The sequence below is a fragment of the Rahnella bruchi genome, from assembly GCF_003614975.1.
In the GTDB taxonomy this organism is placed as follows: domain Bacteria; phylum Pseudomonadota; class Gammaproteobacteria; order Enterobacterales; family Enterobacteriaceae; genus Rahnella; species Rahnella bruchi.
Genome location: NZ_QZWI01000013.1, coordinates 1 through 57,001 on the forward strand (window position 1 = coordinate 1; position 57,001 = coordinate 57,001).

The 57,001-nt window shown below is 50.4% G+C and carries 64 protein-coding genes, 4 tRNA genes and 1 other annotated feature (1 of these 69 cut by a window edge); of the genes, 29 read left to right on the plus strand and 39 right to left on the minus strand.

Annotated elements, in window-relative coordinates; translation table 11 throughout:
• Positions 1–275: 275 nt before the first annotated feature.
• The 3 genes from clpB to rluD all read right to left on the minus strand — a co-directional run bounded on the left by clpB (position 276) and on the right by rluD (position 4,693).
• Positions 276–2,849, minus strand: coding sequence for an ATP-dependent chaperone ClpB (clpB, locus tag D5398_RS18795; RefSeq protein WP_120508994.1), 2,574 nt, complete (start codon positions 2,847–2,849; stop codon positions 276–278).
• Positions 2,850–2,978: 129 nt separating this feature from the next.
• Positions 2,979–3,716 (minus strand): purine nucleoside phosphorylase YfiH, encoded by a 738-nt coding sequence (yfiH, locus tag D5398_RS18800; protein ID WP_120508995.1) that lies wholly within the window; start codon positions 3,714–3,716, stop codon positions 2,979–2,981.
• A complete protein-coding gene (gene rluD / locus D5398_RS18805) occupies positions 3,716–4,693 on the minus strand; it encodes a 23S rRNA pseudouridine(1911/1915/1917) synthase RluD (RefSeq protein WP_120508996.1) in 978 nt (325 codons plus the stop codon). Before rluD ends, yfiH begins: the two co-directional genes overlap by 1 nt.
• A gap of 130 nt (positions 4,694–4,823) precedes the next feature.
• Between rluD and bamD the strand changes: the two genes are divergently transcribed.
• From bamD to pheA, 3 genes are all read left to right on the plus strand, one after another.
• Positions 4,824–5,558, plus strand: a complete 735-nt coding sequence (gene bamD, locus D5398_RS18815) for an outer membrane protein assembly factor BamD (RefSeq protein WP_120508997.1) — start codon at positions 4,824–4,826, stop codon at positions 5,556–5,558.
• A 316-nt stretch (positions 5,559–5,874) separates the two neighbouring features.
• Positions 5,875–6,216 carry a ribosome-associated translation inhibitor RaiA gene (gene raiA, locus D5398_RS18820; RefSeq protein WP_120508998.1) on the plus strand — a complete coding sequence of 114 codons (342 nt, stop codon included), beginning with the start codon at positions 5,875–5,877 and terminating at the stop codon, positions 6,214–6,216.
• A 134-nt stretch (positions 6,217–6,350) separates the two neighbouring features.
• Positions 6,351–6,475 (plus strand) — a sequence feature (Phe leader region).
• A gap of 53 nt (positions 6,476–6,528) precedes the next feature.
• Positions 6,529–7,683: a bifunctional chorismate mutase/prephenate dehydratase gene (gene pheA / locus D5398_RS18825; RefSeq protein WP_120134288.1), complete on the plus strand. Its 1,155-nt coding sequence runs from the start codon at positions 6,529–6,531 to the stop codon at positions 7,681–7,683.
• Positions 7,684–7,744: 61 nt separating this feature from the next.
• Here the strand turns inward: pheA and tyrA are convergent, their stop codons facing one another.
• From tyrA to D5398_RS18840, 3 genes are all read right to left on the minus strand, one after another.
• Positions 7,745–8,866, minus strand: a complete 1,122-nt coding sequence (tyrA, locus tag D5398_RS18830) for a bifunctional chorismate mutase/prephenate dehydrogenase (RefSeq protein WP_120508999.1) — start codon at positions 8,864–8,866, stop codon at positions 7,745–7,747.
• 6 nt (positions 8,867–8,872) lie between these two features.
• Positions 8,873–9,949: a 3-deoxy-7-phosphoheptulonate synthase gene (locus D5398_RS18835; RefSeq protein WP_120134287.1), complete on the minus strand. Its 1,077-nt coding sequence runs from the start codon at positions 9,947–9,949 to the stop codon at positions 8,873–8,875.
• A gap of 289 nt (positions 9,950–10,238) precedes the next feature.
• Positions 10,239–10,829 (minus strand): phage repressor protein CI, encoded by a 591-nt coding sequence (locus D5398_RS18840; RefSeq protein WP_120509000.1) that lies wholly within the window; start codon positions 10,827–10,829, stop codon positions 10,239–10,241.
• A 132-nt stretch (positions 10,830–10,961) separates the two neighbouring features.
• Between D5398_RS18840 and D5398_RS18845 the strand changes: the two genes are divergently transcribed.
• The 24 genes from D5398_RS18845 (at position 10,962) to D5398_RS18955 (ending at position 26,139) form a co-directional block, all read left to right on the plus strand.
• On the plus strand, positions 10,962–11,237 hold the full coding sequence (locus tag D5398_RS18845; protein ID WP_120509001.1) for a hypothetical protein: 276 nt from the start codon (positions 10,962–10,964) through the stop codon (positions 11,235–11,237).
• Complete coding sequence (locus D5398_RS18850) at positions 11,237–11,458, plus strand: TraR/DksA C4-type zinc finger protein (RefSeq protein ID WP_120509002.1); 222 nt, start codon at positions 11,237–11,239, stop codon at positions 11,456–11,458. Before D5398_RS18845 ends, D5398_RS18850 begins: the two co-directional genes overlap by 1 nt.
• Positions 11,459–11,551: 93 nt before the next feature.
• The gene (locus D5398_RS18855; protein WP_120509003.1) at positions 11,552–13,456 is read left to right on the plus strand and encodes a replication endonuclease; all 1,905 of its coding nucleotides are present in this window, start codon (positions 11,552–11,554) and stop codon (positions 13,454–13,456) included.
• Positions 13,457–13,592: 136 nt separating this feature from the next.
• Positions 13,593–13,787 carry a hypothetical protein gene (locus tag D5398_RS18860; RefSeq protein ID WP_120134283.1) on the plus strand — a complete coding sequence of 65 codons (195 nt, stop codon included), beginning with the start codon at positions 13,593–13,595 and terminating at the stop codon, positions 13,785–13,787.
• Between the two features lie 211 nt (positions 13,788–13,998).
• Positions 13,999–14,202 (plus strand): tail protein X, encoded by a 204-nt coding sequence (locus D5398_RS18865; protein ID WP_120509004.1) that lies wholly within the window; start codon positions 13,999–14,001, stop codon positions 14,200–14,202.
• Complete coding sequence (locus tag D5398_RS18870) at positions 14,193–14,414, plus strand: HP1 family phage holin (protein WP_120509005.1); 222 nt, start codon at positions 14,193–14,195, stop codon at positions 14,412–14,414. Before D5398_RS18865 ends, D5398_RS18870 begins: the two co-directional genes overlap by 10 nt.
• Positions 14,395–14,904, plus strand: a complete 510-nt coding sequence (locus D5398_RS18875; protein WP_120509006.1) for a lysozyme — start codon at positions 14,395–14,397, stop codon at positions 14,902–14,904. Before D5398_RS18870 ends, D5398_RS18875 begins: the two co-directional genes overlap by 20 nt.
• On the plus strand, positions 14,905–15,333 hold the full coding sequence (lysB, locus tag D5398_RS18880; RefSeq protein ID WP_120509007.1) for an Rz-like lysis system protein LysB: 429 nt from the start codon (positions 14,905–14,907) through the stop codon (positions 15,331–15,333).
• Complete coding sequence (lysC, locus tag D5398_RS25670; protein WP_244216799.1) at positions 15,218–15,463, plus strand: Rz1-like lysis system protein LysC; 246 nt, start codon at positions 15,218–15,220, stop codon at positions 15,461–15,463. The genes lysB and lysC overlap by 116 nt, the downstream gene beginning before the upstream one ends.
• Positions 15,426–15,890: a phage tail protein gene (locus D5398_RS18885; RefSeq protein WP_120509008.1), complete on the plus strand. Its 465-nt coding sequence runs from the start codon at positions 15,426–15,428 to the stop codon at positions 15,888–15,890. The genes lysC and D5398_RS18885 overlap by 38 nt, the downstream gene beginning before the upstream one ends.
• 81 nt (positions 15,891–15,971) lie before the next feature.
• On the plus strand, positions 15,972–16,613 hold the full coding sequence (locus D5398_RS18890; RefSeq protein ID WP_120509009.1) for a phage baseplate assembly protein V: 642 nt from the start codon (positions 15,972–15,974) through the stop codon (positions 16,611–16,613).
• Entirely contained in the window at positions 16,610–16,960 is a 351-nt protein-coding gene (locus tag D5398_RS18895) for a GPW/gp25 family protein (RefSeq protein ID WP_120509010.1), read from the plus strand. The genes D5398_RS18890 and D5398_RS18895 overlap by 4 nt, the downstream gene beginning before the upstream one ends.
• Before the next feature lie 5 nt (positions 16,961–16,965).
• Entirely contained in the window at positions 16,966–17,874 is a 909-nt protein-coding gene (locus D5398_RS18900) for a baseplate assembly protein (protein WP_120509011.1), read from the plus strand.
• The gene (locus D5398_RS18905) at positions 17,867–18,394 is read left to right on the plus strand and encodes a phage tail protein I (RefSeq protein WP_120509012.1); all 528 of its coding nucleotides are present in this window, start codon (positions 17,867–17,869) and stop codon (positions 18,392–18,394) included. Before D5398_RS18900 ends, D5398_RS18905 begins: the two co-directional genes overlap by 8 nt.
• Positions 18,395–18,405: 11 nt before the next feature.
• Positions 18,406–19,935, plus strand: coding sequence for a phage tail-collar fiber domain-containing protein (locus D5398_RS18910; RefSeq protein ID WP_120509013.1), 1,530 nt, complete (start codon positions 18,406–18,408; stop codon positions 19,933–19,935).
• On the plus strand, positions 19,935–20,366 hold the full coding sequence (locus D5398_RS18915; RefSeq protein WP_120509014.1) for a tail fiber assembly protein: 432 nt from the start codon (positions 19,935–19,937) through the stop codon (positions 20,364–20,366). The genes D5398_RS18910 and D5398_RS18915 overlap by 1 nt, the downstream gene beginning before the upstream one ends.
• A gap of 139 nt (positions 20,367–20,505) precedes the next feature.
• On the plus strand, positions 20,506–21,675 hold the full coding sequence (locus D5398_RS18920) for a phage tail sheath protein (protein ID WP_120509015.1): 1,170 nt from the start codon (positions 20,506–20,508) through the stop codon (positions 21,673–21,675).
• 14 nt (positions 21,676–21,689) lie between these two features.
• The gene (locus D5398_RS18925) at positions 21,690–22,199 is read left to right on the plus strand and encodes a phage major tail tube protein (RefSeq protein WP_013574045.1); all 510 of its coding nucleotides are present in this window, start codon (positions 21,690–21,692) and stop codon (positions 22,197–22,199) included.
• 58 nt (positions 22,200–22,257) lie between these two features.
• On the plus strand, positions 22,258–22,545 hold the full coding sequence (locus D5398_RS18930) for a phage tail assembly protein (RefSeq protein ID WP_120509016.1): 288 nt from the start codon (positions 22,258–22,260) through the stop codon (positions 22,543–22,545).
• 20 nt (positions 22,546–22,565) lie between these two features.
• A complete protein-coding gene (locus tag D5398_RS18935; protein ID WP_013574043.1) occupies positions 22,566–22,700 on the plus strand; it encodes a GpE family phage tail protein in 135 nt (44 codons plus the stop codon).
• Positions 22,693–24,324: a phage tail tape measure protein gene (locus tag D5398_RS18940; protein ID WP_120509017.1), complete on the plus strand. Its 1,632-nt coding sequence runs from the start codon at positions 22,693–22,695 to the stop codon at positions 24,322–24,324. Before D5398_RS18935 ends, D5398_RS18940 begins: the two co-directional genes overlap by 8 nt.
• The gene (locus tag D5398_RS18945; RefSeq protein WP_120509018.1) at positions 24,321–24,791 is read left to right on the plus strand and encodes a phage tail protein; all 471 of its coding nucleotides are present in this window, start codon (positions 24,321–24,323) and stop codon (positions 24,789–24,791) included. Before D5398_RS18940 ends, D5398_RS18945 begins: the two co-directional genes overlap by 4 nt.
• Positions 24,792–24,793: 2 nt before the next feature.
• On the plus strand, positions 24,794–25,894 hold the full coding sequence (locus tag D5398_RS18950) for a contractile injection system protein, VgrG/Pvc8 family (RefSeq protein WP_120509019.1): 1,101 nt from the start codon (positions 24,794–24,796) through the stop codon (positions 25,892–25,894).
• 65 nt (positions 25,895–25,959) lie between these two features.
• The gene (locus tag D5398_RS18955) at positions 25,960–26,139 is read left to right on the plus strand and encodes an ogr/Delta-like zinc finger family protein (protein ID WP_120509020.1); all 180 of its coding nucleotides are present in this window, start codon (positions 25,960–25,962) and stop codon (positions 26,137–26,139) included.
• 91 nt (positions 26,140–26,230) lie between these two features.
• Here the strand turns inward: D5398_RS18955 and rplS are convergent, their stop codons facing one another.
• The 5 genes from rplS to ffh form a co-directional block, all read right to left on the minus strand.
• Positions 26,231–26,578: a 50S ribosomal protein L19 gene (rplS, locus tag D5398_RS18960; protein WP_095923499.1), complete on the minus strand. Its 348-nt coding sequence runs from the start codon at positions 26,576–26,578 to the stop codon at positions 26,231–26,233.
• 48 nt (positions 26,579–26,626) lie between these two features.
• Positions 26,627–27,400 carry a tRNA (guanosine(37)-N1)-methyltransferase TrmD gene (gene trmD, locus D5398_RS18965; protein WP_013574037.1) on the minus strand — a complete coding sequence of 258 codons (774 nt, stop codon included), beginning with the start codon at positions 27,398–27,400 and terminating at the stop codon, positions 26,627–26,629.
• A 67-nt stretch (positions 27,401–27,467) separates the two neighbouring features.
• Positions 27,468–28,016, minus strand: a complete 549-nt coding sequence (gene rimM, locus D5398_RS18970; protein WP_013574036.1) for a ribosome maturation factor RimM — start codon at positions 28,014–28,016, stop codon at positions 27,468–27,470.
• An 18-nt stretch (positions 28,017–28,034) separates the two neighbouring features.
• Complete coding sequence (gene rpsP / locus D5398_RS18975; RefSeq protein ID WP_120134264.1) at positions 28,035–28,283, minus strand: 30S ribosomal protein S16; 249 nt, start codon at positions 28,281–28,283, stop codon at positions 28,035–28,037.
• Positions 28,284–28,461: 178 nt separating this feature from the next.
• Positions 28,462–29,823 (minus strand): signal recognition particle protein, encoded by a 1,362-nt coding sequence (gene ffh, locus D5398_RS18980; RefSeq protein ID WP_112286849.1) that lies wholly within the window; start codon positions 29,821–29,823, stop codon positions 28,462–28,464.
• A gap of 164 nt (positions 29,824–29,987) precedes the next feature.
• Here ffh and D5398_RS18985 point away from each other — a divergent pair, with 164 nt between their 5' ends.
• Together D5398_RS18985 and D5398_RS18990 are read left to right on the plus strand one after the other, a co-directional pair.
• Positions 29,988–30,779 (plus strand): cytochrome C assembly family protein, encoded by a 792-nt coding sequence (locus D5398_RS18985; RefSeq protein ID WP_013574033.1) that lies wholly within the window; start codon positions 29,988–29,990, stop codon positions 30,777–30,779.
• 16 nt (positions 30,780–30,795) lie between these two features.
• Entirely contained in the window at positions 30,796–32,085 is a 1,290-nt protein-coding gene (locus tag D5398_RS18990; protein WP_120509021.1) for an HlyC/CorC family transporter, read from the plus strand.
• A gap of 68 nt (positions 32,086–32,153) precedes the next feature.
• On the opposite strand, the gene luxS is transcribed toward D5398_RS18990, so the two are convergent.
• The 28 genes from luxS to fliG form a co-directional block, all read right to left on the minus strand.
• Positions 32,154–32,669, minus strand: coding sequence for an S-ribosylhomocysteine lyase (luxS, locus tag D5398_RS18995; protein ID WP_120134262.1), 516 nt, complete (start codon positions 32,667–32,669; stop codon positions 32,154–32,156).
• A 175-nt stretch (positions 32,670–32,844) separates the two neighbouring features.
• On the minus strand, positions 32,845–34,416 hold the full coding sequence (gene gshA, locus D5398_RS19000; RefSeq protein WP_120509107.1) for a glutamate--cysteine ligase: 1,572 nt from the start codon (positions 34,414–34,416) through the stop codon (positions 32,845–32,847).
• A gap of 85 nt (positions 34,417–34,501) precedes the next feature.
• The gene (locus D5398_RS19005) at positions 34,502–34,930 is read right to left on the minus strand and encodes a YqaA family protein (RefSeq protein WP_120134260.1); all 429 of its coding nucleotides are present in this window, start codon (positions 34,928–34,930) and stop codon (positions 34,502–34,504) included.
• Positions 34,927–35,493: a fructose-1-phosphate/6-phosphogluconate phosphatase gene (yqaB, locus tag D5398_RS19010; protein WP_120509022.1), complete on the minus strand. Its 567-nt coding sequence runs from the start codon at positions 35,491–35,493 to the stop codon at positions 34,927–34,929. Before yqaB ends, D5398_RS19005 begins: the two co-directional genes overlap by 4 nt.
• Positions 35,494–35,813: 320 nt before the next feature.
• A tRNA-Arg gene (locus D5398_RS19015) sits at positions 35,814–35,890 on the minus strand.
• Between the two features lie 181 nt (positions 35,891–36,071).
• Positions 36,072–36,148, minus strand: a tRNA-Arg gene (locus D5398_RS19020).
• A 181-nt stretch (positions 36,149–36,329) separates the two neighbouring features.
• Positions 36,330–36,406, minus strand: a tRNA-Arg gene (locus D5398_RS19025).
• A gap of 8 nt (positions 36,407–36,414) precedes the next feature.
• Positions 36,415–36,507: transfer RNA gene (locus D5398_RS19030), tRNA-Ser, on the minus strand.
• A gap of 325 nt (positions 36,508–36,832) precedes the next feature.
• Positions 36,833–37,018, minus strand: a complete 186-nt coding sequence (gene csrA, locus D5398_RS19035; protein ID WP_013574027.1) for a carbon storage regulator CsrA — start codon at positions 37,016–37,018, stop codon at positions 36,833–36,835.
• 256 nt (positions 37,019–37,274) lie between these two features.
• Positions 37,275–39,902, minus strand: coding sequence for an alanine--tRNA ligase (gene alaS / locus D5398_RS19040; protein ID WP_120509108.1), 2,628 nt, complete (start codon positions 39,900–39,902; stop codon positions 37,275–37,277).
• A gap of 138 nt (positions 39,903–40,040) precedes the next feature.
• Positions 40,041–40,607 carry a recombination regulator RecX gene (gene recX / locus D5398_RS19045; protein ID WP_208646016.1) on the minus strand — a complete coding sequence of 189 codons (567 nt, stop codon included), beginning with the start codon at positions 40,605–40,607 and terminating at the stop codon, positions 40,041–40,043.
• Positions 40,608–40,849: 242 nt separating this feature from the next.
• On the minus strand, positions 40,850–41,914 hold the full coding sequence (gene recA / locus D5398_RS19050; RefSeq protein WP_120509024.1) for a recombinase RecA: 1,065 nt from the start codon (positions 41,912–41,914) through the stop codon (positions 40,850–40,852).
• A gap of 107 nt (positions 41,915–42,021) precedes the next feature.
• A complete protein-coding gene (pncC, locus tag D5398_RS19055; protein WP_120509025.1) occupies positions 42,022–42,516 on the minus strand; it encodes a nicotinamide-nucleotide amidase in 495 nt (164 codons plus the stop codon).
• A gap of 160 nt (positions 42,517–42,676) precedes the next feature.
• The gene (gene mltB, locus D5398_RS19060) at positions 42,677–43,780 is read right to left on the minus strand and encodes a lytic murein transglycosylase B (RefSeq protein WP_120509026.1); all 1,104 of its coding nucleotides are present in this window, start codon (positions 43,778–43,780) and stop codon (positions 42,677–42,679) included.
• A 102-nt stretch (positions 43,781–43,882) separates the two neighbouring features.
• Complete coding sequence (locus D5398_RS19065; RefSeq protein ID WP_120509027.1) at positions 43,883–45,025, minus strand: DegT/DnrJ/EryC1/StrS family aminotransferase; 1,143 nt, start codon at positions 45,023–45,025, stop codon at positions 43,883–43,885.
• Positions 45,026–45,088: 63 nt separating this feature from the next.
• Positions 45,089–48,454, minus strand: coding sequence for a bifunctional class I SAM-dependent methyltransferase/glycosyltransferase (locus D5398_RS19070; protein ID WP_162940791.1), 3,366 nt, complete (start codon positions 48,452–48,454; stop codon positions 45,089–45,091).
• Positions 48,455–48,618: 164 nt separating this feature from the next.
• Entirely contained in the window at positions 48,619–49,398 is a 780-nt protein-coding gene (gene fliR, locus D5398_RS19075; protein ID WP_120509029.1) for a flagellar biosynthetic protein FliR, read from the minus strand.
• Positions 49,399–49,400: 2 nt separating this feature from the next.
• Positions 49,401–49,670, minus strand: coding sequence for a flagellar biosynthesis protein FliQ (gene fliQ / locus D5398_RS19080; protein ID WP_120509030.1), 270 nt, complete (start codon positions 49,668–49,670; stop codon positions 49,401–49,403).
• Positions 49,671–49,680: 10 nt separating this feature from the next.
• Positions 49,681–50,340 (minus strand): flagellar type III secretion system pore protein FliP, encoded by a 660-nt coding sequence (gene fliP / locus D5398_RS19085; RefSeq protein WP_371414313.1) that lies wholly within the window; start codon positions 50,338–50,340, stop codon positions 49,681–49,683.
• A gap of 110 nt (positions 50,341–50,450) precedes the next feature.
• Positions 50,451–50,852, minus strand: a complete 402-nt coding sequence (gene fliO, locus D5398_RS19090; RefSeq protein WP_162940792.1) for a flagellar biosynthetic protein FliO — start codon at positions 50,850–50,852, stop codon at positions 50,451–50,453.
• Complete coding sequence (gene fliN / locus D5398_RS19095) at positions 50,852–51,241, minus strand: flagellar motor switch protein FliN (RefSeq protein ID WP_120509032.1); 390 nt, start codon at positions 51,239–51,241, stop codon at positions 50,852–50,854. The genes fliO and fliN overlap by 1 nt, the downstream gene beginning before the upstream one ends.
• A 7-nt stretch (positions 51,242–51,248) precedes the next feature.
• The gene (gene fliM, locus D5398_RS19100; RefSeq protein ID WP_120509033.1) at positions 51,249–52,247 is read right to left on the minus strand and encodes a flagellar motor switch protein FliM; all 999 of its coding nucleotides are present in this window, start codon (positions 52,245–52,247) and stop codon (positions 51,249–51,251) included.
• Positions 52,248–52,252: 5 nt separating this feature from the next.
• The gene (fliL, locus tag D5398_RS19105) at positions 52,253–52,753 is read right to left on the minus strand and encodes a flagellar basal body-associated protein FliL (protein WP_120509034.1); all 501 of its coding nucleotides are present in this window, start codon (positions 52,751–52,753) and stop codon (positions 52,253–52,255) included.
• Positions 52,754–52,901: 148 nt separating this feature from the next.
• Complete coding sequence (locus D5398_RS19110) at positions 52,902–54,107, minus strand: flagellar hook-length control protein FliK (protein ID WP_120509035.1); 1,206 nt, start codon at positions 54,105–54,107, stop codon at positions 52,902–52,904.
• Positions 54,104–54,553, minus strand: coding sequence for a flagellar export protein FliJ (fliJ, locus tag D5398_RS19115; RefSeq protein WP_120509036.1), 450 nt, complete (start codon positions 54,551–54,553; stop codon positions 54,104–54,106). The genes D5398_RS19110 and fliJ overlap by 4 nt, the downstream gene beginning before the upstream one ends.
• Positions 54,554–54,580: 27 nt before the next feature.
• Positions 54,581–55,939, minus strand: coding sequence for a flagellar protein export ATPase FliI (gene fliI / locus D5398_RS19120; RefSeq protein WP_120509037.1), 1,359 nt, complete (start codon positions 55,937–55,939; stop codon positions 54,581–54,583).
• Complete coding sequence (locus D5398_RS19125; protein ID WP_120509038.1) at positions 55,936–56,649, minus strand: flagellar assembly protein FliH; 714 nt, start codon at positions 56,647–56,649, stop codon at positions 55,936–55,938. Before D5398_RS19125 ends, fliI begins: the two co-directional genes overlap by 4 nt.
• On the minus strand, positions 56,636–57,001 hold the 3' portion of the coding sequence (gene fliG, locus D5398_RS19130) for a flagellar motor switch protein FliG (protein ID WP_120509039.1). The gene runs 621 nt beyond the window's last position; the window shows 366 of its 987 coding nt (coding positions 622–987); its start codon lies beyond the right edge, outside the window; it ends in the stop codon at positions 56,636–56,638. Before fliG ends, D5398_RS19125 begins: the two co-directional genes overlap by 14 nt.

Here is a 57,001-nt window from a genome sequence, read left to right on the forward strand (position 1 = left end):
TATATTACGCTTTCCTCATTCAGTGTCAACCGTTTATTTCATTCGGTTGCCGCTGTTTTTAATCTTTCCGACCCGGTTACTTCGTGATGTTGTTCACGTTGTTCCCTGTCGATGGAGCGGCATTATAGGGAGTTCTCAGCAGGCCGCAAGGGCTAATTTCACTTTTCTTTCCAACCGCCCATAAATTCATCAAGTGAATTAATAACGAACAAAGAATGCATAAAAAACGGGCTCCGGAGTGCTCCGAAGCCCGTTTTAGTTTCTCGAAAAGCTAATTACTGTCTTGCGACGATGTGATCATTTTCCACATCAACAGTAATTGGCTTGCCAGGGATCAGCTTGCCCGACAAGATTTGCTGAGCCAGCGGGTTCTCAATCTCTTGCTGGATGGCACGTTTCAACGGACGCGCACCATAAACCGGATCGAACCCGGTATTGCCCAGCAGCTCCAGAGCCGCATCGGTCAGCGTTGCCGAGTAGCCATGTTCTTCCAGACGTTTATATAAACGTTCCAGCTGAATCTTAGCGATATTTTTAATATGCGCATGACCCAGCGGATGGAACACGACAACTTCATCTATACGGTTGATGAATTCCGGACGGAAGCTGTGCGTGACCACTTCCATAACCGAATCTTTCATCTGTGAATACGTAGCCTCACCGAAGTGCTGCTGAATAATGTCAGAACCCAGGTTAGAGGTCATGATGACCACCGTATTGCGGAAGTCGACCGTTCTGCCCTGTCCGTCTGTTAAGCGACCGTCATCCAGCACCTGTAATAAGATGTTGAACACATCCGGGTGCGCCTTCTCTACTTCATCTAACAAGATGACAGAATAAGGACGACGACGAACCGCTTCGGTCAGATAGCCACCTTCTTCATAGCCCACATAACCCGGAGGCGCACCGACCAGACGTGAAACGGAGTGTTTCTCCATAAACTCTGACATATCGATACGGACCATCGCGTCATCGCTGTTAAACAGGAATGTCGCCAGCGCTTTACACAACTCTGTTTTACCCACACCGGTCGGACCGAGGAACAGGAATGACCCGATCGGACGGTTTGGATCCGACAGTCCTGCACGGCTACGACGAATAGCGTTCGATACCGCTTCTACCGCTTCGTTCTGACCAATCACGCGGTTGTGCAGTTCTTCTTCCATACGCAGCAGTTTTTCACGTTCACTTTCCAGCATGCGTGCTACCGGAATACCGGTCCAGCGCGCCAGCACGTCGGCAATTTCCACATCTGTCACACGGTTACGCAACAGCTTCATGGTTTTACCTTCTGCCTGAGTCGCGGCTGCCAGTTGTTTCTCCAGTTCAGGGATTTTCCCGTACTGCAATTCTGACATACGACCCAGATCGCCAACGCGGCGGGCCTGCTCAAGCGTAATCTTCGCCTGCTCAAGCTCTGCTTTAATATTCTGGGTGCCGGTCAGGGAAGCTTTCTCTGCTTTCCACTCCTCTTCCAGCTCAGAATATTCACGCTCTTTCTGGTTCAGCTCGGTTTCCAGCATCTCAAGACGTTTCACACTGGCGTCATCAGACTCTTTCTTCAGCGCCTGTTGTTCCAGTTTGAGCTGGATAATGCGACGCTCGAGGCGATCCAAAGACTCCGGTTTAGAGTCCATCTGCATACGAATACTTGATGCTGCTTCATCTATAAGGTCGATCGCTTTATCCGGCAACTGACGATCCGAGATATAACGGTGTGACAACGTTGCCGCCGCCACGATAGCCGGGTCAGTAATCTGGACATGGTGATGCAGCTCATAGCGCTCTTTCAGACCACGCAAAATCGCGATGGTGTCCTCAACAGAAGGCTCGGCAACAAACACTTTCTGGAAACGACGCTCTAACGCCGCATCCTTCTCTATAAACTGACGATATTCATTTAATGTCGTCGCACCCACGCAGTGAAGCTCGCCACGCGCCAGAGCCGGTTTTAGCATATTCCCGGCATCCATCGCGCCATCGGCTTTACCCGCACCAACCATGGTGTGCAATTCGTCGATAAACAGAATGACGTTGCCTTCCTGTTTAGCCAGATCGCTCAGGAGCCCTTTCAGACGTTCTTCAAATTCACCGCGATATTTAGCACCGGCTACCAGCGCGCCCATATCTAATGAAAGCACACGTTTATTTTTCAGGCCTTCCGGCACTTCGCCATTAATGATGCGCTGGGCCAGACCTTCGGCAATCGCGGTTTTGCCGACACCAGGCTCACCAATGAGCACAGGGTTATTTTTGGTACGACGTTGCAGAACCTGAATGGTCCGGCGAATTTCTTCATCACGACCAATGACCGGATCCAGTTTGCCCTGCTCGGCACGTTCGGTCAGATCGATAGTGAATTTTTTCAATGCCTGACGTTGGTCTTCGGCATTCTGGTCATCCACTTTCTCACCTCCACGCATTTGATCGATAGCCGCAGTAATTTTTTCGGCCGTTGCACCACAGGCTTTTAACACGTCGGTTAAAGAGCCGCGGTCTTTCATCACTGCCAGAACAAAGAGTTCTGAAGAGATAAAGGTATCGGCACGTTGCTGTGCCAATTTGTCACAAAGATTTAAAACACGTACCAGTTCATTAGATGGTTGAACATCACCACCGGTACCTTCAACTTGCGGCAAACGCCCCAAAGCCTGATCAACGTCCGTGCGCAGTTTCTGGGTATCTACCCCAGCCGCAGTTAATAAAGGACGAACGGTCCCGCCTTCCTGAGTCAGCAAAGCGCTCATCAGGTGAACAGGTTCGATAAATTGATTGTCGCGCCCGAGCGCGAGTGACTGAGCATCCGCGAGGGCAAGCTGGAATTTGCTGGTAAGACGATCCAGACGCATAACACCTCCAATACTGAACAAAATTGCTACTGGAGATTAGATGAGGTCAACCCTCACATTTTCAAGGTTATCTTGACAGTATATTAGAGGACTGCTGTTATGCGCGATGGATCGTCTTGATTCGATAGGTTATATCAGCCAAATTAAACTTGCCAGCCGTCCGGTCACCCCGTCACGCCGGTAAGAGTAAAATTTGTTGCTGTCAGTCACAGTGCAATACTCACCGCCATAAATGGCAGTAATACCGGCGGCCTGTAAACGCAATCTGGCTAACTGGTATATGTCGGCCATAAATTTGGTGCCCGCAGGGGCAAAAGCAACGGATGCATTACTGTTCACCGCCATAAAGGCTTCGCGTACTTCCACGCCGACTTCAAAATGTGCAGGGCCGATTGCCGGTCCCATCCACGCCATGATATCTGCGGGAGCGGCATCAAAACACGCAACCGTATTTTCCAACACGCCTGCGCGCAATCCCCGCCAGCCCGCATGCGCTGCTGCCACTTCATCGCCGTATTTACTGCAAAACAGTACCGGCAGGCAGTCCGCTGTCATTGCTGCACAGACAACATCCGGCTCGCGGGTATAGGCCGCATCGGCAATCAGTGGAGGAATAGCGGCAGTTTGCGATGATAAATGAACTACGTCGGTGCCATGAACCTGTTCCAGCCAGTGTGGCGCAGCGGGCAGACCGCCCAGCTCGATTAACCGCTGACGGTTCAAAGCAACATGTTCAGGAGAATCCCCGACGTGGCTGCCGAGGTTTAGCGCGCCGTAAGGAGGCAAACTGACGCCTCCTTCGCGGGTTGTTGCACATGACCGCACCGATGCCGGTTGCGGCCACTGAGGCTGAATTAACGCGCTCATTACCAGTTCATCTGGTCCTTGAACTCTTCGGTATCCGCTTTGAGCGCCGTGATCAGGTCAACCATATCCTGAGGAAGTGGCGCATGCCATTCCATCTGAATACCGGTTACCGGATGATAAAGACGCAGCATGGTCGCATGAAGAGCCTGACGATCAAAACCGCGCAGCATGTTGATAAATGCTTCGGAAGCGCCTTTCGGCAGACGCGGACGGCCACCATAAAGCTGATCGCCCAACAAAGGATGATTGATGTGTGCCATATGAACACGGATCTGGTGTGTACGGCCAGATTCCAGACGCAGACGCAGACGCGTATGAGCACGGAAATGCTCCATAATGCGATAGTGCGTGGTCGCTGGTTTACCCGTCGGGTGAACCGCCATATGCGTACGCTTGGTGGAATGGCGCGCAATCGGCTCATTCACTGTGCCGCCTGCCGTCATTGTACCAATAGCGACGGCTTCATATTCACGGGTAATTTCGCGAGCCTGAAGTGCAGTCACCAGATGCGTTTGCGCAGGGACTGACTTCGCGACGACCATCAGACCCGTGGTATCTTTATCGAGACGGTGGACTATGCCGCAGCGCGGAACATCAATGATTGCCGGATAATAATGCAGCAATGCATTCAGTACCGTGCCATCAGGATTACCGGCGCCCGGATGAACAACCAGATCGCGGGGTTTATTGATGACTAAAATATCGTTATCTTCATAAACGATATCTAAAGGGATATCTTGTGGCAGCCAACGCGCTTCTTCTTCAATTTGCGCATCGATTGCGATAGCCTCGCCACCCAACACTTTTTCTTTTGGTTTGGTCACTTTTTTGCCGTTGACCGTGACCCTGTCTTCAAGGATCCAATCTTTTATGCGGGATCTTGAATAATCAGGGAACAATTCGGCCAAAGCCTGATCTAACCGTTGACCGAGTTGAGATTCGGCCACCGTTGCGGTGAGTTGTACTTGTTGTGCCATATGCAGCTTCTTGGTTAACGTTGGGTTTTCACGGCGATGCCGTTTAAAATAATGTGCTATTGTAGCTGGTCTTTGTCGGGAGCTTAACGGACAGTCTCCCAGAATAACACCTGAGGATAATCAAAACGTCATGACGCGTGTGAAATATCTGGTGGCAGCAGCCACGTTGAGCCTGGCGCTGGTCGGTTGCTCCAGTTCCAAAGAAACGGTTCCCGATAACCCGCCTAACGTCCTTTATGCCACTGCCCAGCAAAAGCTGCAGGACGGTAACTTTAAAGGCGCGATTGCGCAATTAGAAGCGCTGGATAACCGCTATCCGTTTGGGCCTTACTCGCAGCAAGTTCAGTTAGATCTGATTTATGCCTATTACAAGTCTGCTGACTTGCCTATGGCTCAGGCTTCTATTGATCGCTTTATGCGTCTGAACCCAACCCATCCAAACATTGACTACGTCATGTATATGCGTGGTTTAACGGATATGGCGTTGGATGACAGTGCGCTGCAAGGATTCTTCGGTGTTGATCGTTCAGACCGTGATCCGCAGCATGCACGTGCAGCATTCCGCGATTTCAGCCAGCTGATCCACACGTATCCAAACAGCCAGTACGCCACTGACGCGACTAAACGTTTGGTATTCCTGAAAGATCGTTTGGCGAAATACGAGCTGTCAGTGGTGCAATACTACACTAAACGCGGTGCTTACGTCGCTGTTGTTAACCGTGTTGAGCAAATGCTGAAAGATTACCCGGATACGAAAGCGACAAATGACGCGCTGCCGTTGATGGAAAGTGCCTATCGTGAACTGCAGCTGAACAACCAGGCTGATAAAGTGGCGAAAATTATTGCGGCTAATAACGCAGCATAATTTTAAAATGTCCGTATACACAAACGGTAGCTCAGGCTGCCGTTTTTTTTGGCTTTGATTCAGGAAAAGTCAGAGAAAAGTTAACGTGATGAGGGAAAAGACAGGCTGAAAACCGCAGAAGATAATGCACTGATCCCATCAATCATGCCCGCTCCTGAGCGAAGTCTCAAGGCCTTTCCCGCCATTAATTACCCTGCGTCACATAAACTTCAAAGTTGACAAAAAGTGACAAAAAACCGTGGTTTTGGGCAGGCATTTCATAAAAAAGGCTGGTATGTTGGATTCATCGGAGACGGAAATAAGAGAGGTAAGTCATATGACAGTCAACATTACCAGCAAACAAATGGACATCACCGCCGCGATTCGTGAACACATCGAAGGCCGTCTGAAAAAACTGGATAAATGGCAAACTCAGCTCATTAACCCGCACATAATCCTGTCGAAAGAACCTCAGGGATTTGTCGCCGATGCGACCATCAGTACACCAAATGGAAAACTGGTTGCCAGCGCTACGCATGATGATATGTACGCTGCGATTAACGAAATGACCAGTAAACTTGAGCGTCAGCTCAACAAAGCGCAACACAAAGGTGAAGCCCGCCGTGCAGAATCCGGCGTCAAAGAACTCAATCTGGAACCGGTGCAGGAAGAGGAATAACCGGCTTATCGGAAAGGCAGTTCACAACGCGCTCACAGGAGCGCGTTTTTTGTATCCTGAGGAAATTTTATTGACACAGGGAAAACCCAGCGGTTACTTTAAGACTCTGCTCAAACTTATGGAAACAACGCATACATGAACGCCCGTCTGTTTTTCTTCGCATTCTTTTTTACCTTCCCCTGATTGGGAGGCGTTTCGTCGCGAAAGAATGAATGCGAAGACGAACAACAAAGCCTCCTGAAAAGGGGGCTTTTTTTATGCCTGCGCTTTATACATTTTGCTGAAAGAAAGAACATCTAAAAGGGTAATAACATGACCGAGAACTCATTACTGGCTCTGCGCGAACGCATCAGCGCATTAGACCTGAAACTGCTGGCCCTGCTGGCAGAGCGACGCACGATGGCCATTGAAGTCGCGCAATCCAAAATGCACTCTCATCGCCCTATCCGCGACAAAGAACGTGAAATTGAACTGATTAACGCACTGATTCAGGAAGGAAAAAAACAGGGGCTGGACGGTCATTACATCACCCGTGTTTATCAGCTGATCATTGAAGATTCCGTTCTGACCCAGCAGGCTCTCCTCCAGCAACATCTGAATAAAACCCCTTCCGATTCCGCCCGTATCGCCTTCCTCGGCCCGAAAGGTTCCTATTCACATCTTGCTGCGCGCCAGTTTGCCGCCCGACATTTCGAACAGTTCATCGAGTGTGGCTGCCAGAAATTCCAGGATATCTTCTCTCAGGTAGAAACCGGTCAGGCCGATTACGCAGTATTGCCAATTGAAAATACCAGCTCCGGCTCAATCAATGACGTCTACGATCTGCTGCAACACACCAGCCTGTCGATTGTTGGCGAGCTGACCAATCCTATCAATCATTGCGTGCTGGTCGCGACAGACACTGATTTGTCCCAGATTCAGACGGTTTACAGCCATCCGCAGCCTTTCCAGCAATGCAGCCAGTTCATCAACCGTTTCCCTCACTGGAAGATTGAATATTGCGAAAGCACTGCGGCGGCGATGGAGAAAGTGGCAGCCGCCAATTCTCCGCATGTGGCAGCGCTGGGCAGCGAAGCCGGTGGCGCGCTGTATAAACTGCAGGTGCTGGAACATAATCTGGCGAACCAGCAGGAAAACATCACCCGCTTTATTATTCTGGCACGCAAAGCGATTGAAGTGACGGATCAGGTTCCGGCCAAAACCACGCTGATTATGGCGACCGGCCAGCAGGCAGGCGCGCTGGTAAATGCGCTCCTGGTGCTGCGCGAGCAGGGCATTATTATGACCAAACTGGAGTCTCGCCCGATTAACGGCAATCCGTGGGAAGAGATGTTTTATATCGATGTGCAGGCCAACCTGCGCTCAGAGGAGATGAAAAAGGCACTGAAGGATCTGGCTCCTATCACTCGCTCTCTGAAAGTGCTCGGCTGTTATCCAAGCGAAAACGTCGTCTCTGTCGATCTGTAACTTCGCAAACAAAAAAGGCGCTGCACACAATGGCAGCGCCCTTTTCTCATTTCCGGATAACTTACTTACGGTTATCGTTAGCCTGTCTCAACAACGCACCACTCTCTTTCAGGAAGCGTGGCGCATAATCGCCAAACCAGTGTTCAACCTTTCTGAATTTATCGATAAAGGCCTGTTTATCACCGCTTTCCAGCAGAGCAAGCGCGTCACCAAAACGCTGATAGTAACGTTTGATCAGCGCCAGATTACTTTCTGAAGACATAATAATGTCAGCATAAAGCTGTGGATCCTGCGCAAACAGTCGTCCGACCATCGCCAGTTCGAGACGGTAAATCGGGGAAGACAACGCCAGTAACTGCTCAATTTGCACGTTCTCTTCAGACAAATGCAAACCGTAAGCAAATGTCGCGAAGTGGCGCAGCGCCTGAATGAACGCCATATTCTGGTCATGCTCAACGGCACTGATTTTATGCAGCCGTGCGCCCCAAACCTGCAACTGCTCAAGCAGCCACTGATACGCCTGTGGTTCTCGGCCATCACAGTACACCACAACCTGTTTTGCCAGGCTGCTGACATCAGGACCAAACATCGGATGCAGACCAAGAACCGGGCCTTCATGCACTGCCAGCATCGCCTGCAAAGGACGGTTTTTTACCGACGCCAGATCCACCAGAATACAGTCATCCTGCAACTTCGGCAGACGAGCGATCACTTCTTCGGTCAGGTGGATTGGCACGCTGACAATCACCATTCCGGCATCGCCAAGCAATGTTTCTGCCTGCGGCCAGTCTTCCTGTTCCAGCACTTTCACCTGGTAACCGGAAAGCTCCAGCAAACGGGTGAAGAGACGCCCCATCTGCCCGTTGCCGCCGATAATCACCACCGGACGCAACGCCGGATGCAACGTTTTGAAGCCTTTGTCGTTTTCGCTTGAGTAGGACTCACGCATCACGCGGCGCAATACGTCTTCAATCAGGTCCGGCGGAACACCGAGGTTTTGCGCTTCCTGACGTCGTGAAGCTAGCATCGCGGCTTCACGTTCAGGCACATAAATCGGTAAACCATAACGGCTTTTCACTTCCCCGACTTCAGCCACCAGCGCAAGACGCCGTGATAAGAGATCTAACAACGCTTTATCAACGTCGTCGATCTGATCGCGTAGCGCGTTAAGTTCTGCCACCATAAAAACTTACTCTCCTGCGATTCGTGCCGCCAGCGCATCGCCCAGTTCCTGATGCATCTTACGCAGCAGGTCTTCAGTTGTTTCCCAGTTAATACATGCATCCGTAACAGACACACCGTATTTCATTTCTGAACGTGGTTGTTCAGAAGACTGGCTGCCTTCGTTCAGATGACTTTCCAGCATCAGCCCCGTGATAGAGCGGTTACCGGCTTTAATCTGATCGATGACAGACTGAGCCACAACAGGCTGGCGACGATAGTCTTTGTTTGAGTTACCGTGACTGCAATCTATCATCAAGGAAGGACGGAGTCCCGCGCCGGTCATCTGTTTTTCACAAGCCTGAACGTCCTGCTCGCTGTAATTTGGAGTTTTACCGCCACGCAAAATCACATGCCCGTCCGGGTTACCCTGAGTCTGCAACAGACAAACCTGCCCGGCCTGATTGATGCCAACAAAACGGTGAGCCATTTCAGCGGCACGCATGGCGTTGATCGCCGTACCCAGGCTGCCGTCAGTGCCGTTTTTGAAGCCGACCGGCATTGAAAGGCCAGATGCCATTTCACGGTGAGTCTGAGATTCGGTAGTACGCGCGCCGATTGCTGACCAGCTGAACAGATCGCCTAAGTATTGCGGGCTGTTCGGATCCAGCGCTTCTGTTGCCAGCGGCAAACCCATGCCAACCAGCTGCAGCAGCAAATCACGGGCAATGTGCAGACCCGCTTCCACATCAAACGTACCGTCCATGTGCGGATCGTTAATCAGCCCTTTCCAGCCAACAGTGGTGCGCGGTTTTTCAAAGTAAACACGCATCACGATGTATAAACGGTCGCTCAATTCAGCAGCCAGTGTTTTCAGGTGACGCGCGTAATCGAGCGCTGCATCAACGTCATGAATAGAACAAGGACCACATACCACCAGAAGACGAGGGTCACGACCATGGACAATATCGGCGATGGTTTTGCGTGCTTCTGAAATGCTGTTTTCATCGCTGACGCTCAATGGAAAACGGTTTTTCAGCTCTTCAGGAGTGATAAGGATTTGTTCAGCAGTGATGTGAACATTATTCAGGGCGTCTTTTTGCATGATCGTGTTCCGCTATAAGGAAAATGGGCTGCCACTGAGGCATCTGCGGACAACATTAACACAGCACGTAAACTTATCAAGCCTTAGTTGTAAACTAAACATTACCAATATACCACCATCATGCATTTAATGGAAAGTTAAGTTTACAATTAGAGCGTGTCAGCCAAAGGACGTGTACCGTAAATGTTACATACGGGTGAGCAGGGAAAGACACGGGAATTCAGGACAAGGGGAAAAGGATGGGGCACAAAATGCCCTCAGCAGCAGGGTGCTGCCGAGGAAACGAAATTTACAGGTTACGATCCAGAGTAATAAATACCTGCCCTAAAGCAGCCACTTCATCCACGCCGCATTCGAAATGACTTTCCTGACGCGTGACGCTCAGGCGGTTACCGGGAATACGGGCCACATCATAAATATCCAGATCACCATCGATATCCAGCAACCAGCGTCCATTGCCCGGATGCGTGCTGCCCAGATCGATAATCCAGGAATGATGACCTTTAACGACATAAGCCGGCTGAGTCAGCGAGCCATCAAGCAGCGAAGGATCAACAGACCAGACACCTTCTTCTTCCAGCGCACCGCCGCGTAATCTCAACTTTTTAAGCTGGCGGATATCACCGGACGCTGCCGCACCTGAAAGAGCCGAATCCTGCATGTTACCTTTCCCTGTCGCCAGCCAGCGTAATGAGACACCGGTGTCCAGCGCACACGCCACGACCACATCGCCGGGGAAGTAATCTCTTCGTACCCAGGTACTTATCGTTCCAGATGACAAACCGTACAGATCCCCCAGTTCCTTCTGCATGCTAAAGCCGTAAGCCTGAAGCATCCGCGTCAGAACAGCTTTTCCACCTTCAAGTTCATCTAATTGCATCTGGCGAAAACCCCTGAATCTGTAAATGTCATCTTGACAACTCGCAAATGCAAGTTTAGATTGATTATGTAATGTACCGACAGGCGACCATGATACCAAATTTACGGCGCCGTGGAGAAATAAGGAGACGCGATGTTTTTAGGAACAGAGCAGCAGCGCCAGACCGGACTGCGCCATATTGCTCATCTGAAGAAAATCTATTTCGCTCAGACTAACAATCCGGCTGAGGTTATTTTTGATCAGGCCGGTGATAAATGGAAACTCACATTATGTTTTCATGCCGGTCTTAAACGCCATCATAGCTTAATGACCTATTCACAATTAAATGATGAGGAAAAAATGAAAATAACGCAGGCATTATTATCACTTCGCCATTTCACGGCAATATTTAAAGGAGAACTTTACTGATGGCAGACTGGATAGATGAATCACAGGAATATCAGTTAAAAATTCTCGAAGCGCAGATCTCGCAGGCAATCCGCACGCAGCCTGCGCCGTCAGCCTTCGTCTGTGTGGATTGTGATACTCCCATTGCACAGCTACGCAGAAAAATCATTCCCGGTGTACAGCGATGCATTGAATGCCAGGAAATAGTGGAAATTAAAAGAAAGAATTATCGCCCCGTATAAACCCTCGAATTAGCATCGTTCAAACTCACCTCCACGCTGGAAATAACATTATTTCCGGAAGGAATTCTATATTCTTATTTTCGGAAAACGTTTATGTCAGAGAATATATTCACCCAAAGTTCTCCACCGCCCTTACCGGTTTTTGACAGGACTTCCGGGCAATCTTTCACAGGCAAATGGTGGTGGAATGCCGCGCGCCCTGCGCTAAACAGTCCGCTGGAGAAGCCTCTTACCCATGATTTCTGTCTGCGCCAGCAAACCGCCCTTTCCCGTCTGACGACGCTGCCCCGTTGTCTGCGTGCGCCGTTACACCAGCGGTATACTTTTTTGCTCGAAACCAAAGGAGTTCGAGCGGCAGTTAATTTTCTGATGACGTTTTTTACACAACGTTTGTGGCCGCGTATTCAGCAAGTGAATGCACGGAATAGACTGAATCGTCAGATCTCGCAAAAACTACTCCCGGAAGAAGAAATCTTTAACCGTCTGCCTGACCTTAATGATGACAGTCTGAAAAGACTGGCCAGCAAGCTGGCTGTGCATATGCAAGATGCCTTTGAATATCACTGCGAACGCTGGCTGCAAAGCCGGCCTGAAGATCCCGACGTATTATTGCAGGACAGCACGCAGCGCGAGATTTACGGGCATATCGCGGCGATGGCGCTGTCGTGCCGCGTGCAGCCCCTTTACTGGCAGGCGTGGAAAAAAGACCGCATGACCGCGCATTCTGCCGTCGCCAGCATTTCACGGCTGGTCAGCGGCGACTGGTGGGAAAAACAGTTACGTTCAAAGCAGCGTTTGTGGCGCGAGGCCCTGATGATTGCCTGTGGTTATGTCAGCCGCGCAACATCGCCTTACGCCAGCAAAAATGCCATCCGTGATGTGGTATCACGCCGCTTATCCGCCATTAATTACCTGAAGCAATGCCAGCTCGAAAATGTCGAATCCGGCGAGACTCTGAGCCTGCTGGAGACCGTATTAGCCAGCATTTCTAACCCCAAACTTCGCCGTATGGAGCTGATGACGCTGATCGCGGGTGTCGAAGATGTCGCTGACCAGCAGCGCGATTGCGGCCTGTTTATCACCCTGACCACGCCTTCAAAATATCATCCGCTGAAAACCACCGGTGCCGGATCCTCTCCTCTTTTTAATAAGAAATGGGATCAGCACGCTTTTAATCCTAAAGATGCGCAGCGCTATCTGGTCGCCGTCTGGGCAAAAATCCGCACCACCTTTAAAGACCGGAACCTCAAAGTGTACGGTGTGCGCGTCGTCGAACCGCATCACGACGGTACGCCGCACTGGCACATGATGTTATTCACGCCACCGGAACAGCAGCAGAAAGTGACCGAGGTTATGCGCCGTTATGCTCTGGAAGAAGACCCCGACGAACCGGGAGCTGCGGATTCACGCTTCAATTGCAAACCGCTCAACCGTGGCGGTGCGGCCGGATATATCGCGAAATATGTCGCCAAGAACATTGATGGTTACGCTCTGGATGGCGAAACGGATTTTGACTCCGGCCGCTTACTGACAGATGTCGCCACGGCGGTGACTTCCTGGGCATCGACATGGCGGATCCCGCAGTTTCACGCGATTGGCATCCCGTCGGTAGGGGCCTGGCGGGAATGCAGACGGATCAGGGAGCAGAGCCTGAGCCACCGTTTTGATATACAGGTTGAGCAAGTTCGCAGCGCCGCCGACCAGGGGGATTTTGCCGGTTATATTCAGGCGCAGGGCGGCATACATATTCCGCGAAAAGAGCAAACGGTTCGCGTTGCACGCCAGATCAGTGGGGAAACGAATGCCTACGGTGAGCCCCGTAACAAAGTGGTCGGCATTTACGCCCCGCACCTTGGCGCCTCGCTTATTTTCCTGACACATACCGAACAGTGGCGAATAGTCCGTCACCGGCCTTCTTCAGCAGAAAGGCAGGCGACTCGCCTGCCTTGGAGTTCTGTCAATAACTGTGGATCGCCTTCCGACGGAGATAATCCGTAGTCACCACAAAAACCGTGCCAATAAAAATTCATACATAAATTCAAGCAATTATATTTTTTAAAATGGCCTGAGTGTTGACGTATTAGATCAATTAAAGAATACTGTATATAAACACAGTATCTGGCGAGGGGAGAAAATGGAAAACCTGACTAAACAACAGCTAACGTTGTCCAGGATACAATTGATCGCAGACATATCGCAGACGGCACAATGCAATCCAAAAGAATTTCTGGTCGTAATGTCGCTTATCTCAGAGCTGGCCAGCCAGGCGCTGACTGACGAAAATCAGGCCGCGGTCTGCTACAACGGGAGTACTGACGACGCTCACTGATTGCCAGATCCTGCGGCGGTAGTAATCAACACTGTTGGCGCTTGCCCGACCGGTTTTTATCCGGACAAAGCGCCCCGCCATCTCCCTGTCTGATTTGTATGATTCTCTGTTGTGCCAGTCGTTTCACATCCCTTCCAGATTGCCGCTCCGTTCCCTATTGCGCAGACTTAACTCATCGACTGACTTCCTCACTCACTCGCGGAGAAAACCCATGAAAGTCTATGCACAACAGGGCGATACCCTCGATTCCCTATGCTGGCGCTATTACCACCGCACCGCCGCAGTGGTCGAAAAAGTCTACGCCGCCAATAAAGGCATCGCCGATTTAGGCCCGTTATTACCACATGGCACAGCCATCGAATTGCCTGACATCGCAGAACAACCGGTTCAGGAAGCGATCAAATTATGGGACTGAATACTGAACGGATCAGTTCCGGCTGCGCCTATTTTATTGCCACCTCGCTGACCTGGCTCGCCAGCATGACCTCGCAGGATGTCGCCTTTATGGTCGGCTCAGCCGTCGGTGTCGGTACGTTTCTGATCAACTGGTATTACCGGCGCAAAAGCTATCAGTTGCTGGTACGCAGTGGTCTGAGCAAAGACACCTATGAAAATCTCAACTCTTAAACGCTGTAGCGCCGCCGTCGTTTTGGGGCTGATGGCGGCATTGCCGGGTTACCTGTCGTTGCAGGTGTCGGAAGACGGATTGCGGCTGATCACTGATTTTGAAGGCTGTCAGTTGCAACCCTACCAGTGCAGCGCCGGCGTATGGACCAGCGGTATCGGCCACACGGCAGGCGTTAAACCGGCACAGCCCATTACCGAACATCAGGCAGCGGAAAACCTGCTGGCAGATATTCAGCAGACAGAACGCACCGTAAAAAAGTGTATGCCGGTGACGATGCCGCAGCCGGTTTTTGATGCCGTCGTGTCATTCAGTTTTAACGTCGGTACCGGTGCTGCCTGTAAATCCACGCTGGCGTTTTTCATCAATCATCAAAAATGGCAACAAGCCTGCGACCAGTTGCCGCGCTGGGTTTTCGTTAATGGTGAACGTAACCGCGGACTGGAACGCAGGCGAAATGATGAACGAACCGTCTGCCTGAAAGGAGTCTGAATGCGCCTGTTACCGACACTTCTGGCTGGGATGGTTTTACTGGTCGCCATTCTGTTGCTTTCCAATCGCTCATTACAGCACGACCTCAACATTGTCGGGCTGCAACGCGACACCCTGACGGTTCAGCTGCAACAGCGGGAACAGCTGATTACTGCCCTGAATCAGCAAATGCGCCAGCGCGAGCAGGCTGAACTGGCGTTACGCGAAGACCTGAGTACCGCCAACCAGGTGATGCAAAACCGTGAAAAGCAAAGGCAGAGGAGCCTCCATGAAAATCTGCAAACCCGTCAGTGGGCTGGTACCGGGCTGCCTGATGATATTAGCCGGCTGCACCAGCGCCCCGCCTTCAGCTCCGCCAGCGATTATTTACGTTGGCTGTCCACCGGTCAGCTCATGCCCGATACCGACCAGCAAACCCGTAACAAATGAAGATCTGAGTGCCGACATTCTCCAGCTGGAATCAGCGCTGACGGACTGCGGCTTACAAATTGAAGCCATTAAAAAGTGTCAGGAGGCACAACATGCAAAAACCAATCCAGCTGCAGCAACGGCTCATTGAACAGGTGCCGCTGCTCGCAGCCTCGCCGGACAAACTGGTGATTGCCACCGGCGCAGGCCAGATAGTCGCGACGTCTGCCGCTTCACTTTCATTTGAATATCGTTATCCGCTGACGCTGACCGTCAGGGATGACGCAGTTCTCAGCGAAGCACTTGTCGACCAAATGGTAGTGGTTATTCTCGACTGGATGCAGGTTAATCAGCCCGAAATTCTCGGGAACGCGGTAAACCGGCCCAGTGATTTCACCTTTACTCAGCAGGAGAAAACCCTGGTACTGACGCTGCAACTGACTGAGCGCGTCCAGGTTTCCGGGGAAGAAGATGTGCGCACCATCATTCATCTGCCTGAACCGCCACTGCCGGAGAACGTGTCGTTGCCACGTCAGGTTTATCTCAACGGAGAACTGATCAGCAGCTGGACGGTATGACCCGGTAAACCTTGTTGTGTCAGCCGCGGCCGAACGGTCACCGGTTGTCGCTCAACCCTCTGAAACGGCATCCTTTATCCCATGAATACGACTCTTCAACTCAACGACATAATGCGGCTGATTGGCAATCTGGTGCGCATCGGTAAGGTCTCAGAACTGGATCTGACCAACGCCCGTTGCCGCGTCTTGACGGGCAGCAACGTGACGGCCTGGCTGCCGTGGATGACGCACCGCGCTGGCCGTACGCGCAGCTGGTGGGCGCCTTCCGTCGGTGAGCAGGTTTTGCTGCTCTCGATGGGCGGAGAACTGAACACTGCATTCGTTTTACCGGCGGTATTCTCCGATGCCTCACCCGCGCCATCAGCTTCGCCAGACGCCCTTCATCTGGCCTTCCCGGACGGCGCCGTTTTTGAATACGAACCGGCACAAAGCGCCCTGAAAGTGACAGGCATAAAAACCGCCGTGATTAACGCCTCCCAGAAGGTTGAGGTCACGGCACCCGAAATCCGCTGTACCGCCAGCACGCGCATTACGCTCGATACGCCGGAAGTGGTTTGCACCAGCAAACTGATCACCGGCTCCCTTGAAGTTAAACAAGGCGGCACACTGACCGGCAACTTAACCCACAGCGGCGGCAGCCTGACATCCAACGGCATCGTTGTGCACACTCACCGACACAGCGGTGTTCAGACCGGCGGTGGTCAGACAGGAGGCCCGCAATGAGTAACCCGAAATACCTGGGGATGGACAGAAACAGCGGTTTGGCCATCGAAGATCTCGACCACATCCGCCAGTCCGTCAGCGACATTTTAAATACGCCGGTGGGTTCCAGAGTAATGCGCCGCAATTACGGCTCTTTGCTTTCTGAGCTGATTGACCAGCCGCAAAACGGCGCGCTGCAGCTACAGATGATGGCCGTGTGCTACACCGCCCTGTTGCAGTGGGAACCCCGCGTTTCACTGACAGCTATCACTTTCGACACCGGTTATGACGGCAAGATGGTGATTGAACTGACCGGAAGCCGTAACGATACGGCGACGGATTTTTCCCTGAATATTCCTGTGAGCTGACACTTATGGCAACAATCGACTTGAGCCAGTTACCGGCCCCCGATGTGGTCGAACAACTGGATTATGAAACCCTGCTTCAAGAACGTAAAACGACGCTGATTTCGCTCTATCCTGCCGACCAGCAAGAGGCGGTCAGCAGGACTCTGACGCTGGAATCCGAACCGCTGGTCAAACTGTTGCAGGAGAACGCTTACCGCGAACTGATCCTGCGCCAGCGCGTTAACGAATCTGCCCGCGCTGTGATGGTGGCCTATGCGACGGGCAGTGATTTGGATCAGCTGGCGGCGAACAATGGCGTACAACGTCTGGTGCTGACGCCAGCGGATAACACCAAAGTACCGCCAGTCCCAGCAGTCATGGAAAGCGACGCTGACTTTCGCACGCGTATTCCGCAGGCCTTTGAAGGAATGAGCGTCGCTGGCCCTTCCGGTTCGTACGAATTCCACGGCCTTTCCGCCGATGGACGGGTAGCAGATATTTCGGTTATCAGCCCGTCTCCCGCGAATGTCACCATTTCTGTGCTGTCACGTGAGGCTAATGGCATCGCTCCTGAAGATTTATTAACCAAAGTCCGTATCGCGCTGAACGACGAAAATGTCCGGCCCGTTGCCGACCGGGTTCTGATTCAGTCGGCCAGTGTGGTGCCGTATGAAATTGATGCCACGCTATATCTGTATCCGGGGCCAGAGTCTGAACCCATCACCCTGGCTGCTGAAGAAAAGCTGAAATCTTACATCAGCGATCAGCACCGCCTCGGGCGTGATATCCGGCTTTCCGCAATCTATGCCGCATTGCACGTTGAAGGTGTCCAGCGAGTGGAACTTGCTAAACCGGCCGCCGATATTGTGCTCGACAGCACGCAAGCCTCTTACTGCACTAATTACGTAATTACCGTCGGAGGCTCCGATGAGTAACAGGTTGCTGCCCAGCGGTTCATCCTCACTGGAACTGGCAGCCGCAGAAGCCTGCGCTGAACTGGCGCGTGTGGATGTTCCGCTGAAAACGTTATGGAATCCGCAAACCTGCCCGGCCAAATTTTTGCCTTATCTGGCATGGGCACTTTCTGTTGATCGCTGGGACAGCGAATGGCCAACGGCAACAAAACGCAGCGTGATTCAGTCTGCCTGGTTCATCCATCAGCATAAAGGAACCATCAGCGCCATCAAACGCGTGGTCGAGCCTCTCGGGTATGTCATTAACGTCACCGAATGGTGGGAAACTAATGACCCGCCAGGCACATTCAAACTCGATATCGGCGTTCTCGATTCCGGAATTGATGAAGCCATGTACGAAGAAATGGAGCGCCTGATTGATGATGCGAAACCCGCCAGCCGTCATCTGATCGGACTAACGATTACTCAGGATATTCCCGGCACCGTCTATCTGGCGGCGGCAATGTATGACGCAGAAATACTCACTGTTTATCCGGACTGATAAGGGATCTTATGAGCAAATTTAAATCCGTCGTCACCACTCTCGGGCAGGCGCGTATTGCGTCAGCCATCGAAAGCGGAAAAGACGTCAATATCACCCAACTTGCCGTCGGAGACGGTAATGGCAGCGCAACTGAACCTGCTGTGGGTCAGACGACACTGGTCAATGAAACCTACCGTCTGAAGCTAAACTCTCTCAAAATCGACAACAAAAATGCCAACTGGATCATTGCCGAAGCCATTATCCCGGCAGAAGTCGGCGGTTTCTGGATGCGTGAAATGGGGCTATTTTCCGCAGAAGGCGAACTGATTGCCGTCAGTAACATGGCCGACAGCTACAAACCCACGCTTGAGGAAGGTTCCGGCAGGACACAAACACTGCGCATGGTATTAACCGTCACAGATACAGATGCGGTCAGCCTGACCATTGATGACACCCTGATTATTGCGACCGAAGAATACGTTAACAATCTGCTGGCAGAACACGAAGCCTCACGACGTCACCCCGACGGTACGCTGACCGCGAAAGGTTTCGTTCAGCTGAGCAGCGCGGTGGACAGCAACAGTGAAATTTTGGCGGCAACTCCGAAAGCGCTAAAAACGTCTTACGACCTGGCAAAATCTGCGAATGATAATGCTAACGGGCGCTTAGCCTCAGGCGGAACTGCTGTTGCAGCAACTAAGCTGGCGACAGCAAGGAAAATTGCGGGAGTAGCGTTTGATGGGACGGCGGATATCTCGCTGAATGCATCTAACATTGGACTCGGAAATGTAGGCAATTATCAGTCAGTCCAGGCTGGCGGTGGATTAAATTACATAAATAACCACAAGATTTATATTGACTGGGGTAAAGGCGATAAACTTTATGCGACCGTGGACAATGTCAATCAAGGTGTTATTTATACGGGGAGCAACCCTCCGACCTCAGAGGAAGTTGGTGCCTATCCGTCTACTGGAGGAAATGTATCCGGTTATGTAAGTGCACAATTCTTAGGTGTAAATGGAGCACCGAATCCAGGTTTAAGGCAAGGCACATATATTGGCTGGAATGAAAGTAACGGGCAGGGAGAATCAAATTTTGTAAATAATAAGGGCGATGGTTATGGAGGTTTTAACTTTCGCATAGTAAATACAAATAACTCGGTACAAACAGGTCAAGTTGTCATCTCTGGTAACGGTAATCTTAACACATCAGGAACACTGAGTGAGGCAGGGCAACGGGTTTATAGCCCTAACAACCCACCACCATCAGGTGTTACTCGAACCGGAAATTATTCCGCTTATTACTCGCATTCAAACGGTCAGGTGTTCTTGCAGTCTATAGGTGGCATTAACTCTAATTCTAGTACTAATCCAGATGTGACTATTACTCTGCCTGCGACTTTCCCAACGGGAATAATTGCAATCAGTGGATCCTATACTGGTACCGGTGGCAAGGACTCTAGCAGTTGGTGGACAGCTACACCTGTGGGGAATAATCAAATCAAGCTTCATACAACCAATTGCAGTGGAACTTGGGCATTCATAGTGGCGGGGTATTAATGATTAGCAATTATTATTTCAGTTCTAAAAATTGCGGATTTTATCCCTCATCTTTAAAGTCAGCCTATGAAGCATCCCCTGAAGGCTGGCCAGATGATGGTATTCCTGTAAGTGATGACGATTATTACGCTCTTTTTGCCGGACAAAAAAAAGGGCAAATAATAACAAAGGACAGTGAAGGACGTCCGTCGCTATCCGCACCTCAAGCTTTAACCCGGGAACAATTTATTCTTATAGCGCAGGATATACTTGCTACTAAATTAGCATTTGCTGCAAATGCAATTTTTCCGATGCAAGACTCCGTCGATCTTAATATTGCATCAGAATCGGAGCGGCTGCTTCTCAAAGCCTGGAAAACCTACCGTGTCGCTCTGAACCGGTTGGATATTTCAACAGCCCCAGACATCCCCTGGCCCGAAATTCCGGCCTGATTTCAGCCCCTTCGGGGGCTTTTTTATTATCTGATTTCCCCCGCTGTTGTGCCACCGCCCCCACGCCCCTGATGAAATGCGCTTTCTGTTGCGAACCGGCATCCTTGCTTCACCACCCACAACAGAGAGAGTCAACCTGATGGCTGATTATCATCACGGCGTACGTGTTGTCGAAATCAACGACGGCACCCGCGTTATTTCTACCGTTTCCACAGCAATTATCGGCATGGTTTGTACCGCAGAAAATGCGGATGCGACCGTTTTCCCTTTGAATACTCCGGTTCTGGTCACCGACGTTCTGGCCGCCAGCGGTAAAGCCGGCACCAGCGGCACGTTGCGCGCTGCGCTCCTGGCGATTGCTGACCAGTGTAAACCGGTCACGGTCGTGGTACGCGTTGCCACCGGCGAAGATGAGGCCGAAACCACCAGCAATATCATTGGTGGCTCTGATGCTAATGGCCGTTACACCGGCATGAAAGCGCTGCTTTCTGCGCAGGCTGAGCTTGGTGTAAAACCCCGCATTCTCGGTGTTCCTGGCCTGGATAATCAGGCGGTCGCAACCGCGCTGGCAGGCGTTTGCCAGCAACTGCGTGCCTTTGGTTATGTCAGCGTATATGGCGCCAAAACCATTTCCGATGCGATTAAATATCGCGACAACTTCAGCCAGCGCGAACTGATGCTGATCTGGCCGGACTTTGTAAACTGGAATACCACCACCAGCCAGTCTGATATCGCTTACGCGACAGCCCGCGCTCTGGGCTTACGCGCCAAAATCGACCAGGACACCGGCTGGCATAAAACGCTGTCAAACGTCGGCGTTAACGGTGTGACAGGTCTTTCTGCCAGCGTCTTCTGGGATTTGCAGGCGACCGGCACTGACGCCGATCTGCTGAACGAAGCCTGTGTCACCACCCTGGTACGTAAAGACGGATTCCGTTTCTGGGGTAACCGCACCTGCAGCGATGACACGCTGTTCCTGTTTGAGAACTACACCCGTACCGCGCAGGTTCTGGCAGACACCATGGCCGAAGCGCATATGTGGGCGGTCGATAAGCCGATGACCCCGACGCTGGTTCGCGACATGATCGATGGCATCAAAGCCAAAATGCGAGAAATGAAATCAGCGGGTTACATCATTGATGGCGACTGCTGGTACGACGAAACCGCGAATACGGCGGAAACCCTGAAAGCCGGCAAACTGTATATCGATTACGACTACACGCCAGTTCCTCCACTGGAAGATCTGACCCTGCGCCAGCGTATCACCGACTCTTATCTGGTGAACTTTGCCGCGTCCATTAACAGCTAAGGAGACAATGACTCATGGCACTTCCTAAGAAATTGAAATACCTGAACCTGTTTAATGACGGGAACAGCTACCTCGGACTGGTCTCTTCGCTGACTCTGCCGAAACTCACCCGCAAACTGCAAAACTACCGTGGCGGCGGCATGAGCGGTTCGGTGGCGGTGGACTTCGGTCTGGATGACGATGCACTGACGCTGGAATGGTCCATCGGCGGTCTGGATGAGTTGGTTCTGCAGCAATGGGGCAGCACGTCGGATATCCCGCTACGTTTTGCCGGTTCGCTTCAACGTGATGATACGGGCGATGTCTCTGCCGTCGAAGTGATGATGCGCGGCCGTCACAAAGAGTTTGATTTCGGCGAATACAAACAGGGTGAAGACACTGAAACCAAAGTCACCACCCAGTGCACGTACTTCAAACTGACTATTGATGGCAAAGAACTGATTGAGATCGACACCGTCAACATGGTCGAGGTCGTCAACGGTGTTGATCGTCTGGCAGAGCATCGTACCGCGCTAGGTCTGTAATTCCCCCCAAAGCCGGCAGCCCTTGCCGGCTTCACTCCCGACTTAAACAGGAAAGCACATGAATACGACTGACATCAACGATAACACCGTGTCTCTCGACGTTCCGCTCAAACGCGGCGATACGGAAATAACAGAAATTCAGGTGACAAAACCGACCGCCGGTAGCCTGCGCGGTATTGGTCTTGCGGCACTCGCGAACGCAGATGTGGACGCGCTGATCACCATTTTGCCGCGCATCACCTATCCGAACCTGACTAAAGAAGAGTGCTCACGCCTGGAGCTGCCGGATCTGATTGCGCTCGCAGGCAAGGTGATTGGTTTTTTATCGCCGAAACCGGTGGTGTAAGGATTGCACCCCGCCTCACCGTGGATGACCTGATGGCAGATATCGCGGTGATATTTCACTGGCCGCCGTCCGAGATGGACGGCATGTCACTCACCGATCTGCTGAACTGGCGACATAAGGCACTGCAACGCAGCGGAGTAAAAACAGATGAGTAATCTCGAACAATTACCCGATACTCTCGAAAAAATTAATCAGGATCTGGCCGCCTTCAGAGCCGAAACAGACAGGGTCAGGAAAAACCTGCTGGAGCTGCCCGGTAAGACTTTCTTCAGCGTCGTTTCAGAAGACATCACTGACGTTTCCCATCAGTTTGAAACGTCGCTTTTCGCTCCCGATAGCGAGACTGAAACACAGGCATTTTCCGGCCTGAAAAAAGCGGTGTCGAGCCAGTCGGCAGAAAAGCTGGGTCAGCAACGCCCGCAACAAATGGAACAAAGAGGGCTTGAGATCGGACAACAGGTTAAAAATCGCGAACTGAAAATCGGTCAGTTAAAAAATATCAGCTCGTCTGCCCTGTCCTTTGCACAACCGAAACTGGCGCTGGCGCAAAACTTTCTTAAACCGGGTGCCGAACTGGAAGCCGGACTGGCAGATGTGCAGTCGGTTCTCGGACTGAAAAATGACGATCCGCACGTTGCGGCTTTACGTAAGCAAAGTCTATCGATGGCCGCTTCCGGCCATTCACCTGCGGACGTTGTCGCCAAACAGCAGGCACTCGCGAAAACCGGAATGAATGCCGAGCAGGTTCTGGCGCAGACACCGGCGGCACTGAATGGCGCCACGCCCACAGCCCAAATGGCGGTGACTGTTAAAGGCGACAACCTTGACGGCGATATCACGAAACTTTTTGCCACCTGGAACACTATCCGTATCAATCTTTTCGACGGACAAAGCGCCGCCCTGCGAGAGCTCACGCAAACAGCCACCAGCTGGCTGGGCACCATCAACACCTGGATCACTGATAATCCGGTGCTGGTAAATTCCCTGCTCGGTCTGGCATTAGGTATCACGGGAATTATCGGTGGGATCGGCATGCTCGGCATGACCATTGCGCCGGTTCTGGGCGGCATCAATATGCTGATGGCGGGAGCAGGTCTGCTGGGAACGATTTTTACCGGCACCGGCGGCGTTATCGCCACCGCTTTTGCCGCCATCGGACTTCCGTTACTGCCCGTCATCGCACTGTTAGCCGGGATCGGTATTGCTGTTGTGCAACTTTGGGAGCCGATCAGCGCTTTTGTCGGCGGTGTCATTGAAGGATTTTCCTCAGTCGTCGGGCCGGTAGGTGACGCCTTCGCGCCTTTCAGAACCGCACTGGGCTGGATAACGGATTTATTTGAACCTATTCAATTCACACAAAGTACCCTGAGCGGTTTCACCGATATCGGCAAACAAGTCGGCGAAGTAATCGGCGAGATTCTTGCCTCCCTGAACAGAGCGGTTTCTCAAATCGGTGAAGTCTTCAGCTGGGCTAAGAAAGGATGGGATTCACTTTTTGGCGGCGACGATTCAGCTGAACGCCAGGATATTCCTGTTCCACCGGTTGAGAGTATTTCTCCTACAGGCGGCACGCTGAGCCTGTATCAGCCTGCGAAAACCTCTGTAGCGAACAACCTTACGGATAACCGCGCAACGTCCGTGAACTTAAGCTTTACCGCAACGCCGGAAACGGATCATAACCAGATCAGAACCTGGATTGAAGATTCGTTAAACCAGCAGAAATGGAACAATACCAACAATCTTCTCAGCCAGTACGACAACGGAGGGATTTACTCATGATGATGTCGCTGGGTTTATTCGTGTTCAAATTGAGCACGCTGCCCTATCAGAGCACGTCCCGTCAGGTGAATTATGGCTGGGGCACTAATACCCGGTTTGGACAGCGCCCGGTTTCGCAATTTCTCGGGTTGGGTGAAGAGACCATGACCCTTAAAGGGCAACTGTTGCCTGAAGTTACCGGTGGAATTCGCTATCTGCAGGCGCTGCAAAGCATGGCCGATTCCGGGCGTGCATGGCCGCTGATTGAAGGCAGCGGCACGATTTATGGCATGTTTATCATCAAAAATATTGCCAATGACAATGCTGAGTTTAATTCCAGCGGTCAGGCGCGAAGTATCAATTTTACGCTCAATCTTACTCGCGTCGATGAGTCGCAGGCTGCCATGTTCGGCGACCTGCTGACGCAAGCTGAAGGTTTGTATAACAAAGCAAGTTCAACCATCAGCAATTTCGCGAGCGGAGTCTGATCATGCTTACTGACCTTCAGTTACCCGGTGGCGCTCGCATCGCGCCCGTATTCACCCTGGCGATAAAAAATAAGGTGCTGGAAGAAAACATCTCGGATCGGATCATCAGTTTATCCGTCACGGATAACAGCGGTTTTACCGCAGACACATTAAATTTAACTTTCGACGACAGCGACGGGCAACTGCAAATGCCGGTTCGCGGCGCCATTTTGCATCTGCATTTGGGATGGTCGCAACAGGCGCTTTATGACTGCGGCTATTTCACTGTAGATACGGTGGTTTATGCAGGTTCGCCGGACACTATCGCGGTCACTGCTCGCAGCGCAGATTTTCGCAGTTCGTTTACGACGAAACTCAGCCAGTCTTATGACGATTACACGCTTGGTGCAATTGTCAGAATCATTTCCAGCCGCAATAAATTAGATTTGCCGGTTATCCCCCAGGAGCTGGATAGTATTGTTATCCCGCATATCGACCAGACCAGCGAAACGGACAGCTACTTTCTCACCCGACTGGCGCAAAGCTATGGCGCCCAGGTGACTGTCAAAAACGGTTCAATCTTGTTTTTTAAAGCGGGCACCGGCCGCACCGCATCCGGGCAGGCTATCCCATGGAAAACACTCGTGCGCAGTGATGGCGATAATCACAACTATCAGATGATAGACAAAAAGGCCTATGACGGCGTGAAAGCGCAATGGCATGACCTTAAAACCGCGACCACCAGCAATGTTGCGCTTAAACGCTCGCCCGCAGAAGGCAAACAAGCTCAGCCTCCCAGCTATATAGCGGGAGCCGGGACCAATCCCTTTGAGCTGAGCAAAATATTTCCTGATGAAGAGACTGCACGGCGTGCGGCGGATTCCGTTTTTACTCAGATTCAGAAAGATGCTGCCTCTTTCAGTATCCGCCTGGCACTGGGGCGCGCAGATCTCAGCGCACAGGCACCGGTGAATGTGCAAGGCTTCAAAGACGTGATCGACAGTCAGCGCTGGGTGATTGATTCTTTGCTGCATGAAATTAATCAGAAAGGTTTTATTACCACATTGAACCTGAAGCCCTACATCGCAGATATCACTTACCTGTCTTCAATATCACAATCATAACTTGCTTTTGCAAGTTATGAGTTTCATAATAACCTCATCGCTTACCTGTCATGCCGGAGGTTTTTATGATGCATTGCCCGCTTTGTGGAAAGGTCGCCCATACACGTTCAAGCCGTTATCTGAGTGAATCAACGAAAGAACGCTATCATCAGTGTCAGAATATTGAGTGCAGCTGCACGTTTGCCACGCACGAGTCTGTCGCCCGGGTTATCTCAAAACCGGGGTCGCAGCCTGCCGCGGCGTAATCATTTTATCGCCACTGAGACAAAAAAAGGGGTTAGCCGATGGCTAACCCCTTGTTCTATATTAACTAGTAGATGTCGCGTTAGCGATACCTTAGCCCAGACGTTCTTTGATACGTGCAGACTTACCAGTACGCTCACGCAGGTAGTACAGTTTAGCTTTACGAACGGCACCACGACGTTTAACAGTAATGCTGTCGATTACTGGGGAGTGAGTCTGGAATACACGCTCAACACCTTCGCCGTTAGAAATTTTGCGAACAGTGAATGCAGAGTGCAGACCGCGGTTACGAATAGCGATAACCACGCCCTCGAATGCCTGCAGACGCTTTTTAGAACCTTCAACGACCCATACCTTAATTTCCAGGGAATCACCTGGACGGAATGCAGGTACGTCTTGCTTCATCTGCTCTTGTTCGATTTGTTTAATGATATTGCTCATAATATGTCTCTTACCCTAGGTAAACTGATATATCGGGACGGCCTCGCGTTACGCTTTGGCGTTCCCTTCATAGTTTTGTTGACTGAGCCGATGTTCCTTTTGGAACTCTCTCAGCAACACCTCTTGCTCGTCAGTCAGAGCTAGGTTTTCCAGAAGTTCAGGTCTTCTAAGCCAGGTTCGACCCAGCGACTGTTTCAGGCGCCAGCGACGTATATCAGCGTGGTTTCCCGACAGTAAAACCGGCGGTACCTCCATGCCTTCCAACACTTCAGGGCGGGTATAGTGGGGGCAATCCAACAATCCGTCAGCGAAAGAATCTTCTTCTGCTGAAGCCTGACGACCCAGAACACCCGGTATAAAGCGGGATACTGAATCAATCAGAGTCATTGCGGGCAACTCTCCACCGCTGAGAACATAATCGCCAATTGACCATTCTTCATCAATTTCGGTTTTGATTATGCGCTCATCAATCCCTTCATAACGGCCACAAACCAGAATGATCTTCTGATGAGCCGCCAGTTCGCAAACACCGGTTTGATCCAGTTTGCGACCCTGAGGTGAAAGATAAATCACTTTCACACCTTCGCCTGCCGCTGCTTTTGCTGCATGAATCGCTTCCCGCAAGGGTTGCACCATCATCAGCATTCCGGGACCACCGCCATAAGGGCGCTCATCCACGGTACGATGTCGATCGTATGCGAAGTCACGAGGACTCCAGCAATTTACGCTCAACAGGCCATTCTTAACTGCCCGGCCAGTTACCCCGTAATCCGTAATTGCGCGGAACATTTCAGGAAACAGGCTAATTATACCAATCCACATAGCCTACCCCTTCCAAATGTTTGACCGCTCAACCAGACCTTGTTTACGTGAATAAACACTACGGAGGTCAAAAACCAGGATCCCAATCTACTTCAACAGTGCGAGTAGCGAGATCGACTTTCTTGATAACCTGCCCATCGAGGAACGGAATCAACCGCTCCTTGAGTCCGAAGGCATCTTTCAGGTTGGCTTTAACTACCATCACATCGTTAGAACCGGTTTCCATCATATCGATGATTTTGCCCAGTTCGTAACCGGAAGTTGTCACTACCTGGCAACCAAAAAGGTCTTTCCAGTAGTAGTCACCGTCTTCCAGTGGAGGCAGTTGCTTTGAATCGACGACAATTTCGCAATTAGTCAGAAGATTCGCAGCATCCCGGTCATCAACGCCTTTGACTTTGATGATCAGGTCCTGAGTGTGGCGTTTCCAGCCTTCCAGCTCGACAACTTGCCACTTACCTGCACGCTGGATAAACCAGGGCTGGTAGTCGAAGATGCTTTCAGCGTCTTCGGTGGATGAAAACACTCTGAGCCAACCACGAATGCCGTATGTTGAACCCATTTTGCCGAGTACTAACGGCTCAGCGGGTACCACTGGATTGGATTGCTTGCTCATTGCCACCACCGCGACAGATTAAGCTGCTTTCTTAGCGTCTTTGATCAGCGCAGAAACGCGATCAGAAACGGTTGCACCCAGATCTACCCAATGGGCAACACGATCCAGGTCCAGACGCAGACCTTCAGCCTGGCCAGAAGCCAATGGGTTGAAGAAACCTACGCGTTCGATGAAACGACCGTCACGAGCGTTGCGGCTGTCGGTCACTACTACTTGATAAAACGGACGCTTTTTTGCGCCGCCACGTGCTAAACGAATTGTTACCATAACATCCTCTTTAGTTAATAAAACAACCAGACCCCATCGGGGAACGGGGTCTGGTTGCAATATAAAAAGCCCGAAAATTTTACTCATTTTGGCGCAAAAAGCAATCTAAAGCGTAGATAGCTTAGCCCGCAATTTGCATGAGCCGCCTATGTGGCTGATATATAGACAGTGATGTCGATTAACGGCCCGGAAAACCTGGTGGCATCATACCTTTCATGCCACGCATCATTTTCGCCATGCCGCCATTCTTCATTTTCTTCATCATGCGCTGCATATCGTCGAACTGCTTAAGTAAGCGGTTGACGTCCTGCACCTGCATGCCGGAACCCACCGCGATGCGGCGTTTACGGGAACCTTTAATAATTTCTGGCTTGGCGCGTTCTTTATGCGTCATCGAGTTGATGATCGCTTCCATCCGCACCAGCACTTTGTCATCCATCTGGGATTTGACGTTATCCGGCAACTGACCGACACCCGGCAGTTTACTCATCATACTCGCCATACCGCCCATATTACGCATTTGCTTGAGCTGCTCGAGGAAATCGGTCAGGTCGAAGCCGTCGCCTTTCTTGAGTTTGCTGGCCAACTTCTCGGCCTGTGCACGGTCAACTTTGCTCTCAATGTCTTCGATAAGAGAGAGAACGTCGCCCATACCCAGAATACGCGAAGCGATACGATCCGGATGGAACGGCTCCAGAGCATCGGTTTTTTCACCCATACCCAGGAATTTAATCGGTTTGCCGGTGATGTGGCGAATCGACAGTGCAGCACCGCCACGGGCGTCACCGTCGACTTTGGTCAGGATAACACCGGTCAGCGGCAGCGCTTCGTTAAACGCTTTGGCGGTATTCGCAGCATCCTGACCGGTCATGGCATCGACCACAAACAGGGTTTCAACCGGATTAATCGCGGCATGAACCTGTTTGATTTCGTCCATCATCGCTTCGTCGACGTGTAAACGGCCAGCGGTATCGACAATCAGAACGTCGTAGAATTTCAGTTTGGCCTGTTGCAGGGCGCGGGTAACGATATCAACCGGCTTTTCCTGCGCGTCAGACGCGAAGAAATCCACTTCTACTTGCTGCGCCAGGGTTTCCAGCTGTTTGATCGCCGCAGGGCGATAAACGTCGGCAGACACCACCAGCACTTTTTTCTTTTTCTTCTCTTTCAGGAATTTCGCCAGTTTACCGACGCTGGTCGTTTTACCGGCACCTTGTAAACCCGCCATCAGAACCACAGCCGGAGGCTGCGCCGCTAAATTAAGCTCGGTGTTAGCCTCGCCCATCGCAGTTTCCAGTTCCTTCTGGACAATTTTGACGAATTCCTGACCTGGTGTAAGGCTCTTATTGACCTCAACGCCAACAGCGCTCTCTTTCACCCGGTTAATGAAATCACGAACGACAGGAAGCGCTACGTCCGCTTCCAGTAACGCCATACGCACTTCACGTAATGTTTCTTTAATATTTTCTTCGGTCAGCCGCCCGCGGCCGCTGATATTGCGCAGTGTGCGCGACAATCGATCGCTTAAATTCTCAAACATCGTCTCATGCTCAACGTTATGACAGGCCGCTTTTGCGACGTAATTGCGGGATTATAACACGAAGCGCGGACGATCTCTGCTTTGGCATCTCAGATAGGTTGGAGCGTGACGCGGGTAACGTTATACTGCGGTTCTCATTCACTTTTCGATGCTACTGAAACGCTATGTCAGTTTTTGCTCTCGTCGCCATGTTGGCCTATCTGCTCAGCCTTGCACTGATCATTCCGAGCATTATCCGGAAGAACAGCGCATACCGGCGTTTAGCACTGATTTCTGTTGTGGTGGCGCTTGTCTGCCACGCTGTGGCATTACAACAACGCATTTTCGATGTCAGCACCGGTCAGAATCTCAGCCTGGTCAACATCGGCTCAGTGGTCAGTTTAATCATCGGTACGGTGATGACCATCGTGGCATCACGTAACCGAGGCTGGTTTGTGTTGCCGATTGTTTACAGCTTCTCGCTGATCAATTTGGCGTTCGTCACTTTCCTTCCGGGCGAATTCATCACGCATCTGGAAGAAAGCAAAGGCCTGCTGGTACACATTGGTCTGGCTTTATTCTCTTATGCTACGCTGATGATAGCTGCGCTTTACGCCCTGCAACTGGCGTGGCTTGATTATCAGCTGAAGAATAAGCGCCTGACGTTTACAGCCGACATGCCGCCGCTGATGAGCATTGAGCGTAAGCTGTTTCACATCACCCAGATTGGCGTCATCTTACTGACGCTAACGCTGTGCACCGGACTACTGTATCTGAACAACTTGTTCAGCCCGGAGAATATCGACAAAGCCGTCTTATCGATACTGGCATGGTTCGTTTATATCGTCCTGTTGTGGGGCCACTATCACGAAGGCTGGCGTGGCCGTCGCGTGGTATGGTTCAGCATGGCGGGCGCCATCCTGCTTACTCTTGCCTATTTCGGCAGCCGCCTGATCCAGCAAATCATGGTTCATTAATTAAAAGGAATACCCGTTGGAGCACGTCTCGACAACAACCCTGATCATCACATTGATCATCATGGTGGTGGTTTCGGCTTATTTTTCAGCCTCCGAAACCGGTATGATGACACTCAACCGTTACCGGTTACGTCACCTGGCCAAACAGGGTAACCGCGGGGCACGCCGCGTCGAAAAGCTGTTAAAACGCCCGGACCAACTGATTAGCCTTGTGCTCATCGGCAACAACCTGGTCAACATCCTTGCTTCCGCTCTGGCAACAATTGTGGGCATCCGTCTGTACGGTGATGCCGGTGTGGCGATTGCTACCGGTGTGCTGACGTTTGTCGTACTGCTGTTCGCAGAAGTACTGCCAAAAACATTTGCCGCACTGAATCCTGAACGCATCGCGTTCCCGAGCAGTATTTTGCTACGTCCGCTGCAAAAAATCATGATGCCACTGGTGTGGATCCTGAACAGTCTCTCGCGTTTGCTGATGAGGATGTTTGGCATCCAAACCACAACCGGCCTCAGCGACGCGGTAAGTAAAGAAGAGCTGCGTACCATCGTTAACGAGTCACGTTCGAATATCTCCCGTCGTAATCAGGACATGCTGCTTTCGGTGCTGGACCTGGAAAAAGTGTCCGTGGATGACATCATGGTGCCGCGCAATGAAATCGTCGGAATTGATATCAACGACGACTGGAAATCCATCATCCGCCAGCTGACGCACTCACCTCATGGCCGCATCGTGCTTTATCGTGATTCACTCGACGATGCGATTGGTATGCTGCGCCTGCGCGAAGCCTACCGCCTGATGACGGAGAAGAAAGAGTTCACTAAAGAAAATTTGCTGCGTGCCGCCGATGAGATTTATTACATCCCGGAAGGTACGCCGCTGAACATTCAGCTGGTGAAATTCCAGCGGAATAAAAAGAAAGTGGGCATCGTGGTGGATGAATACGGTGATATTCAGGGGCTGGTGACAGTCGAAGATATCCTCGAAGAGATCGTCGGCGATTTCACCACGTCGATGTCACCGACGCTTGCCGAAGAAGTTACCCCGCAAAGCGACGGTTCCGTGCTGATTGAAGGCAGCGCCAACGTGCGCGAGCTGAACAAAGCGTTTAACTGGCATCTGCCGGAAGACGGCGCGCGCACCATTAACGGTATGCTGCTGGAAGTGCTGGAAGAAATCCCCAATATCGGGATCAGTTTGCGCATTGAAGACTACGAAGTTGAGGTGCTGGACGTACAGGACAATATGATCAAACAGGTTCAGGTGCGTCCGTTACAGCCTCTAAAAAATACCGTCAATCAGCACTAACACCCTGAATTTCATTCATAAAAAAAGACGCGAATATCGCGTCTTTTTTTTCATCTGCACACTTAAAACTAGATGTGCAACTCGGACAATTTTTCTTTTGGCAGAGCCAGTTCATCGTTATGGTTTACCACAACGTCGTGATCGATGATGTGCTGCGCGATTTCCTGCGCTTCTTTCAGGGAATGCATCTCGAAAGTACCACACTGATATTCATTCAGCTCAGGGATCTGACGCTGTTCTTTTACCTTCAGAACATCCGCCATCGCCGCTTTCCAGGCATCCGCCACGCGTTGCTCTTCCGGCACACCGATCAGGCTCATATAGAAACCTGTGCGGCAACCCATCGGAGAAATATCGATAATCTCAACACCGCTCCCGTTCAGGTGATTACGCATGAACCCTGCAAACAGGTGCTCAAGAGTATGGATACCACGCTCAGGCATCACTTCAATGTTCGGGCGGCAGAAGCGCAGATCGAACACAGTAATAGTGTCCCCGTGTGGGGTATGCATGGTTTTTGCGACGCGAACAGCAGGTGCTGCCATACGGGTATGGTCTACGGTAAAGCTATCCAACAGTGGCATATCGTCACCTCTCCTAAATAAATTTAATTTTTTTTACGAACTCAGGAAACCTTTTCCCAGCATGCGGGTCTTAATTAGTGAAAGACGCGCATTTGTTATCATCATCCCTGTAAACAGAGATGTTTATTTGGCCACATTGATTGTGGCCTTTTTCTTTTCTACCCAACGCTACTTTCTATTCAACGCTACTGCCTGCATTCGCAGCCAGGTATTCTTCAAAGCTTAGCTTATCCGCCGCTTCCAGTGCGCGCTGACGCTGCCACGAGCCGTCCTGCTCAGCCATTAATGCGCTGGCATCCAGAACTTCCAGTGGCTCACTGACCAACATCTGACGATACTTCTCCGCCAGTTCCAGCCCGAGATTACCGACGCCCTGCTGTTTCAGATCTTTCAGGATACGCGCCGAGTACGTTAGTTCAGGGTCATCAAACGCCGCAACCAGTTCCTTGCAGACATCCTGATAAAGGGTATCGCCGTTTTGGTTATCCATGACCTGAGCCACACGGTTCAAATCAGCAAACAACCCATTGCCCACTTTGGCTAACGGCTGACGTTCATCGTTACACCCGATACCAATGGTCTGGCCCGGTTTGCGCCCTTCAAGGATCACCCGGTTCCAGTTTTTACGCGTGCAGAGCAGCTCATCACTGTTCATTTCCGGCGCATCGGCTAAAGCACACCATACCAAAAACAGATCCAGGAAACGCGCCTGAGTGGCATCAATACCCACCGGCGAGAACGGATTGACGTCCAGAGAACGGACCTCAATGTATTCAATCCCGCTGCGCATCAGCGCATCAGAAGGTGTTTCACCGGATTTGGTGACGCGCTTAGGACGGATTGGCGCATAAAGTTCGTTCTCAATCTGTAACACATTGGTGTTCAGTTGCAGATATTTACCGTCCTTTTGCAGCCCCATTTCTGCATATTCAGCAGAGGGTGTGCGAATGGCCTTTTTAACGCCCTGAACGTATGTACTCAGGTCGTTAAAGGTAATGCCCAGATTGCTTTGTGACTTATTGGTGTAACCCAAATCACTCAGACGCAGCGATGTTGCATACGGCAGATAGCACAATCCCGCTTCGGTATATTCAAACGGCAAATCTGTTTCACGCCCTTTCAGGAATGAAGAACAGATGGCAGGCGAGGCCCCGAACAGATAAGGGATCACCCAGCCAAAACGGTAATAGTTGCGGATGAGTTTGAAATAACCCGCAGAAATCGCCTCTTTGCCGCTTTCAACATCGGTCACACCCAGCTTTTCCTGCCAGAACGTCAGCGGCAACGAGAAGTTGTAATGGATGCCGGAAATAACCTGCATCAACGCGCCATAACGGTTTTTAAGACCCTCACGATAAAGCGTTTTAAAGCGCCCGGCGTTAGAGGAACCGTATTGTGCCAGCTCGATATCCTGTCCGGATTCGATAAAGCACGGCATGCTGAATGGCCACATACGCTCGTCACCGAGCTCACGGGCCACGTGACGATGGATGTCACGCAGGAACGCCATCAGATGCTCGATATTGTCATCGACGGGCGTAATAAATTCTAATAAGGCTTCAGCAAAATCGGTGGTTATCCAGCGATGCGTCAGTGCCGCACCTAAAGCTTCCGGATGACCGGTTGTCGCTAATGAGCCATCGGGATTAACCCGCAGCGTTTCACGCTCAATACCGCGACGAATACCTTTTAATGCCTGAGGGTGGGCTTCCAGCCAGGAAAGCGCCTGAGATACATCCGGGATCAAATTGACCTCCCGTTCGGTGAAACCATTAATTTGCAAGCATACTGAGTCTGCATAGATGTGACCATAATTGATAGCTGATACCAATCTAACTGAACCATGAGAGCCCCTCCAGCGTTACAAAAGTCAAAAGGATGTAACGCACTGCTTTTCCAATACACATGAAAAAGACTACAGGCCCCCACGGCATTCGCAGCCAACCTGCTAACACGCACAACACATCACCTATCACCGGTAACCAGCTCAGCAATAAAGCGGCCGGCCCAAAGCGCTTCAACCAACCCTGTGCAACGTGGAGTCCACGCTGAGGTTTAAGCTGCGGCAGAAAGCGTCCGATGATGACGTTGGTTATGCCACCTAAGGTATTGCCAACAGTTGCAGACAAAACCAGTGCCGCTGGCATTGCACTGCCAGCTGACAATAAAGCCACTAATAAAACTTCTGAATTTCCAGGCAAAAGTGTGGCACTTAAAAAGCTGCTGCCGAATAAGGAAGCCAGCGCCACGGCGCTGCTCACAGCGTACGCACGTCCACAAATGCCATATTGGCGCGTTTCGCCGCCTCAATACCGAAATCTGCATCTTCAAAGACAACGCATTTTTCGGGAGGTACGCCGATTAACTCAGCGCAACGCAAAAATGTGTCAGGCGCAGGCTTGTGGTTCTGAACGTCATTGGCGCCCACAATCGCATCGAAGCAATCACGCAAGCCTAAATGCCGCAACAGGGCATCCGCCATCCAGTGCTCACTGCCCGTACCCACTGCCATTGGCCGGCGGCCATGATAGGCCTTCACGACATCAATCAGCGGCAACGGACGGACGGTATCAAGCAACATTTCCTGCACCGCTGCCGTCTTCTCAGCCGCCAGAAGATGGGGATCCATCTCGACATTATTACTGTCGATCACAAACTTGGCGATGTGCCAGGTCGGAGAACCGTTCAGAGCAACCATGGATTCGACATCAAACTGCATACTGTATTTGGTCAATACCTGATGCCAGGCCTTACGGTGCGTCGGTTCGGTATCTAATATGGTGCCATCCATATCAAATATTAGTCCTTCGTATCGATCGTACATCGAAAGCTCCATGATCACGAAAAAACAGGAAAACTACTTTATCGCAAAGTCTTTCGAAAGTCGCATTTTGTCCACACCTACAGCACATCCGAACACGTAGGAAAAATCAGGGAAATGAAAAGGAAGAGGTAAAATCAGGAGGTAAAATGCAGAAAGCAAAAAACCCGCCGAAGCGGGTTTTTCTAATAGGGTGCACCCAGCAAGATTACTCAGCGGGCCTCGCCCTGCGGGCCGTTGCTAAAGCAACGTTATCTTCCTTCGTGCTACCTGCATGCCGGAGGACTCTATATGAAAGTCGTCGCTGCAACATGTTTGGAATATGGTGCACCCAGGAAGATTCGAACTTCCGACCGCTCGGTTCGTAGCCGAGTACTCTATCCAGCTGAGCTATGGGTGCATTGGGGTCGTGCTGAGTTTTTTTCGGAAAATACTAAGAGAAAGAATGGTGCATCCAGGAAGATTACTCGGCTAACGCCTCGCTCTGCGGGCCGTTGCTAAGGCAACGTTATCTTCCTTCGTGCTATCTGCATGCTGAATGCAATATAGAGTCCTATCATTGCTTCAACATACACAAAATATGGTGCACCCAGGAAGATTCGAACTTCCGACCGCTCGGTTCGTAGCCGAGTACTCTATCCAGCTGAGCTATGGGTGCATTGGGGTCGTGCTGAGTTTTTTTCGGAAAATACTAAGAGAAAGAATGGTGCATCCAGGAAGATTACTCGGCTAACGCCTCGCTCTGCGGGCCGTTGCTAAGGCAACGTTATCTTCCTTCGTGCTATCTGCATGCTGAATGCAATATAGAGTCCTATCATTGCTTCAACATACACAAAATATGGTGCACCCAGGAAGATTCGAACTTCCGACCGCTCGGTTCGTAGCCGAGTACTCTATCCAGCTGAGCTATGGGTGCATTTTAAATGGCGGTGAGGCGGGGATTCGAACCCCGGATGCAGCTTTTGACCGCATACTCCCTTAGCAGGGGAGCGCCTTCAGCCTCTCGGCCACCTCACCATACGCCTCTTGCGAGTGTGCTGACTAACTTTGTTTAAGCTCATCGGCACTGCGTGGCGCACATATTACTTTCTGGCCCTTATAAGTCAAACCCTTTTTTCCTAACAATCACCCGTTTGGACATTTCACGCGCAACCTGAGCAGTTTGAACACAAAAACAGAGGCCAGATGCACAAAAAACGTCTTCATTTTTAGTAAATGACAAATCGGATGCGTTAAGCAGGAGGAAATCAAAAACGAAAAACACAGGAAAATAAGGGAGGAAAAATCGATAACGCGCAGAAAAGAGGATCAGCGCCTCGCCATTAGCGAGACGCTTCGTAAATCAGTAACTCGTCTGTTGAGACTTCTCAGCCTGAATACGCTGATAAATCTCTTCACGGTGAACAGAGACCTCTTTCGGCGCATTCACACCAATGCGCACCTGATTACCTTTAACACCTAAAACGGTAACAGTAACCTCATCGCCAATCATGAGGGTTTCACCAACTCGGCGAGTTAGAATAAGCATTCTTTGCTCCTTGAATAATTAAAAGAGTCGGGTCTCTCAGTTTCCCGGCCATTATCGATCATAAGCGGGTAAAACGTAAGCCATGACCCCTACATAAAATGTAAGCAGCCTGCAACTTCAGCCATGAGTACTTTAAGTTTAGCCGATATCGTCATTGTCGCGACTTTAATCGCGAAGCTCACACCGCCATTAAGACTGAAAACGCCATACAGCACAATAGATTATGGCGTTTTCAGGGTTAGCTATTTATTTCTTATTACAGCTTAGCTTCAACCCAGGCTTCAACCGTCGCCAGAGCAGCAGGCAATGCCTGCACGTCGCTGCCACCTGCCTGTGCCATATCAGGACGACCACCGCCCTTGCCACCGACCTGCTGTGCTACAGAAGCAATCAGCTCACCGGCTTTAACGCGATCGGTCAGATCTTTCGTGACACCTGCAATCAGGCTGACTTTGTCATCAGCGATGGTTGCCAGAACAATAATTACAGAACCCAGCTGGTTTTTCAGATCGTCAACCATCGTACGCAGAATTTTAGGCTCTACGTTATCCAGCTGACGAACCAACAGCTTAACGCCTTTCACTTCTTTCGTCTGGCTGGACAGTGAAGCACTTTCCTGCGCAGCTTGCTGACCTTTCACTTGCTGAAGCTCTTTTTCCAGCACACGTGAACGCTCAATCAGTGAACGGATTTTATCGGTGATGCTGTTCACATCGCCTTTCACCAGATGCGCAACATCCTGCAGCAAATCACTTTGTTGATGCAGGGCATGAATCGCGTTCTCACCGGTGATCCCTTCAATACGACGGACACCTGCTGCGGTACCGGATTCACTCTGAATACGGAACAGGCCGATATCGCCGGTACGGCTGGCGTGAGTACCACCACACAGTTCGGTGGAGAAATCACCCATGGTCAGAACACGAACGCTGTCTTCGTATTTCTCACCAAACAGCGCCATCGCGCCTTTTTCTTTAGCCTCTTCCAGATCCATGATGGTGGTCTGGATTGGCAGATTACGACGGATCTGTGCATTCACCAGGTCTTCGACCTGACGGATCTCTTCTGGTTTCATCGCTTCAAAATGAGAGAAGTCGAAACGCAGATAGTTGTCATTAACCAGAGAACCTTTCTGAGCCACATGTTTACCCAGCACCTGACGCAGCGCTGCATGCAGCAAGTGAGTGGCGGAGTGATTCAGACGGATACGATCACGGCGCGCCACATCCACTTCAGCTTCAACGCTGTCGCCGATGCTCAGCTCACCAGCATTCAGGGAACCCTGATGGCCAATCGCTTTACCGTATTTCTGGGTATCAGACACTGAGAAGACGCCTGATGCCGTTTTCAGGATGCCTTTATCTCCAACCTGACCACCGGATTCGCCATAAAATGGCGTGTCATCCAGCACCACGATAGCGTTAACGCCCGGCTTGATATCATTCACTGGCTGACCGTCAACAAACAGCGCCACCACTTTGGACTGGCGTTGCAGATGTTCGTAACCGGAGAACTGAGTCACACCGTCAACACGAACCATGCTGTTGTAGTCTGCGCTGAAACCGCTGGACTCACGCGCGCGACGACGCTGAACTTCCATCGCTTTCTCAAAACCGGCTTCGTCAACTTTCAGATTTCGCTCACGGCAAACATCAGCCGTCAGATCCAGCGGGAAACCAAAGGTGTCATAGAGACGGAAAGCAATTTCGCCGTCCAGAGTGTCGCCTTTCAGAGCAGACAACTCTTCATCCAGCAACGCCAGACCGCGCTCCAGAGTACGGGCAAACTGCTCTTCTTCGGTTTTCAGCAGTTGCTCAACCATTGCCTGCTGTTCTTTCAGTTCTGCCGCCGCCGGCCCCATCACTTCAATCAGTGGAGCAACCAGTTTGTAGAAGAACGTGTCTTTCGCGCCCAGCATGTTGCCGTGGCGGATCGCACGACGAATGATACGGCGCAGCACATAGCCACGGTTTTCATTCGATGGGATCACGCCGTCTGCAATCAGGAATGCGCAGGAACGGATATGGTCGGCAATAACACGCAGTGACTTGTTGGTCAGGTCGGTCGCGCCGGTGACTTCCGCCACCGCAGCGATCAGTTTCTGGAACAAATCGATGTCGTAGTTTGAGTTCACATGCTGCATAACCGCAGTGATACGCTCAAGCCCCATCCCGGTATCTACGGATGGTTTTGGCAACGGCAGCATGGTGCCGTCAGCCTGACGATTGAACTGCATGAACACCAGGTTCCAGATTTCGATGTAACGGTCGCCATCTTCCTCAGCAGAACCCGGAGGACCGCCCCAGATGTGATCGCCATGATCGTAGAAAATCTCGGTACAAGGACCGCAAGGACCGGTATCGCCCATCTGCCAGAAGTTGTCAGAAGCGAATGCGCCGCCTTTGTTATCGCCAATGCGGATAATGCGTTCTTTTGGAACGCCGACTTCTTTTTCCCAAATCTCAAACGCTTCGTCATCAGTCTCATAGACGGTGACCCACAGCTTTTCTTTCGGCAGATTGAACCAGTTTTCGCCGGTCAGTAATTCCCAGGCGTAGTTGATGGCATCGTGCTTGAAGTAATCGCCGAAGCTGAAGTTGCCCAGCATTTCGAAGAAGGTGTGGTGACGTGCGGTATAACCGACGTTTTCGAGGTCATTGTGTTTACCGCCTGCACGGACACAGCGCTGGGACGTGGTTGCGCGGTTGTAATCGCGCTTATCCAGACCGAGGAAAACGTCTTTAAATTGGTTCATCCCGGCATTGGTAAACAACAGTGTCGGATCGTTTGTCGGGACAAGCGAACTGCTTGAAACAATGTTGTGTCCCTTACTATGGAAGAAATCGAGAAACGCTTGACGGATCTCAGCGGTGCTCTTGCTCATAAATATCCCGGAATCATGCTGGAAGAACGGCTCTTGAGCCGGATAACGCTGCATATGGCAGCAATCTGTACAGCTCACGAACGAAAAAGTGCGGATAAGATAAAATTTCTGCGCGGGGAAGTAAAATACCGTATGCGGTCAATCGTCAAAATCGCGATAAATAGACTGTATTTCTTCCTGAAAGAAGCCCCGATAGAGCAAATAACGCAGAACTTTTGATTTTTCTTTCCAGTCAGTCGGTAAATTTTCTCCAAATTTTCTGACCGCCAGATCTCGTGCCAGAGCACACCAGTCCACATCTGTGTTTTCCAGTGCAACAGTGATGATTTCTTTATCGACACCTTTTTGCAGTAATTCCGAACGTATGCGCTGCGCGCCGTAACCTTTATTACTGCGGCCGGAAATATAGCGGCTGGCAAATTTGACATCATCGAGCCACTGATGCTGATAACAGTAGTCGATGACTGCCTGCACATGCTCCTCAGGAATTTCCTCCGGCACCGGTCGCGGCTCTGGTTTGGCTCTTACGATCTCTTCTTCGGAGAAGTCATTTTGCGCCGGTTTTTTTCGCGAAGACCAGCTACTTTTTTTATTCTGAGGTTTAACAAAAGGCATCGGAGGAATGAGCAACTTGCGGCGCAGTTCTGTTTCGCCATGGTCGCGCTGAGCAAGCAGACGCATTGCGCGGTTTATCAGCGTATTGATTTTTGCTGCGTCGCCGTCTTTTTTCTGGGGTTCAAACAGCGTGGATTCACTATTCTGTGCTACCTCTTCCAGCAGCTTTTTCAGATCGATGACTTTTTCGTTCGGCGCTTTTTCATCGGGCATAACGTTTCCCCTTATATGCAAAATGCCAGTCTGGAAACCAGACTGGCATTTTAGCGACTTTTGAAAGTAACGGACAAAGTTCCCTGACTTTCAAATGTCTTTGTCAGACAACCGCGAAATTAAAACTCTTCGCTGGTTTCCATGTTGTCGTCAGCGTCTTCCGCTGTGGTCGCAACACTCAGTTCACCGGTGCCGCTCAGCAGCATGTCACGCAGTTTTTTGTCCAGTTCAGCAGCAACTTTCGGGTTTTCTTTCAGGAAGTTGCAAGAGTTCGCTTTACCCTGACCAATTTTCTCACCGTTGTAGCTGTACCATGCGCCGGCTTTCTCGACCAGTTTGTGCTTAACGCCCAGGTCGATCAGTTCACCGTTGATGTTGATGCCTTCGCCATACATGATCTGGAATTCAGCTTGTTTAAATGGTGCAGCGATTTTGTTCTTCACCACTTTCACACGCGTTTCGCTACCGACAACCACATCACCTTCTTTGATAGCGCCAATACGACGGATATCCAGACGCACAGAAGCGTAGAATTTCAGTGCGTTACCACCGGTGGTGGTTTCCGGGTTACCGAACATCACACCGATTTTCATACGGATCTGGTTGATGAAGATGAGCAGAGTGTTGGCGTTTTTCAGGTTACCGGCCAGCTTACGCATCGCCTGGCTCATCATACGTGCCGCGAGGCCCATGTGAGAGTCACCAATTTCGCCTTCGATTTCAGCTTTCGGCGTCAGTGCAGCTACGGAGTCAACGATAATTACGTCAACCGCGCCTGAACGGGTCAGTGCATCACAGATTTCCAGAGCCTGTTCGCCGGTATCTGGCTGAGAACACAGCAGGTTGTCGATATCCACGCCCAGTTTTTTAGCGTAGATCGGGTCCAGTGCGTGTTCTGCATCGATGAACGCACAGGTTTTGCCTTCGCGCTGTGCAGCAGCAATAACCTGAAGGGTCAGTGTGGTTTTACCGGAAGATTCTGGCCCGTAGATTTCAACAATACGACCCATTGGCAAACCGCCGGCACCTAACGCGATATCCAGAGACAAAGAGCCGGTAGAGATCGTTTCTACGTCCATGGAGCGATCTTCACCCAGACGCATGATGGAGCCTTTACCGAATTGCTTTTCAATCTGGCCCAGTGCTGCAGCTAACGCTTTTTGCTTGTTCTCATCAATAGCCATTTTTACTCCTCGTCTGATACAGGGGAACATCCCGCCCGCATCACTGAATATAATTTATGTACAGGTAATTGGCAGTAATTATACTGTATGCTCATACAGTATCAAGCCTAATTTTTAATAAACTCACGTAGTGCAGTTTGTAGCGAAAAAACAGCAGCTTGCAAACGAACTGCTTCACGATCGCCGGAAAACTGCTGTTTAGCAGTCAGAACGCGCCCGTCTTTTCCGGCAAACCCAAACCAGACCGTGCCGACAGGTTTTTCCGCAGAACCGCCGTCAGGTCCGGCAATGCCGCTCACCGAAACGGCCACATCAGCGCCCGCAGCGTGCAACACGCCCTGCGCCATTTCATGCACCACCTGCTCGCTCACCGCGCCATATTCCTCAAGCGTGCTTTCGGATACGCCCAGCAATTCATGCTTAGATGCATTGCTGTAAGTGACAAATCCGCGATCAAACCAGGCGGAGCTTCCGGCAATGTCCGTAATCGCTTTGGCAATCAGGCCCCCGGTGCAGGACTCTGCACAAGTGATCCACAACCCCTGCGCTTTCAGCGCTGCTCCGATTTCCACACTCAGTTCATGCAAACGTTTTTCGTCCATATTCCCTCCCGGCGGGTCATCTGAAACTGACCCGATGTTAGCATTTCTCTTCCGGTCTGTGAGTCCCGTCGAAGCGTTTTGCGCGATGTATTCAGAATTGGGACGAAATAAAAAGAAGGGCCGCAATCTGCGACCCTCGTTAAAGTGGAATGAACCGGCGTCAGCGAGCGGCTTTCACCGCCTCACCCAACTGCCATACCGCCATCGCGTAATGCACGCTGTGGTTGTATCGGGTGATGGTGTAGAAGTTAGGCAGCCCGTACCAGTACTGATAATTGGTGCCCATATCGAGGCGCAGCAGACTCGCTTCCTGATAGTTGCCCAGCGATCCTAACGGGCTCAGCCCTGCTGCTTTCAGGGTATACAACGGATATTTGGTTTTGAAGCCGTTCTCAAGCAATGGGGCCTGCCCGGCTGCCGGTACCGCAATCGGCGCGCCTTTGGTCCAGCCATGAGCTTTAAAATAGTTGGCAACGCTGCCGATAGCATCAATCGGATCCCACAGATTGGCGTGACCGTCGCCGTTAAAGTCCACGGCGTAGTCTTTATAAGAGGACGGCATAAACTGGCCATAGCCCATTGCGCCCGCGAAGGAACCACGCAGACTCAGCGGGTCATCCCCTTCACGACGGGACATCAGCAGGAACGTTTCAAGTTCCCCGGAGAAATACTCTGCGCGACGCGGATAGGCAAAGGACAAGGTCGCCAGCGCATCGATAATGCGGGTTTTGCCCATCACGCGTCCCCAGCGGGTTTCCACGCCAATAATACCGACGATGATTTCCGACGGCACGCCGTACACCTGCTCCGCACGCTGTAACGCATCCTGATACTGATTCCAGAACACCACGCCATTCTGCACGTTATCCGGTGTAATGAATTTACTGCGATAACGGTTCCATGCGCCATTCGGTACCGTCGATGGCGGGCCAGACGGCGCCTGTTGGTCCATCAGCCGCAATACAAATCCCAGACGTTTGGTTTGCGACAAAACGTCATGCAGCTGCTGACGGTCAAAGCCGTGCTCGCGCACCATTTTATCGACAAACTGATTCATGGCCGGATCATAGGCAAAATCACCGGTCTGAACCGCACCGGTATGCTCAGGCTGAAGCAGAAAACCGCCGCCGGGCACCGTATTGGCGCTGGCATTTCTTCCATCGGAGAAAGGATTACGCGGCCCTTCAGGCTGAGGCGCGGGTTTGTTACTGCTACATGCAGAAAGTGTAAGAACCAGGGGAAGAATGACTGCCAGGTGGCGCATCGGATATCCGTAACCATGCAATAAAAGAGGTGCCGACATGGTAGAGCATTATCAGAGCCGAAAAAACTGAAAATCGCCGTCTTTACAACGAGGCGACATGGGTTACAACGAGGCAACGACAGGAAAAGGCGGGTAAACGCTGGCCAGCTGAATCAGCCCGGCTATTCTATGCTGCACGTCCTCTTCAAGTCCTGGATATAACGGCAAGCAAATCACCTTGTCAGCCAACTGGTGCGCAACGGGCAGATTTTCTTTCTTCGCGCTTTCAGCAAATTTATACATAAAGAAGCTGCTGATTAATGGATAAAAATAGCGCCGCGCCATAATGTGATTTTCTTTAAGTAATTCATAAAGCTCATCACGGGTGAGAGCAAAATCCTCATTAACCATGATCGGGTAATACGCATAATTCCAGGTCACATCATCCGGAACCGAAATCAACGAAATCCCCGGAATATCCGCGAGCAGCGTATTGTAATGGCGATATAATCTGCCACGGTCGTCGAGCGCCTTGTTAATATGTTGCAACTGAAGAAGCCCGTAGGCGGCTTGTAATTCATTCATCTTGCCATTAATACCCGCCGCGACCACGGTGGTTTCATTGACGAAACCAAAATTTTTCAGATAGTCGATGCGTTGTTTCATTTTGACGTCGTGACAGATAATGGCACCTCCCTCAATCGTATTGAACACTTTGGTGGCGTGGAAACTCAAAATAGAAAGGTCGCCCTGACGCAGGACGCTGACGCCATTTTGTTTAACACCAAAAGCGTGGGCGGCATCGTAGATAACCTTAAGCCCGTAAGCATCCGCCAGTTCTTCGATTTTGCGGGTGTTACAGGGGATGCCATAACAATGGACGGGGAGAATGGCTGTTGTCGCCGGTGTGATCGCCTGCTCAAGCTTATCCGCATCAAGATTAAACGTATTGGGATCCGTATCGACAAATACGGGCGTAAGGCCATTCCAGAGTAATGAATGTGCCGTAGCGACAAAAGAATATGGCGTAGTGATCACTTCACCGGTAACACCCAGCACCTGAAAAGCGGTCAGCAAAGCAAGCGTGCCATTGGAAAACAAACACAGATGTTCCACACCCAGATAGTCTGCCAGTTCTTTTTCAAGCTGCTGGTGATACGGGCCCCCGTTAGTCAAATGCTGACTTTCCCAGATATTTTCCAGATAAGGAATAAATTCCTCGAGCGGAGGTAATAAAGGACGAGTGACAAATATGTTTTTTTCCATGACAACAATTACCTGATAATTGACTAATAACCAAATTATCGCCGCAAAAAAACGGCATATAAATTATAATTCCGACAAAATAATAGATTCCGGCGGCAGTCCTTTCTCATACTGTTTCCATGCTTTTTCGAGCATTTTCTCGAAATACCATGAAGGTCTTTCGACACGCTGCTCTATTTCTTTCAGACGGTCAGGCATTGTTAACCGTACTGTATTGAGGTATTCGTATTGCTTATCGAAAGCGATGGCTTTTTCAATATATTCGTCTTCGCTAGTAGCGATGAAATCATTGAGCCCCAGATGTCCCATTAATGCGGCAGACTGACGAGCGACAATAGTCTCACCAGCACAGGCAAGTGTTGGCACTCCCATACCATAAGCATGACAAACCGTTGTTCCTCCAGAATACGGGAAGGTATCCAGAAGAACATCGACTTCATTATGCATCATTAAATATTCTACAAAACCGACTTTAAGACGTGTAATAATTTGGTTTCTTTGAACACCTCGCTTCTCTAATTCCCCGCTGAAATGAGTCATCATTTCCTGATCACTCATCGAGGCAAGCAGCAATTTTGCCTTTGGTAAATGTATTAGAATTTTCGCCCAGCAATCTAATACAGCCCCCGTTAACTTCTGCGGCCGGTTAAAACTGCCAAACGTAATATATCCATTGTCGAGAGCGGGAAGCGGGCTGATTGCTCCCATCAAATCAGAAGGTTCAAATTTTTTAGCCACAGGCAAATAGGCTAATTTTTCAGTAAACTGACTATCCAGAACACCCGGCGGTGCAAAATTGGCGTCAATAACATAATAATCCATTTCTTTTATCCCGGTAGTGCCGGGATAACCTACCCATGACATCTGAACCGGTGCAGGTTTCAGCCCAAAGGCGGGTAACCGGTTATAAGCCGTATGCCCCGACAAATCGATAAGAATATCAATTTCATCTTCAACGATAAGGGTGGCCAGTTCAATATGGCTAAGCGACTGAATCTCATGCCAGCGGGTAGCTAATGCTTCATACAATCGGGTGTGATTATCATTATTGGGTGAAGCGTTATAACCAATAATATCAAATCGGGATTTATCAATTGAACCCAAAATTGGATAAATAAAGTTACTGACCGGATGATTTCTGAAATCACCAGAAACAAAACCAACACGCAAACGCGTACGGCCCTTCACTGCAGCACCAGGGGATTTTTTAAGTGTTATATTGTTAGCCCATTGCGTCAGTTTCAGACCATACATTTCATGTTCAGAAAATATTTCTTCCTGTGAGAAAAGATGATCATGCAGAAATACAAACAGCATATTACTGTAGCCAGGAAAATAACTGTTCGTTGATTCCGAGAGTTGCACACCTTTTTTAAGAAACTCACGGGCTTCACGCATTTTGTTTCTTTCACTCAGTACATTACCAAGTTTTATCAGATATACGGCATTGTTTGTATCTAACTCTACCGCTTTGCGCGCGCAGATTTCGTATCTAAGGCTATTACGAACATCATTATAAATAATGCCCAACACATCCCATGCTTCAGCTTTTGCCGGATACTTTCGCACAAGATCTTGCGCCACTCTTTTGGGATAAAACAGATCACTTTTCTTTGAAAGACACTGTGCCAGTCCGCTGTAAAAATTAAAATCAGTTGAGTCGCGGGCAAGCCCGAGGGTATGGCATTTCAATGCGTCATCAAAATGACTCATCTGCTGATATATTGAGGCGGCATCGCGAAGCAGAGTGATGCTGTCAGGGTATTTTTCAATTAACTCCTCTAACAGGGCGTGCGACTCTTTCACATTTCCGTACACAAAGAGAGATTTCATTTTCCCCAAGGCTCTCAGATCAAGAACATCGGATTTCTTCTGAAGATGCTTTTTATCGCTGACGTGATCTTTTTTGAATCCTCCATTCCGGATACTGTTTGAAAACAACATCAGACTTGAGATCCGGCGTCGTGCAATATCAATGTCCTGTAATGCCATTGATTGCTGATAGAGTCGTATCCAGGCAATATCTGATCCCGTTAATAACCCCTTACTTACCAATTCAAGCGCGAGCAGATACTCATACTCATCAGTAATTTTCAAACCAGATGAAATGTATCTGAATTCATCATACGTGAGTAATGCAGATTCTCCCCACCCGTTCAGTAATTCAATATCATTATCACCGGTCCAGCGCGATTCGGTCACCTTCTCGATTAACTTGAGATTCCCTGACGTAGCATGGTTATAAGGTGATTGATTCAAACTGATATAAAGTCCGGGGACATTTTTCAAAAATAAAGCTTTCAGCGTTGCGACGACCTGCTGAGCATGTACTTCCTGTCCTTCAACTTCTTCAGGCTGGTAAGTATTTTGGATAATCTGTGCCGTACTGACGCTCAGTGGCCAGCAGTCGCCGATGACATCCAGAATGCGGCATAACAAATCGTTATCCGAAGACAAAGACTCACCCTGACGATTATAGAAAATATTCGCTTCAATACGACGCTGGTAATTTCCAGCCCAGTGAAGCTTATCGATATTATCGATCAACGGAGCCTGGCGAATTTGATCAGCGTGATTTTTTGAAATCAGCAAGCTAAAACGAATCTGCCGGTTGACGGCAAAATCAAGGTATTGCTGTGAGGCAATTTTATGGAAAACACCGGTGGCGGCTTTATGTACCAGCTCTACATCTTTACCGTAATGGGCAGCCATTTCGGATTGCGCAGAAATGTCCCCTACATAGCATAAGTGGGATTGTTCAACACGCTGGTTAAACTCAGAAAAATAACAGGCATCATTTTTATTATAAATATAACGTACTGCCAGTTCAGCATCAGAGAGGGTCAGCGCCTGTGTAATATGTCTTTTGAGGTCACCGTCGGTATGTGCCATATCCATATAAGCCAGCATCGCTTTAGCTGCGGAAATTCTCTCTTCTTCGTTCTGTGCAGCATGGCCATGCAGGGCAATCGCTTCACGTAATGTATCCGTAACCTGCGCACCAGGTAAGGTATTCCACTTTACTGCGACGATCCCACAGGGCGTTAAATGCTGCTCACAATAGCTCAGCAGAGACTCACGGGTACTCTCATCGAGTAAGCTGAATATTTCATGGATAATGATGTAGTCAAATTTCCCCGGATCGATAGAAAGTAAATCCGCTAATCCCAGCGAATAAAGGAATACATTATCAATTGCACATTCAGAAATACGCTGCTTTCCCTGTTCAATATTATCAGGATCGAGATCGATACCCACAAAAGTACTCTGAGGGTACATGGCAGCCTGGCGGATAAGGTGAATTCCTTTTCCACATCCTAACTCCAGCACTTGTGCGCGCCCCGGATGAGCACCATGAATACCGTAAAACACGGCAGTGGTATTAATGCCCGCCGGAGAAGTCTGGAAAGATGAATAAAAGGATTTCACAATATAGGCCTTGTTATCTATAAAATGTCTAGCGCACGCTCCGTGCAGACATGGCTTGTTGATATACAATAATGGTACGAAAATATTTTAACATTTATCCGCCGTCATCTATTGCGTGAAAAGATGACAAAATCGAAATTAAATTAATTCATGAAGGTGATAAATCAGGCAAACATAATGATGATATTTTCCAGCTGGTCGAAAATATCAGCCATCATATTCTCAAAAAATGGTGCCAGCGTGTACATAATTAATGACATTGCGATCATGCCAATACTCAGCGTTAACGGGAATCCCACGACAAAAATGGAGAGCTGTGGTGTCAGCCGGTTGAGTAATCCGAGTGTCAGATTTAATATCAGCAACAGGGTAATAATGGGTAAACCCAGCATAAGTCCAGATTTAAAAATCAGCCCGGCAGCATGCGTGATAGCCAAAAAACCGTCGGCATTTAGCGGGTTAGTACTTACAGGCAATAATATAAAACTGTCGGCCAGTATATGCAGCATCCATAAGTGACCATTGAAGGTCAGAAATAATAATGTGACCAATAAGTTTAATATCCTGGCGATCACCGGCATATTCCCGCCAGCCGCCGGATCAAAGAATGTCGCAAATGACAGTCCCATTTGCAGACCAATGATCTCACCCGCATTGCGCACAGCGACAAATATCAATTGTACAGTGAGCCCCATCGCTGCCCCAATAATAAATTGCTGAGCGCCTACCCAAAGAGCCGCTATGGAAAATATTTTAACATTACTTTCAGGAAGATTTTGACCGATCAGCATGGCAATAATCACCGCCATTCCGATCTTCGCTTTTTTACCAATGCTTTTTTCATTAAAAATTGGTGCGGTGGAGAATAAAGCCAGTACCCTCAAAGCAGGCCAGAAGAACTGATTAATTATTTCATAGAGACTGGAAATTGACAGATTCAGCATGTCTATCCAATGACGTAGGGAATATTGGTAAAGAGTGTCCGTGTATAATCCAGAAAGAGATTCATCATCCAGGGACCGAGAAGAATACCCACGCCAACAATAGTCAGAATTTTTGGAATGAACGATAACGTCATTTCATTTATTTGAGTGGATGCTTGCAAAATACTGACGATGAGACCGGTAAACAAAGCAGCAAACAACAAAGGTGCGGCTATCATCAATCCGACTTTAATCGCCTGAAATCCCAGGGCCATTACACTTTCCGGTGTCATATTCAGTCCTTTAACTAAAGAAACTCTGTGCCAGTGAACCCATCAGCAGCTGCCAGCCATCAACCAGAACAAATAACATGAGCTTGAAAGGCAGCGAAATCGTGGCAGGCGGTACCATCATCATACCGAGCGCCATCAAAACGCTCGCCACAACCAGGTCAATAATCAAAAATGGAATAAAGACCGTAAAGCCTATCTGGAAGCCGGTTTTCAACTCGCTGGTCACGAAGGCGGGCAACAGGATACGCATTGGGACATCTGCCGGCGTTTGAAAATTATCTTCCTTCGCCATTCTCGTATACAAAGCAAGATCACTTTCGCGTGTCTGTTCCAGCATAAATGTGCGCAGCGGTTGCACTCCCCTTTCCAGTGCTGTTTCCATGCTGATTTTGTCTTCTGACAAAGGTTGCCATGCGTCCTGATAGATCTGATTAAAAACCGGAGACATTACGTAGAACGTCAGAAATAACGCCAGACCGAGTAAAACCTGATTCGGGGGTGTGGAAGGTGTACCCAGCGCATTTCGCAACAGCCCCAATACGATGATGATCCGCGTAAAACCGGTCATCATCAGAAGCACGGCAGGCAAAAACGTCAGTGACGTCAACAGCACCAGCGTTTGCACCGGCAATGACCAGTTCTCGCCATCCGTGGAACGGGTGATCATCATGTCGCTGTTCGCCGCAAAGGCGATCTGCGTTGGCAGCATCAGGCAGATAAACAACAAAATGAAACCACCTGAGTACATCCAGACAGAAGCGCGTTGTCGTGGACAGGGATTCATTTTGGGAACTCCACGGTACGTTTTTTCAACAAATTCATCAGGGTAGATTGGAAAGAGGCCGGCGTACCTGCCGCGGGAGTATTCCCGTTAATCTCAGGTGCATCAAACGTCGCCAGACAGTTGATCTGGGTGGACGTTACACCGAGCAGTAATCTTTTGCCGTTCATATCAACCACGATCACTCTCTCACGCTGGCCGAGTGAATGGCTCGCCACGACAGACATCATCTGATTACCTGCCGGTAAACGCCGGGCGAAACCGGCACGGCGAGCAACCCAGGCACAGGCCGCGATAATCAGTAAAATCAGCGCCAGCGCGCCGCCGACATTCATCAACACTGAGCCCGGCATTGCAGATTGTGCGTTAACCGGGATGTGAGTCTGGGTCTGGTTATTCATCATCGACTCAGGCGATACATCCGCTCGGAAGGTGTAATAATATCGGTGATACGGACACCAAATTTATCGGATACCACCACCACTTCTCCCTGGGCAATCAGGTAGCCATTAATCAAAATATCCAGCGGTTCGCCTGCCAGGCCTTCCAGTGAAACTACGGATCCCTGACTCAGACGCAATAATTCTTTAATCGTCATTTTGGTGCGACCTAATTCCACCGTCATCTTGACCGGTATATCGAGGATTAGATTCAAATCCTCGGAAAAATTCGTCACCAGATTTTCTTTACCGAAGGTATTATCCGCGGCTTGTTGTTCACTCATCGCTTCACCCCAAAGATTATCGATGGATTGCTTATCAGCACCAGACGAAGGTGTGGTGTCACTCATTGGGGAATTACTCCTTTTTTAAAGATAAGAGAGCAGGATTCATCATCTGCTCGACTTTCAAAGCATACTGGTTATTGACACAACCATATTTACCCGAAAATACCGGAACACCATCGACACGAGCTTCAATACTCTCTTTCTTATCAATGGGAATAATATCCCCTTTCTGCATTTTCATAACCTGAGAAAGGCGGGTTGAGATATCAGAGAAATTCGCTACCAGCTCAAGTTCAGTATCCCTCACCTGAGAAGCCAGCGTATTACGCCATTGCTGATCTTCCTGCTTGGAGTTCTCCATCGGCGGGTTCGTCAGTAATTCGCGTAAAGGTTCGATAATGCTAAACGGAATGCAAATATCGAATTCACCGCGGTGCGGGCCAATTTCGACATAAAAAGGCGTGGTCACTACGATATCATTAGGTGAAGAAGTAATATTAGTGAACTTAACCTGTATTTCAGCACGAACATATTCCGTATGCAGTTTGAAAATAGAACTCCAGGCAAAATCATAAGCCTCAAGTGCCATCGTCAGCATGCGGTTAATGACCCGTTGTTCTGTTGGTGTGAATTCGCGCCCGTCGGCTTTGGTCGGAAAACGCCCGTCACCGCCAAACAAATTATCCACGGCCATAAAGACCAGATTAGGTGAGAAAACAAACAATGCCGTGCCGCGAAGCGGATTCATGTGAACCAGATTCAGGTTAGTCGGCACCGGGAGATTTCTGGCAAACTCATGATAAGGTTGTATTTTAATATTTCCGGCAGTGATATCCGGGCTGCGGCGAAGAAGATTAAACAACCCCATGCGGAATTGGCGCGCAAAACGTTCATTGATAATTTCCAACGAATGTAAGCGCTCACGAACCACACGACGCTGAGTATTAGGATCGTAAGGTTTCACGCCCCCATCTTGTACCGTATTGCTGGCAACACTTTCATTTTCCATGTTGCTGCCGCCGTTTAACAGGCGGTCAATTTCAGCCTGCGATAATATACTGTCAGACATAGAAATTACCGTATGATAAATGCGTTGAATAATACATCAGTCACTACCGCACTGTGGTCAGGCGCGAGTGGTTTGCTGACAGTACTTTTAATTTTTTCAATTAACTGATGCTTACCTTCATCGGTCGATAAGTTTTCAGCCGTCTGATGTGCTAATAAAATAAATAAACGACTTCTGACTTCAGGTAAAAACTGCTCAACGATTTTCTTAGAATTATCATCCCGGACACGTAATGTTAATCCGACATATAAAACACGGTCTGCGCTTGATGGTGTAGGTTGCATACTGACGGTAAAAGTGTCCATCGGAACATAGACCGGCACCGCGGGTTCTGATTTTACTAACAAGGAAGTATTCTCAGCCGCAACGCCCGCCTTAAGATTCTTCATTTCATAAAAAGTATAACCCGCTAAAGCACAGGCTCCGGCGGCAATTAACATCATACATAAAATAGCCAGTGAGATTTTTTTCCCGCCCCCGCTGTTTTTTTGATTTTTCTTGGTCATTACCTGCTAAACCCTGTTATAAAACTATCCGCTGACCGGACAATTAAAGACGCTCCAATTAGTAGAGCATTCTATTACAGTCGGACGCCATCACAATTCATGAAAGAAATGAAATTACTGTTGGTAATTCGTTCGATGATAAATATTGTCAGGCAAATGTATTTATACCGTTAGAATAATGAAGCGTATTGGTTCTGACGGGTGCCTGCTCTTCAGAGGCAGAGCTATGCTCGCCGGGGTCTTCTCCGCCAGAGGAGTGACTGGAGGGCCTGTCCGATTGAGAAGAACCAGCCCAGGATGATGACGTATCGGCCCCCACGCTGCTTTCACCGAGATTAACGCCTGATTCTGCCAGCGAGGTGCGTAACTGAGGCATTGCGGCCTCAAGCGCTGCACGTACCTGGTGGTTTTCCGCCACAAAGTGCAGCTGAGCCTGATTGTTGTTCAGCCGCAAATTAATTTGCAGCGAGCCCAGTTCTTCAGGATGTAAACGCAGTTCAGCATTGTGAATACCGTTGCGGGAGAAATAGGAAAGCTGCTGACTCAATGCCTGCTGCCAGGCCGGTGTTCCCAATGCCTGATTAAGTGCCGGCTGTGAGGTCGAGTTCACCGGTGTCTGAGAAACCACCTGCTCGATGGCCGCCGCAATGTGCGGACGAATTCCCACATCAGCCACTGGTGTAACTCGTTGTTCAGCGATCAATGGATGAGCCGTGGTCGCATCCGGTTTTACTGCCCCGGCCTCTTCAGGCATCCTCTCACCCGGCTTCAACTGTGATAAAAAAGCCGTGTGCTGTTCTGTTGCCACTTTATCAGTCCCGGGTTTACCTTCTCCCGTCGCAGTAAGGGCCTGTGCCGCGGCTTTCGGTTTCATCGATTCAGGCAGCATGAAACTGCTGCGCTGACCTTCGGCATCCTGTGGCACGATGGCTTCCGTTAGCGGTCTGGCACTCAGTTCAGCTCCATTTCCGGTGGCAGCTTCTACGGTTTGGGGGGTGGCAGATAACGCAGGTGTAGGTGGAGTCTGCGAATTTTGCGTGACCAGTTGCTGTAGGGTCTGCTGTTTTGGATCAACAAATGAAGGCACTTCGGCAGATATCTGCACATCCGGCATTTCCACAAAGCTCTCCACAGGAGGAGCCTCAGCCAGCCCCTCCTGCGGATCTCTTTCGGTGGTTTCTTCCTCCGGTTTAGCGGGTATTGGGCGAGTGCCTTTTCCTCCCTCTTCCGGGGTTTTAGGCACGGAGGGGAATGCATTCTCAAGCGATGTGGCGAAATCTGCGCTTCCCTGAACCGGCGCAGGGGTTTTATTTGCCGTCAACCCACTGACGACCGGGTTTATTTTGACGATCATAAGATTTGTTTTCCCGTACACGCGCGCTGCGCAAATTCGTCCATTAATTTTTGTTCCCGACGATTCTCTTTAAGCGTCCTGACATCGTCGGCGCGGGTTTTTAACGTTTCAAAGGCGTTCAGCCGTTGTTTGTCGCGACGCCACGCCTGCAGAGTCTGTTCAACGGAGTTCTGACATTTCGCCACATGACCTGCATGCTGTTTAACCACATTTCCCAGTGAATCAATGAACGACTGGCGGTTAAGCAAGTCAGCTACCGGGATCCCTTTCCCCGATACCGTTGCGCGCAGCTGTTGCTGGTATTCCAGTTCAAAATTTTCAAGCTGATCCAGCTGCGTTGCGGCTTGCGTATACGCCTGCTGCACTTTCCCTAATTCAGCGGTGGTATCCGTCAGCGTCTGCTCAGCAAGATCGCGAAGAAAATCCATCGGGCTGGTGATCGCCATGATTAATTACTCATCTCAGGTTTTGGGTTAGTCAGAAAAAATCTTATCCAGGTTATTACCGGCCTCTTCGTAACCGCTGCTTTCATAGATGGCCTGCTGTAAGTAGGCTTCCATTTGCGGATACAGACGGATCGCTTTATCCAGCAACGGATCCGAGCCTGCGGCATAAGCGCCCACGCTGATGAGGTCACGATTACGTTGATAAGAAGAAAGTAACTGTTTGAAGTTTTGTACTTTTTTATAGTGAACCGGCTCAATGAGTTCGGTCATTGCACGGCTGATGGAGGCTTCAATATCAATGGCCGGATAGTGTCCGGACTCCGCCAGGCGGCGTGAGAGAACAATATGGCCGTCGAGGATCGCACGGGCAGAGTCTGCGATCGGATCTTGCTGATCATCACCTTCCGTCAGCACGGTATAAAACGCGGTGATCGACCCTCCTTCTTTCACACCGTTACCCGCCCGCTCAACCAGCGCAGGCAGTTTGGCAAATACGGAAGGCGGATAACCCTTGGTTGCCGGAGGTTCTCCGATGGCCAGAGCAATTTCACGCTGCGCCATCGCATAACGGGTGAGGGAATCCATGATCAGCAAAACATCCAGCCCGCGATCACGGAAATCCTCAGCGATGCGGGTGGCATAAACCGCCCCCTGCATACGCAGGATCGGTGAAACATCTGCCGGTGCCGCGATGACAACCGAACGTTTACGTCCGTCTTCACCAAGAATGTTCTCGATAAAGTCCTTCACTTCGCGGCCACGCTCACCAATCAGCCCGACCACAATGACATCCGCTTTGGTGTAACGAGCCATCATTCCAAGCAGCACACTTTTCCCCACGCCGGAACCGGCAAATAGCCCCATACGCTGACCTCGTCCCACTGTCAGTAAGCCGTTGATCGCTCTCACACCCACATCGAGAACATGTTTGATAGGATCACGCTGCAACGGATTTACCGGTTGGGTAAACAAAGAACCGTGCTGCAAGGTCACGGGCGCAGGCAATCCGTCGAGAGGACGGGCACTGGCATCCAGAACGCGCCCCAGCAGTTCAGGGCCTAATGGCAATTGCTTGCCTTTACTGGCACCTGTTTCCAGTGAATAAACACGGGCGCCAGGCAGGATCCCGTCAACATTTTCCAGTGGCATCAGATACAGGATCTGACCGTTAAAGCCCACGACTTCACTTTCGACTTTATCGATCCCGTCGCGGGAATGACGCTCAACGATACACAGTGTGCCAATGGGCAACTTTAATCCCACCGCTTCCATTACCAGCCCTGTCGCGCGGGTTAACTTACCGTATTGCCGGAAAGGCGGCAGTGAAGTGATCAGCTTCTCTTTTCGGTCGATAGCTTCCAGCCAGTTCTTCAGACGCAGGGTCATGCCGGGTAATCCTCCCGACTCAGCTCGCACAATTCCTGCCAGCGGGTGCTCATCGTGGCATCGAATTCGCCCTCTTCCGACGTGATGCGGCAGCCACCTGGCAGGATTTGAACATCCGCACGCAGCTCCCAGCCCATGGCTTCCAGCGATTTGCCCACATTCTCCTGCACCAGCGTCATGTCGTCAGGATTGACCCACAGCTGAGCTTTACCCTTAAACAGCGTTTCCTGCTGCAACAGCTGCTGGATTTTCTCCAGCAACACGTCGTTATCACAGACAATATTTTTGCCCAGAATTGAACGGGCAGCCGTCAGGGATAGCTGAACCAGACGGGAGGGGATCACACTGTCGAGATTATCGAGGGCAATTTTAAACTCGCCCAGCAGACGTGCAAAACGCTCACCGGTTTCGCGCTGTTCAGCTCCGGCTTCAGCCAGCCCCTGCGCGAAACCTTCCTGTTGACCCTGCGTAAATCCGGCCTCAAAACCCTGCTTTTTACCCTCCTCAACGCCACGCGCCTGACCCTGAGCGAACCCTTTTTGCTCCGCCTGCTGACGGATGCGGGAAAGCTCAGCCTGTAGCAGTTCGTCGGACTGATAAGCGCCCGGGGTGTCAATAATGTCCTGTTCAGGCTGGCTGAAATCATCCAGTAAGTTCTGCGGTTGCCACGCCTGCCAGTTAAGCGGTTGATCGCGATCAGACGTAGGCATCGTCAGTCCCTCCAATCACAACTTCACCGGTTTCTGCCAGACGACGGACGATCAACAGAATATTTTTCTGCTCCGCTTCCACCTGCGACATACGGATCGGCCCGCGGGAACCGAGATCTTCCATCATGATATCGGCCTGACGACGCGACATATTGCGGAAGAACTTGTCGCGCAGCGCCCCGTCGGCGCCCTTGAGTGCCACAATGAGCGATTCGTTTTCGATTTCCTGAAGAATGCGCTGAATGCTGCGATCTTCGATTTCCACCAGATTCTCGAACAGGAACATTTCGTCGATGATTTTCTGCGCCAGCTCCTGGTCGAACTCGCGAACCGCTTCAATCGCTGCTTCTTC

Coding starts and splice junctions, on each gene's coding strand:
- clpB (WP_120508994.1), bottom strand. CDS start 2,849: ATGCGTCTGGATCGTCTTACCAGCAAATTCCAGCTTGCCCTCGCGGAT.
- yfiH (WP_120508995.1), bottom strand. CDS start 3,716: ATGAGCGCGTTAATTCAGCCTCAGTGGCCGCAACCGGCATCGGTGCGG.
- rluD (WP_120508996.1), bottom strand. CDS start 4,693: ATGGCACAACAAGTACAACTCACCGCAACGGTGGCCGAATCTCAACTC.
- bamD (WP_120508997.1), top strand. CDS start 4,824: ATGACGCGTGTGAAATATCTGGTGGCAGCAGCCACGTTGAGCCTGGCG.
- raiA (WP_120508998.1), top strand. CDS start 5,875: ATGACAGTCAACATTACCAGCAAACAAATGGACATCACCGCCGCGATT.
- pheA (WP_120134288.1), top strand. CDS start 6,529: ATGACCGAGAACTCATTACTGGCTCTGCGCGAACGCATCAGCGCATTA.
- tyrA (WP_120508999.1), bottom strand. CDS start 8,866: ATGGTGGCAGAACTTAACGCGCTACGCGATCAGATCGACGACGTTGAT.
- D5398_RS18835 (WP_120134287.1), bottom strand. CDS start 9,949: ATGCAAAAAGACGCCCTGAATAATGTTCACATCACTGCTGAACAAATC.
- D5398_RS18840 (WP_120509000.1), bottom strand. CDS start 10,829: ATGCAATTAGATGAACTTGAAGGTGGAAAAGCTGTTCTGACGCGGATG.
- D5398_RS18845 (WP_120509001.1), top strand. CDS start 10,962: ATGTTTTTAGGAACAGAGCAGCAGCGCCAGACCGGACTGCGCCATATT.
- D5398_RS18850 (WP_120509002.1), top strand. CDS start 11,237: ATGGCAGACTGGATAGATGAATCACAGGAATATCAGTTAAAAATTCTC.
- D5398_RS18855 (WP_120509003.1), top strand. CDS start 11,552: ATGTCAGAGAATATATTCACCCAAAGTTCTCCACCGCCCTTACCGGTT.
- D5398_RS18860 (WP_120134283.1), top strand. CDS start 13,593: ATGGAAAACCTGACTAAACAACAGCTAACGTTGTCCAGGATACAATTG.
- D5398_RS18865 (WP_120509004.1), top strand. CDS start 13,999: ATGAAAGTCTATGCACAACAGGGCGATACCCTCGATTCCCTATGCTGG.
- D5398_RS18870 (WP_120509005.1), top strand. CDS start 14,193: ATGGGACTGAATACTGAACGGATCAGTTCCGGCTGCGCCTATTTTATT.
- D5398_RS18875 (WP_120509006.1), top strand. CDS start 14,395: ATGAAAATCTCAACTCTTAAACGCTGTAGCGCCGCCGTCGTTTTGGGG.
- lysB (WP_120509007.1), top strand. CDS start 14,905: ATGCGCCTGTTACCGACACTTCTGGCTGGGATGGTTTTACTGGTCGCC.
- lysC (WP_244216799.1), top strand. CDS start 15,218: ATGATATTAGCCGGCTGCACCAGCGCCCCGCCTTCAGCTCCGCCAGCG.
- D5398_RS18885 (WP_120509008.1), top strand. CDS start 15,426: ATGCAAAAACCAATCCAGCTGCAGCAACGGCTCATTGAACAGGTGCCG.
- D5398_RS18890 (WP_120509009.1), top strand. CDS start 15,972: ATGAATACGACTCTTCAACTCAACGACATAATGCGGCTGATTGGCAAT.
- D5398_RS18895 (WP_120509010.1), top strand. CDS start 16,610: ATGAGTAACCCGAAATACCTGGGGATGGACAGAAACAGCGGTTTGGCC.
- D5398_RS18900 (WP_120509011.1), top strand. CDS start 16,966: ATGGCAACAATCGACTTGAGCCAGTTACCGGCCCCCGATGTGGTCGAA.
- D5398_RS18905 (WP_120509012.1), top strand. CDS start 17,867: ATGAGTAACAGGTTGCTGCCCAGCGGTTCATCCTCACTGGAACTGGCA.
- D5398_RS18910 (WP_120509013.1), top strand. CDS start 18,406: ATGAGCAAATTTAAATCCGTCGTCACCACTCTCGGGCAGGCGCGTATT.
- D5398_RS18915 (WP_120509014.1), top strand. CDS start 19,935: ATGATTAGCAATTATTATTTCAGTTCTAAAAATTGCGGATTTTATCCC.
- D5398_RS18920 (WP_120509015.1), top strand. CDS start 20,506: ATGGCTGATTATCATCACGGCGTACGTGTTGTCGAAATCAACGACGGC.
- D5398_RS18925 (WP_013574045.1), top strand. CDS start 21,690: ATGGCACTTCCTAAGAAATTGAAATACCTGAACCTGTTTAATGACGGG.
- D5398_RS18930 (WP_120509016.1), top strand. CDS start 22,258: ATGAATACGACTGACATCAACGATAACACCGTGTCTCTCGACGTTCCG.
- D5398_RS18940 (WP_120509017.1), top strand. CDS start 22,693: ATGAGTAATCTCGAACAATTACCCGATACTCTCGAAAAAATTAATCAG.
- D5398_RS18945 (WP_120509018.1), top strand. CDS start 24,321: ATGATGATGTCGCTGGGTTTATTCGTGTTCAAATTGAGCACGCTGCCC.
- D5398_RS18950 (WP_120509019.1), top strand. CDS start 24,794: ATGCTTACTGACCTTCAGTTACCCGGTGGCGCTCGCATCGCGCCCGTA.
- D5398_RS18955 (WP_120509020.1), top strand. CDS start 25,960: ATGATGCATTGCCCGCTTTGTGGAAAGGTCGCCCATACACGTTCAAGC.
- rplS (WP_095923499.1), bottom strand. CDS start 26,578: ATGAGCAATATCATTAAACAAATCGAACAAGAGCAGATGAAGCAAGAC.
- trmD (WP_013574037.1), bottom strand. CDS start 27,400: ATGTGGATTGGTATAATTAGCCTGTTTCCTGAAATGTTCCGCGCAATT.
- rimM (WP_013574036.1), bottom strand. CDS start 28,016: ATGAGCAAGCAATCCAATCCAGTGGTACCCGCTGAGCCGTTAGTACTC.
- rpsP (WP_120134264.1), bottom strand. CDS start 28,283: ATGGTAACAATTCGTTTAGCACGTGGCGGCGCAAAAAAGCGTCCGTTT.
- ffh (WP_112286849.1), bottom strand. CDS start 29,823: ATGTTTGAGAATTTAAGCGATCGATTGTCGCGCACACTGCGCAATATC.
- D5398_RS18985 (WP_013574033.1), top strand. CDS start 29,988: ATGTCAGTTTTTGCTCTCGTCGCCATGTTGGCCTATCTGCTCAGCCTT.
- luxS (WP_120134262.1), bottom strand. CDS start 32,669: ATGCCACTGTTGGATAGCTTTACCGTAGACCATACCCGTATGGCAGCA.
- yqaB (WP_120509022.1), bottom strand. CDS start 35,493: ATGTACGATCGATACGAAGGACTAATATTTGATATGGATGGCACCATA.
- csrA (WP_013574027.1), bottom strand. CDS start 37,018: ATGCTTATTCTAACTCGCCGAGTTGGTGAAACCCTCATGATTGGCGAT.
- alaS (WP_120509108.1), bottom strand. CDS start 39,902: ATGAGCAAGAGCACCGCTGAGATCCGTCAAGCGTTTCTCGATTTCTTC.
- recA (WP_120509024.1), bottom strand. CDS start 41,914: ATGGCTATTGATGAGAACAAGCAAAAAGCGTTAGCTGCAGCACTGGGC.
- pncC (WP_120509025.1), bottom strand. CDS start 42,516: ATGGACGAAAAACGTTTGCATGAACTGAGTGTGGAAATCGGAGCAGCG.
- mltB (WP_120509026.1), bottom strand. CDS start 43,780: ATGCGCCACCTGGCAGTCATTCTTCCCCTGGTTCTTACACTTTCTGCA.
- D5398_RS19065 (WP_120509027.1), bottom strand. CDS start 45,025: ATGGAAAAAAACATATTTGTCACTCGTCCTTTATTACCTCCGCTCGAG.
- fliR (WP_120509029.1), bottom strand. CDS start 49,398: ATGCTGAATCTGTCAATTTCCAGTCTCTATGAAATAATTAATCAGTTC.
- fliQ (WP_120509030.1), bottom strand. CDS start 49,670: ATGACACCGGAAAGTGTAATGGCCCTGGGATTTCAGGCGATTAAAGTC.
- fliP (WP_371414313.1), bottom strand. CDS start 50,340: ATGATGATCACCCGTTCCACGGATGGCGAGAACTGGTCATTGCCGGTG.
- fliO (WP_162940792.1), bottom strand. CDS start 50,852: ATGAATAACCAGACCCAGACTCACATCCCGGTTAACGCACAATCTGCA.
- fliN (WP_120509032.1), bottom strand. CDS start 51,241: ATGAGTGACACCACACCTTCGTCTGGTGCTGATAAGCAATCCATCGAT.
- fliM (WP_120509033.1), bottom strand. CDS start 52,247: ATGTCTGACAGTATATTATCGCAGGCTGAAATTGACCGCCTGTTAAAC.
- fliL (WP_120509034.1), bottom strand. CDS start 52,753: ATGACCAAGAAAAATCAAAAAAACAGCGGGGGCGGGAAAAAAATCTCA.
- D5398_RS19110 (WP_120509035.1), bottom strand. CDS start 54,107: ATGATCGTCAAAATAAACCCGGTCGTCAGTGGGTTGACGGCAAATAAA.
- fliJ (WP_120509036.1), bottom strand. CDS start 54,553: ATGGCGATCACCAGCCCGATGGATTTTCTTCGCGATCTTGCTGAGCAG.
- fliI (WP_120509037.1), bottom strand. CDS start 55,939: ATGACCCTGCGTCTGAAGAACTGGCTGGAAGCTATCGACCGAAAAGAG.
- D5398_RS19125 (WP_120509038.1), bottom strand. CDS start 56,649: ATGCCTACGTCTGATCGCGATCAACCGCTTAACTGGCAGGCGTGGCAA.